The sequence below is a fragment of the Actomonas spartinae genome, assembly GCF_051209155.1.
Lineage (GTDB): Bacteria > Verrucomicrobiota > Verrucomicrobiia > Opitutales > Opitutaceae > Actomonas.
Genome location: NZ_JBPJGB010000001.1, coordinates 342888 through 400175, shown reverse-complemented (window position 1 = coordinate 400175; position 57288 = coordinate 342888). Strand labels below are relative to the sequence as shown.

General features: G+C 63.4%; 48 protein-coding genes and 1 pseudogene (1 of these 49 cut by a window edge). 27 read left to right on the top strand and 22 right to left on the bottom strand.

Annotated elements, in window-relative coordinates:
* Positions 1 to 207 precede the first annotated feature (207 nt).
* From AC0MRV_RS01635 to glgA, 5 genes are all read left to right on the top strand, one after another.
* Positions 208 to 2598 (top strand): Tex family protein, encoded by a 2391-nt coding sequence (locus AC0MRV_RS01635; protein WP_472762678.1) that lies wholly within the window; start codon positions 208 to 210, stop codon positions 2596 to 2598.
* 209 nt (positions 2599 to 2807) lie between these two features.
* The gene (hpf, locus tag AC0MRV_RS01630) at positions 2808 to 3194 is read left to right on the top strand and encodes a ribosome hibernation-promoting factor, HPF/YfiA family (protein WP_472762677.1); all 387 of its coding nucleotides are present in this window, start codon (positions 2808 to 2810) and stop codon (positions 3192 to 3194) included.
* Positions 3195 to 3345: 151 nt separating this feature from the next.
* Positions 3346 to 3741, top strand: a complete 396-nt coding sequence (locus AC0MRV_RS01625) for an HPF/RaiA family ribosome-associated protein (RefSeq protein ID WP_472762676.1) — start codon at positions 3346 to 3348, stop codon at positions 3739 to 3741.
* 149 nt (positions 3742 to 3890) lie between these two features.
* The gene (locus AC0MRV_RS01620) at positions 3891 to 4601 is read left to right on the top strand and encodes an HAD family hydrolase (RefSeq protein ID WP_472762675.1); all 711 of its coding nucleotides are present in this window, start codon (positions 3891 to 3893) and stop codon (positions 4599 to 4601) included.
* Positions 4602 to 4805: 204 nt separating this feature from the next.
* Positions 4806 to 6287, top strand: a complete 1482-nt coding sequence (gene glgA / locus AC0MRV_RS01615) for a glycogen synthase GlgA (RefSeq protein ID WP_472762674.1) — start codon at positions 4806 to 4808, stop codon at positions 6285 to 6287.
* Positions 6288 to 6463: 176 nt separating this feature from the next.
* Here the strand turns inward: glgA and AC0MRV_RS01610 are convergent, their stop codons facing one another.
* Entirely contained in the window at positions 6464 to 7216 is a 753-nt protein-coding gene (locus AC0MRV_RS01610) for a TerC family protein (RefSeq protein ID WP_472762673.1), read from the bottom strand.
* Between the two features lie 187 nt (positions 7217 to 7403).
* The gene (locus tag AC0MRV_RS01605; protein ID WP_472762672.1) at positions 7404 to 8348 is read right to left on the bottom strand and encodes an AEC family transporter; all 945 of its coding nucleotides are present in this window, start codon (positions 8346 to 8348) and stop codon (positions 7404 to 7406) included.
* A gap of 125 nt (positions 8349 to 8473) precedes the next feature.
* On the opposite strand from AC0MRV_RS01605, the gene AC0MRV_RS01600 reads away from it, so the two are divergent.
* Positions 8474 to 9211 carry a hypothetical protein gene (locus tag AC0MRV_RS01600; protein WP_472762671.1) on the top strand — a complete coding sequence of 246 codons (738 nt, stop codon included), beginning with the start codon at positions 8474 to 8476 and terminating at the stop codon, positions 9209 to 9211.
* Positions 9212 to 9237: 26 nt separating this feature from the next.
* On the opposite strand, the gene AC0MRV_RS01595 is transcribed toward AC0MRV_RS01600, so the two are convergent.
* Positions 9238 to 9489 (bottom strand): hypothetical protein, encoded by a 252-nt coding sequence (locus AC0MRV_RS01595; RefSeq protein ID WP_472762670.1) that lies wholly within the window; start codon positions 9487 to 9489, stop codon positions 9238 to 9240.
* A 162-nt stretch (positions 9490 to 9651) separates the two neighbouring features.
* On the opposite strand from AC0MRV_RS01595, the gene AC0MRV_RS01590 reads away from it, so the two are divergent.
* Positions 9652 to 10713 carry a hybrid sensor histidine kinase/response regulator gene (locus tag AC0MRV_RS01590; RefSeq protein WP_472762669.1) on the top strand — a complete coding sequence of 354 codons (1062 nt, stop codon included), beginning with the start codon at positions 9652 to 9654 and terminating at the stop codon, positions 10711 to 10713.
* 183 nt (positions 10714 to 10896) lie between these two features.
* On the top strand, positions 10897 to 11040 hold the full coding sequence (locus AC0MRV_RS01585) for an entericidin A/B family lipoprotein (protein ID WP_472762668.1): 144 nt from the start codon (positions 10897 to 10899) through the stop codon (positions 11038 to 11040).
* A gap of 164 nt (positions 11041 to 11204) precedes the next feature.
* Here AC0MRV_RS01585 and AC0MRV_RS01580 read toward each other — a convergent pair whose 3' ends face one another.
* Entirely contained in the window at positions 11205 to 11387 is a 183-nt protein-coding gene (locus AC0MRV_RS01580; protein WP_472762667.1) for a hypothetical protein, read from the bottom strand.
* Positions 11388 to 12231: 844 nt separating this feature from the next.
* On the opposite strand from AC0MRV_RS01580, the gene AC0MRV_RS01575 reads away from it, so the two are divergent.
* The 3 genes from AC0MRV_RS01575 to AC0MRV_RS01565 all read left to right on the top strand — a co-directional run bounded on the left by AC0MRV_RS01575 (position 12232) and on the right by AC0MRV_RS01565 (position 14524).
* Positions 12232 to 13008 (top strand): GDSL-type esterase/lipase family protein, encoded by a 777-nt coding sequence (locus AC0MRV_RS01575; RefSeq protein WP_472762666.1) that lies wholly within the window; start codon positions 12232 to 12234, stop codon positions 13006 to 13008.
* Between the two features lie 3 nt (positions 13009 to 13011).
* Positions 13012 to 14052, top strand: a complete 1041-nt coding sequence (locus AC0MRV_RS01570) for an acyltransferase family protein (RefSeq protein WP_472762665.1) — start codon at positions 13012 to 13014, stop codon at positions 14050 to 14052.
* Between the two features lie 286 nt (positions 14053 to 14338).
* Positions 14339 to 14524 carry a hypothetical protein gene (locus tag AC0MRV_RS01565; protein ID WP_472762664.1) on the top strand — a complete coding sequence of 62 codons (186 nt, stop codon included), beginning with the start codon at positions 14339 to 14341 and terminating at the stop codon, positions 14522 to 14524.
* A gap of 10 nt (positions 14525 to 14534) precedes the next feature.
* Here AC0MRV_RS01565 and AC0MRV_RS01560 read toward each other — a convergent pair whose 3' ends face one another.
* The 10 genes from AC0MRV_RS01560 to AC0MRV_RS01515 form a co-directional block, all read right to left on the bottom strand.
* Positions 14535 to 15479, bottom strand: coding sequence for a transposase (locus AC0MRV_RS01560; protein ID WP_472762663.1), 945 nt, complete (start codon positions 15477 to 15479; stop codon positions 14535 to 14537).
* A 71-nt stretch (positions 15480 to 15550) separates the two neighbouring features.
* Complete coding sequence (locus AC0MRV_RS01555) at positions 15551 to 15850, bottom strand: HigA family addiction module antitoxin (protein ID WP_472762662.1); 300 nt, start codon at positions 15848 to 15850, stop codon at positions 15551 to 15553.
* A 4-nt stretch (positions 15851 to 15854) separates the two neighbouring features.
* The gene (locus tag AC0MRV_RS01550; RefSeq protein WP_472762661.1) at positions 15855 to 16124 is read right to left on the bottom strand and encodes a type II toxin-antitoxin system RelE/ParE family toxin; all 270 of its coding nucleotides are present in this window, start codon (positions 16122 to 16124) and stop codon (positions 15855 to 15857) included.
* A gap of 262 nt (positions 16125 to 16386) precedes the next feature.
* Positions 16387 to 18657: an ATP-binding protein gene (locus AC0MRV_RS01545; RefSeq protein WP_472762660.1), complete on the bottom strand. Its 2271-nt coding sequence runs from the start codon at positions 18655 to 18657 to the stop codon at positions 16387 to 16389.
* 59 nt (positions 18658 to 18716) lie between these two features.
* Entirely contained in the window at positions 18717 to 21968 is a 3252-nt protein-coding gene (locus tag AC0MRV_RS01540) for a ribonucleoside-diphosphate reductase subunit alpha (protein ID WP_472762659.1), read from the bottom strand.
* Positions 21969 to 22251: 283 nt separating this feature from the next.
* Entirely contained in the window at positions 22252 to 23337 is a 1086-nt protein-coding gene (locus AC0MRV_RS01535) for a ribonucleotide-diphosphate reductase subunit beta (RefSeq protein ID WP_472762658.1), read from the bottom strand.
* 546 nt (positions 23338 to 23883) lie between these two features.
* Positions 23884 to 24462, bottom strand: a complete 579-nt coding sequence (locus tag AC0MRV_RS01530) for a response regulator (protein WP_472762657.1) — start codon at positions 24460 to 24462, stop codon at positions 23884 to 23886.
* Between the two features lie 6 nt (positions 24463 to 24468).
* Positions 24469 to 27270: a hybrid sensor histidine kinase/response regulator gene (locus AC0MRV_RS01525; protein WP_472762656.1), complete on the bottom strand. Its 2802-nt coding sequence runs from the start codon at positions 27268 to 27270 to the stop codon at positions 24469 to 24471.
* A 139-nt stretch (positions 27271 to 27409) separates the two neighbouring features.
* Positions 27410 to 28456: a deoxyhypusine synthase family protein gene (locus tag AC0MRV_RS01520; RefSeq protein WP_472762655.1), complete on the bottom strand. Its 1047-nt coding sequence runs from the start codon at positions 28454 to 28456 to the stop codon at positions 27410 to 27412.
* Between the two features lie 57 nt (positions 28457 to 28513).
* Positions 28514 to 32941 (bottom strand): CHASE domain-containing protein, encoded by a 4428-nt coding sequence (locus tag AC0MRV_RS01515; protein WP_472762654.1) that lies wholly within the window; start codon positions 32939 to 32941, stop codon positions 28514 to 28516.
* Between the two features lie 119 nt (positions 32942 to 33060).
* Here AC0MRV_RS01515 and AC0MRV_RS01510 point away from each other — a divergent pair, with 119 nt between their 5' ends.
* The gene (locus AC0MRV_RS01510) at positions 33061 to 33960 is read left to right on the top strand and encodes a DMT family transporter (RefSeq protein WP_472762653.1); all 900 of its coding nucleotides are present in this window, start codon (positions 33061 to 33063) and stop codon (positions 33958 to 33960) included.
* Here the strand turns inward: AC0MRV_RS01510 and AC0MRV_RS01505 are convergent.
* Positions 33944 to 35470, bottom strand: a pseudogene (locus AC0MRV_RS01505) (methyl-accepting chemotaxis protein); the annotation flags it as partial. The gene AC0MRV_RS01510 and the pseudogene AC0MRV_RS01505 overlap by 17 nt on opposite strands.
* Before the next feature lie 174 nt (positions 35471 to 35644).
* On the opposite strand from AC0MRV_RS01505, the gene AC0MRV_RS01500 reads away from it, so the two are divergent.
* Positions 35645 to 37543 carry an ABC-F family ATP-binding cassette domain-containing protein gene (locus AC0MRV_RS01500; protein WP_472762652.1) on the top strand — a complete coding sequence of 633 codons (1899 nt, stop codon included), beginning with the start codon at positions 35645 to 35647 and terminating at the stop codon, positions 37541 to 37543.
* A gap of 63 nt (positions 37544 to 37606) precedes the next feature.
* Here the strand turns inward: AC0MRV_RS01500 and nth are convergent, their stop codons facing one another.
* A complete protein-coding gene (nth, locus tag AC0MRV_RS01495; RefSeq protein ID WP_472762651.1) occupies positions 37607 to 38290 on the bottom strand; it encodes an endonuclease III in 684 nt (227 codons plus the stop codon).
* Between the two features lie 400 nt (positions 38291 to 38690).
* Here nth and AC0MRV_RS01490 point away from each other — a divergent pair, with 400 nt between their 5' ends.
* From AC0MRV_RS01490 to AC0MRV_RS01475, 4 genes are all read left to right on the top strand, one after another.
* Entirely contained in the window at positions 38691 to 39365 is a 675-nt protein-coding gene (locus tag AC0MRV_RS01490) for a PEP-CTERM sorting domain-containing protein (protein WP_472762650.1), read from the top strand.
* 62 nt (positions 39366 to 39427) lie between these two features.
* Complete coding sequence (gene gcvP / locus AC0MRV_RS01485; RefSeq protein WP_472762649.1) at positions 39428 to 42346, top strand: aminomethyl-transferring glycine dehydrogenase; 2919 nt, start codon at positions 39428 to 39430, stop codon at positions 42344 to 42346.
* 45 nt (positions 42347 to 42391) lie between these two features.
* Complete coding sequence (locus AC0MRV_RS01480; RefSeq protein ID WP_472762648.1) at positions 42392 to 42997, top strand: transposase; 606 nt, start codon at positions 42392 to 42394, stop codon at positions 42995 to 42997.
* A gap of 80 nt (positions 42998 to 43077) precedes the next feature.
* The gene (locus tag AC0MRV_RS01475; protein WP_472762647.1) at positions 43078 to 43866 is read left to right on the top strand and encodes a fumarylacetoacetate hydrolase family protein; all 789 of its coding nucleotides are present in this window, start codon (positions 43078 to 43080) and stop codon (positions 43864 to 43866) included.
* Positions 43867 to 44123: 257 nt separating this feature from the next.
* Here the strand turns inward: AC0MRV_RS01475 and AC0MRV_RS01470 are convergent, their stop codons facing one another.
* Positions 44124 to 44768 (bottom strand): HAD family hydrolase, encoded by a 645-nt coding sequence (locus tag AC0MRV_RS01470; RefSeq protein WP_472762646.1) that lies wholly within the window; start codon positions 44766 to 44768, stop codon positions 44124 to 44126.
* Between the two features lie 105 nt (positions 44769 to 44873).
* Here AC0MRV_RS01470 and AC0MRV_RS01465 point away from each other — a divergent pair, with 105 nt between their 5' ends.
* The 8 genes from AC0MRV_RS01465 to AC0MRV_RS01430 all read left to right on the top strand — a co-directional run bounded on the left by AC0MRV_RS01465 (position 44874) and on the right by AC0MRV_RS01430 (position 50888).
* Positions 44874 to 46004 carry an ABC transporter permease gene (locus AC0MRV_RS01465; protein WP_472762645.1) on the top strand — a complete coding sequence of 377 codons (1131 nt, stop codon included), beginning with the start codon at positions 44874 to 44876 and terminating at the stop codon, positions 46002 to 46004.
* Between the two features lie 5 nt (positions 46005 to 46009).
* Positions 46010 to 46780, top strand: coding sequence for an ABC transporter ATP-binding protein (locus AC0MRV_RS01460; RefSeq protein WP_472762644.1), 771 nt, complete (start codon positions 46010 to 46012; stop codon positions 46778 to 46780).
* Positions 46781 to 46820: 40 nt separating this feature from the next.
* The gene (locus tag AC0MRV_RS01455) at positions 46821 to 47039 is read left to right on the top strand and encodes an antitoxin MazE-like protein (RefSeq protein ID WP_472762643.1); all 219 of its coding nucleotides are present in this window, start codon (positions 46821 to 46823) and stop codon (positions 47037 to 47039) included.
* Complete coding sequence (locus AC0MRV_RS01450) at positions 47036 to 47365, top strand: type II toxin-antitoxin system PemK/MazF family toxin (RefSeq protein ID WP_472762642.1); 330 nt, start codon at positions 47036 to 47038, stop codon at positions 47363 to 47365. Before AC0MRV_RS01455 ends, AC0MRV_RS01450 begins: the two co-directional genes overlap by 4 nt.
* A 52-nt stretch (positions 47366 to 47417) precedes the next feature.
* Positions 47418 to 48422 carry an MlaD family protein gene (locus AC0MRV_RS01445; RefSeq protein WP_472762641.1) on the top strand — a complete coding sequence of 335 codons (1005 nt, stop codon included), beginning with the start codon at positions 47418 to 47420 and terminating at the stop codon, positions 48420 to 48422.
* A gap of 46 nt (positions 48423 to 48468) precedes the next feature.
* Entirely contained in the window at positions 48469 to 49074 is a 606-nt protein-coding gene (locus AC0MRV_RS01440; protein WP_472762640.1) for a PqiC family protein, read from the top strand.
* 84 nt (positions 49075 to 49158) lie between these two features.
* Positions 49159 to 49539, top strand: coding sequence for a hypothetical protein (locus AC0MRV_RS01435; protein ID WP_472762639.1), 381 nt, complete (start codon positions 49159 to 49161; stop codon positions 49537 to 49539).
* Positions 49540 to 49622: 83 nt separating this feature from the next.
* Positions 49623 to 50888: a hypothetical protein gene (locus AC0MRV_RS01430; protein ID WP_472762638.1), complete on the top strand. Its 1266-nt coding sequence runs from the start codon at positions 49623 to 49625 to the stop codon at positions 50886 to 50888.
* 133 nt (positions 50889 to 51021) lie between these two features.
* On the opposite strand, the gene AC0MRV_RS01425 is transcribed toward AC0MRV_RS01430, so the two are convergent.
* Genes AC0MRV_RS01425 through AC0MRV_RS01410 form a run of 4 tightly spaced genes read right to left on the bottom strand, consistent with a single transcriptional unit; the run spans position 51022 to position 54837 of the window.
* On the bottom strand, positions 51022 to 52737 hold the full coding sequence (locus tag AC0MRV_RS01425; protein WP_472762637.1) for a GspE/PulE family protein: 1716 nt from the start codon (positions 52735 to 52737) through the stop codon (positions 51022 to 51024).
* Entirely contained in the window at positions 52724 to 52930 is a 207-nt protein-coding gene (locus tag AC0MRV_RS01420) for a hypothetical protein (RefSeq protein ID WP_472762636.1), read from the bottom strand. Before AC0MRV_RS01420 ends, AC0MRV_RS01425 begins: the two co-directional genes overlap by 14 nt.
* Positions 52931 to 52935: 5 nt before the next feature.
* Positions 52936 to 53325: a response regulator transcription factor gene (locus tag AC0MRV_RS01415; RefSeq protein ID WP_472762635.1), complete on the bottom strand. Its 390-nt coding sequence runs from the start codon at positions 53323 to 53325 to the stop codon at positions 52936 to 52938.
* A gap of 12 nt (positions 53326 to 53337) precedes the next feature.
* Positions 53338 to 54837 carry a sensor histidine kinase gene (locus AC0MRV_RS01410; RefSeq protein WP_472762634.1) on the bottom strand — a complete coding sequence of 500 codons (1500 nt, stop codon included), beginning with the start codon at positions 54835 to 54837 and terminating at the stop codon, positions 53338 to 53340.
* A gap of 152 nt (positions 54838 to 54989) precedes the next feature.
* On the opposite strand from AC0MRV_RS01410, the gene AC0MRV_RS01405 reads away from it, so the two are divergent.
* Both AC0MRV_RS01405 and AC0MRV_RS01400 read left to right on the top strand, forming a co-directional pair.
* Entirely contained in the window at positions 54990 to 55472 is a 483-nt protein-coding gene (locus AC0MRV_RS01405) for a TspO/MBR family protein (protein ID WP_472762633.1), read from the top strand.
* A 269-nt stretch (positions 55473 to 55741) separates the two neighbouring features.
* A complete protein-coding gene (locus AC0MRV_RS01400) occupies positions 55742 to 56770 on the top strand; it encodes a FecR domain-containing protein (RefSeq protein WP_472762632.1) in 1029 nt (342 codons plus the stop codon).
* 34 nt (positions 56771 to 56804) lie between these two features.
* On the opposite strand, the gene AC0MRV_RS01395 is transcribed toward AC0MRV_RS01400, so the two are convergent.
* Positions 56805 to 57288, bottom strand: the 3' portion of a protein-coding gene (locus tag AC0MRV_RS01395; RefSeq protein ID WP_472762631.1) for an aldehyde dehydrogenase family protein. It continues 392 nt past the right edge of the window; the window shows 484 of its 876 coding nt (coding positions 393-876); its start codon lies off the right edge, out of view; it ends in the stop codon at positions 56805 to 56807.

Genomic DNA, 57288 nt, shown 5'->3' with positions numbered 1-57288 from the left:
CGGCTACGCACTGAAACTCCGGGCAAAGTAGGCATTCACCACAGAGGTCAAAGAAACGAGAAAGGTGTTGAGAGGCGAAACGGTAGTGGAGCGCATCCGTGTTTATCCGTGTCCATCCGTGGTAAAAATAAGACCTGCCTCTCCGCCGCCATTTCGCCCTTGCGGCCTGCCGCGCAGGGCATGTTCTCGGACCCTTTTTCCCCGTTTATGTCCACCTCTGCGGCCGCCGCCAACACCCCGAACCCCGAACACGTTCTCCAACTCGCCGACGAGCTTTCCCTGCCCGTTGCCCAGATCGCGGCCACCGCGCAACTCCTCGCCGAGGGCGCCACCGTTCCGTTCATCGCCCGCTACCGCAAGGAGGTCACCGGCTCCCTCGACGAAGTCGTCATCACCACCATCCGCGACCGCCTGGAATCCCTCCGCGCCATCGACGAACGCCGCACCGCCATCCTCTCCGGCCTCAAGGAACGCGGCCTCCTCACCGCCGAGCTCGAAAAGGCACTGCTCGCCGCCACCAGCCTCACCCGGCTTGAGGACATTTACTTGCCGTTCCGCCCGAAAAAGCGCACCCGCGCCACCATTGCCAAGGAGCTCGGACTCGAACCCCTCGCCGAGCAGCTCTGGGCGCAGGACCCGTCCTTCGATCCCGCAGCCGCCGCCGCGACCTACGTGGGCAACTCGGTCACGCACGAAACCAAGACCAACACGCTCGAAACCATCGCCGACGTGCTCGCCGGCGCCCGCGACATCCTGGCCGAGCGCGTGTCCGACGACGCCAACGCCCGCGCCAAACTCCGCACCCTCTACGCCGAGCAGGCCACCGTTTCCAGCAAAGTCCTCTACGGCAAAGAAACCGAGGGCGCGAAATTTAAGGACTACTTCGACTGGTCCGAGCCCCTCGCCAAGGCCCCGTCCCACCGCGTCCTCGCCATGCGCCGCGGCGAGAAGGAGGGCTTCCTCATGATGCGCGTGCAACTCGCCGACGAGGAGATCGCCTTCGCCGAACTCTCGCGCCTCTACGTCACCGGCGATGCCTCCAACCCGGCCGCCCAACAGGTCCGTCTCGCCGTCGAGGACGCCGGCAAACGCCTGCTCTTCCCCGCCATGGAAACGGAGATGCGTCTCGATTCCAAAAAGCGTGCCGACGCCGACGCCATCAAGGTCTTCGCCGACAACCTCCGCGAGCTCCTGCTCGCCTCGCCCCTCGGCCAACGCGCCGTCATGGCCATCGACCCGGGTTTCCGCACCGGCTGCAAGACTGTGCTCCTCGACGCCCAGGGCAAACTCCTCCACCACGACGTCATCTACCCCGACCGCCACGCCGTCGAAGCCGAGGAAAAGGTCCGCGGTTTCATCGACTTCTTCAAAGTCCAGGCCATCGCCATCGGCAACGGCACCGCCGGCCGCGAAACCGAGGCCTTCATCCGCGGACTCAAACTGCCGCCGTCCATCCCCGTTGTCCTCGTCAACGAATCCGGCGCCTCCATCTACTCCGCCTCCGAGGTCGCCCGCGAGGAGTTCCCCGACCACGACATCACCGTGCGCGGCGCTGTATCCATTGGCCGGAGACTGATGGATCCGCTCGCCGAACTCGTGAAACTCGACCCCAAGTCCATCGGTGTCGGCCAATACCAGCACGACGTCGACCAGCACGCCCTCAAGCGCTCGCTCGACGACACCGTGGTCTCGTCCGTGAACGGCGTCGGCGTCGAGCTCAACACCGCCTCGAAACAACTGCTCTCCTACGTCTCCGGCCTCAACAGCAGCACCGCCGCCGCCATCGTGGCGCGCCGCGACGCCGCCGGCCCCTTCAAATCGCGCGCCGAGTTGCTCGAAGTGCCTCGGCTCGGGCCGAAGGCCTTTGAACAGGCGGCCGGCTTCCTGCGCATCCGCGACAGCGCCCACCCGCTCGACGCTTCGGCCGTGCACCCCGAGCGCTACGCCCTCGTCGAACGCATGGCGGCCGACCTCGGTGTCACCGTCGCCGACCTCATCGCCGACGGCAAAGCGCGCGCCCGCATCAAACTCGAGAACTACGTGTCGGACGACGTCGGCCTGCCGACCTTGAAGGACATCGTGGCCGAACTCGCCAAACCGGGCCGCGACCCGCGCCAGCAGTTCGAAGCCTTCTCCTTTGCCGAGGGCGTCAACAAACCGGAGGACCTCAAACAAGGCATGAAGCTGCCCGGCATCGTGACCAACGTCACCGCCTTCGGGGCCTTCGTCGACGTGGGCGTGCACCAGGACGGCCTCGTGCATGTGAGCCAACTCGCCGACACCTTTGTGAAGGACCCGTCCGAGCACGTGAAGCCCGGCCAGAAGGTCACCGTCACGGTCACCGACATCGACCTGCCCCGCAACCGCATCGCCCTGAGCATGCGCAGCAACCCCGAGCTCGGCGCCAAATCCGGCGGCGGCAACGGCGGTGGCAATCGCGACCGCGGCAACGACCGTCGCAGCCCCGGCGGCCCACGTCGCGACGGCGGCAACCGCTCCTTCGGCGGCGGTGGTGGTGGTGGCAACCGCGGCGGCGGCAGCTTTGGCACCAGCCTCGGCGGCGACTGGTTCACCGCCGCGTTGAACAAGAAGAAGTAAGGCGCCGGCCAACGCGGTCGGGGACGTCCGCGTCCACCCCGCAAGCCAAAGGTGGACGCCGACCTCCGGACGGCGTCGGTTCGCCTTTGGCCTTAAGCCGATCTCCCAAACGCCCGTAACCTACGTGTAACCCGCCCTTGCAACCCCCGCTTCACGGGCTACGGTTGCCCCTCCCGATTGCGAACCCCTCGCATGTGAACCTTTTTCCCATGATCCAAGAAATCCCCCCCGAAGTTATTGACGAGAAACTCATCATCAGCGGCATCCACCTTGACCTCACCGACGGCATCAAAGCGCACGTCCGGGAGAAGGTGACCAAACTCCTCCGCCACGAGCCGCAAATCGTCCGTATCCGCATCGACATCGAGTATCACGAAACCAAGTCCCACCACGGCCAGTTCACCGCCAAGGGACGCATCGAAATCCAAGGCCCCGACCTCATCGCCGGCGAGAGCGGCGACGACGCCTACGCCGCCATCGACAAAACCGTGAAGGAACTCGACCGCCTCATCCGCAAGCGCTCCACCGACCGCCTGAGCAAGCGCAACCATCCGAGTCCGGTCGAGCTCGACGCCAACCTGCCCAAGGTCGACTGAGCGCTTCCCGCTCCGCCCCCTTTCCTCTCCACCGGCCGCCCTCGCGCGGCCGGTTTTTTTATGCCCGCGGGCGCAGCCCTTCCGCCGGGATCGCGCCAAACATTTCATATTTGTAAGGAATCCAAGTCCGCCCTCAGGAGTCTTATAGGGCATGACCTCGACTCACGACCCGCGCACCTTCCATCGCTTCGGCGACCGGCTGACGGCGGCGGGTATCCACCTCAACCTTACCGACGCCCTGCGCCATCACATCGTGCTGAAGGCCGGCCGCCTGCTGCGCCACGCGCCGCGCATCGATGCCGTGCACCTCGAGCTCCGCCAGGCCGCGCCCGATGTTGTTGTCGTGAGCGCACGCGTTGAGTCCGCCGGTTCGGCCCTGCAGCGCCTCGCGTCGGCCGCCGATCCCTACCTCGCCGTCAACCAAGTCACCGCACGACTCGACAGGGCCCTCCGCAAACGCACCGCGACCGCAGACAGCCGCCCCCGTGCGCGCACCGCGACGCCCTGGCCGGCTCGCCCGACCACACCCCTTTCCCCGGCGCCATAGTCGCCCCGCGGCCCGCGCCGGGCCGATGATGATAAGAAGCAAAACGCCCCTGCATCGGTTCGCCGGTGCGGGGGTTTTTCGTAGGGGCCGCGCCCGGCATCTTCTTTTCGCTTCCGTCCTCGCACGCCGCTGGCAAAGGTGCTGCGCCAATGATCAAAACCATCGGGTTCGATGCCGACGACACGCTGTGGCACAACGAAACACTCTTCGTCGCCACCCACGGCAAATTGTGCGAACTCCTCTCGCACTACCACGATGCCACCAAGGTCGATGACACGCTGAACACGACGGAACGCCGCAACCTGGGGCGCTACGGCTACGGCATCAAAAGCTTCACCCTTTCGGCCATCGAAACCGCCATCGAGCTGAGCGACGGCCAGATTCCGGCGACCGAGATTCGCGAGATCATCGCCCTCGCCCACGACATGCTCGACCACCCGGTCGAGATCCTCGACGGCGTGCCGGAGACCGTCGCCACGCTCGCCGCCACCGGCCGCTACCGCATGCTCATCATCACCAAGGGCGACCTGCGCGACCAAAGCCGCAAATTCAGCCTGTCGCAGCTCGACCCGCACTTCACCGACCTCGAGGTCGTGACCGAAAAGGACCCGGCCACCTACGACCGCATCCTGCGTCGCCACGGCATCGACCGCGACGCCTTCCTCATGGTCGGTAACTCCATCAAGAGCGACATCCTGCCCGTGCTCGATCTCGGCGCGCATGCTGCTCACGTGCCCTACCCCCACACCTGGGTGCTCGACCGCGCCGACCGCGAACCGGGCGGCGACCGCTTCCACCAGCTTGCGACCATCTCGGATCTGCCCGCGCTGCTCGATCGTCTTAACAACGCAGGAGCTTAACCACAGATTACCCAGCGACCGCAGAGCCAAACCATGACCTTCATCTGCGCCTATCCGCGTGATCTGCGGTCCCTTTACCTTTGTCTGGGAACTCGAATTTAAACCGCAGATGACGCTGATAACGTAGATTTAATCCTTCTGGTTCTGTGCCCTTCTGTGATCTCTGTGGTGAAAGAAAACGCACTGCCTCTCCGCCCCCCTTCCATGCCCGCTTCCGCTGCTCTCAAAATCCTCTTCGTTTCGCCCGAAGTTGAGCCCTTCGTCAAAGTTGGCGGGCTCGCCGACATGGTCGGCTCCCTGCCCAAGGCGCTCGCCGCGATGGGGCACGATGTGCGGGTGGTTTGCCCGGCCTACGGCTCGATCAAACTGAGCGACGACTGGAAGGCCCGCGAGCAACCGCTCGGCGTCGACGTGGGCGTCGCCTCGCACTGGGCGCGCACCTGGACCTCGCACCTGCCCGGCTCCGAAGTGCCGATCTACTGCCTCGAGCACGAGCACCTCTTCGGTCGGCCCGAGGTCTACGCCGGTCCCTGGGGCGACCACCCCGACAACGACCTGCGCTTCATCTTCCTCTGTCGCGGAGCGCTCAACCTCTGCCTGCAGCTCGATTGGATTCCCGATGTCGTGCATTGCCACGATTGGACGACCGGCTTCGTGCCGCTCTTGCTCAACACCACGCTGCGCAACAGCCCGCTCGGCAAGACGGCGTCGGTGTTCACCATCCACAACCTCGAACATCAGGGCTATTGCGACCGTCGCGCGCTCGATTTTGCGCACGTGCCGGTGGCCGAGTTCCGCTCCGACAGCACCGAGTCGCACGGCAAGGTGAACATGATGAAGGCGGGCCTCTACCACGCCACCAAGATCACCACCGTGAGCCCGACTTACGCCGAGGAAATCAAGACGGGCGACGGCGGTTTCGGCCTCGATCACGTGTTGCGCTTCCGCGCCGCCGACCTGCTCGGCATCGTCAACGGCATCGACGCCGCGGCCTGGGATCCGGCGACCGACCAAGCCATTCCCAGCCGCTACAGCGCACAAAACTTCGGCGGCAAAAGTGTCTGCAAGGCGGCCCTGCAAAAGCAGCTCGGCCTCGAAATCGATCCGCACATCGCGCTCTACGGCGTGGTCTCGCGCTTCGCCACCCAGAAGGGCCTCGACCTGCTCGCCGAAGCGTTGCCGCACATCCTCGGCCGCATGCACGTGCAGTTCGCCATTCTCGGCAGCGGCGATGCCGGCATCGAGGCCGTCTTCCGCGACGCGGCGCAGAAGTTCCCGGGCCGCGTGGGTGTGCACGTGGGCTTCAACGCCAAGCTCGCCCGTCTCATTCAAGCCGGCAGCGACTTTTTTGTCATGCCCAGCCGCAGCGAACCCTGCGGCCTCACCCAACTTTACGCCATGCGCTACGGCACCCCGCCGATCGTGCGCGCAACCGGCGGCCTGGTCGACACGGTGGACCAGTTCGACGAAACCACCGGTGCCGGCACGGGCTTCAAGTTCAACGACGCCACCGCGCCCGCGCTCTACAACACCATCGGCTGGGCCAATGCGACCTACTACGATCGCCCGGACCAATACCGCCAGCTCCGCCGCCAGGGCATGGCCCGCGACTTCAGTTGGACGGCCAACGCCCGCCGCTACGTCGACGCCTACGAATGGGCCATAAAAGCCCGCCGCGGCGCGTGAGGGACCGGTCTGTTTTCACAGGAGGGAACGGAGGGCAACAGAGCCACTCAACTGGAGCAGTCTTTCAGAAGGCAACAAAGGGAACGAAGCAGGCCCCTTTGTTCTCTTCGTTACCTTCTGTGAAAAAAAGCAGGCTGACGGCTCCGTTGCCCTCCGTTCCCTCCCGTAAAATCAGCTCAGCGATATGGCTGGTTGAGCTCGACCGGTTGGGCGGCGGTCTTCTTGGCCCGCAGGCGCAGGTTCAACATCTCGACGCCAAACGAGAAGGCCATGGCGAAGTAGATGTAGCCCTTCGGGATGTGGTGACCGAGCGACTCACCCACCAACATCACGCCGATGAGGATGAGGAAACTCAGCGCCAACATTTTGAGTGTCGGGTGACGATTCACGAAGTCGCTGATCGACTTCGCCGCCAGCAGCATGATGCCCACCGCGATGACCACCGCCACGATCATCACCCACAGGTGCTCCGCCATGCCCACCGCCGTGATGACCGAGTCGAGGGAGAACACGATGTCGAGGAGCAGGATCTGTATGACCACGCTCTGGAAGGTCACCTTGCCCAGCGAAGCCGTGGCGTGGCCATCCTCGCCTTCCAGTTTTTCGTGAATCTCAAAGACGCTCTTCCCGATCAGGAAGAGGCCACCGACGAGCAGGATGATGTCCTTGCCCGAGATCGGATGATGCAGAATCGGCAGCTCAAAGAGCGGCTTGGTGAGACCCAGCAGCCAGGAGATGCTCATGAGCAGCAGAATGCGCGTCACCATCGCCAGCATGAGTCCGACCTTGCGCGCCTTGTCTTGCTGCGCCTCGGGCAACTTTCCCGCGAGGATCGAAATGAAGATGATGTTGTCGATCCCCAGCACCACCTCGAGCGCAGTCAGGGTGAGCAGCGAAATCCAAATCTGCGGGTCAGCAATCCACTCCATGGCGCGAGGATCAAGTGGCATACTCCAATCCGGCGCCACACCTTCTTTCTCTTTCTTCTTTATCTTTCTCTTTATCTGACGGCGCGGAGCGCCGCCGATTGGAGCTGTCTCGGCGGCCGCGTTCCGGCCTGGGGGGATAAAGATAAAGATAAAGAGGAAAGAGAAAGAGTTGTGCCGGCAGGGGCCGTCACAGCACCCACGCCATCCCGAACTGCAACCAGAGCGGGATTGCCAGCAGGCCGACCGCGGTCGTGCCGAGCACCACCTGCACCGCGGTCAGCGGCTGGCCGCCGTAGTGCTTCGCGATCAGAATCGGCACGATGCCCGCCGGCATCGAGGCCTCGACCAGCATCACGTGCTTCAGCTCGGGGCTGATCGGCAGGACCTTGGCGAGCACCATGAAGACCGCCGGAAAGAGCAGTAGCCGCAGCCCGCAGGCCATCGGCGTCACGCGCGCAGAGAAGAGCTGAGCGGGTTTGCTCAGATACTCCGTGAGCGTGGCGCCGATCGCGATGAGGCCCATCGGAATCGCGCACACGCCGGCCGAAGTGATCACGGTCTTCGCCATCTGGGGCATCACGGCATCGAGCCCCACGACGTTGCCGAGCGAGGCGAGCAACAGGGCGATCACCGGACCGCTGATGAGCTTACGCCAGGCTTCGCGTAGGGGAACGCCGGATACGACAATCACGCCGACCGTCCAGACGGCGACTTCGCAGCCGACGTTGTGCACCAACAGGACGCCGATGCTCTCCGGGCCGAAGAGTTCGCGCATGAGCGGAATCGGGATGTAGCCGTAGTTGTAGATGCCCGAAGCAAAGGCGAAGGTGCGCAGGCCGTGCCCTTTGCTGAATCCAAGCGCGCGACCGATGGCGAGTGCGGCGAAGATGCCGAAGACCATCGTGCCGAAACCGACGAAGGGCGGCCAAAAGACGTTGCGCGGATCGGCCAGCGCGGGATTGCCCAGCACCGCGTCGAAGATGAGCGCCGGGTAGAGCACATTGACGACGAGTTTCATCAGGCTCGTGTCCGCCGCCGGCGTGAGCCAACCCGCGACGCGCGCACCGGAACCGATCGCGATCAACGCGAAGACGGGCACGATCAGACTCAGGAGCTCAAGATAGCTGGGCACCGCGCCAGAGCGCACCGGAAGCGCGCGAAACTCAATCGCGAAGCGCGCGCGCCGGCGCCGGGTTTGCTGAACCGTTGCCCGGATTTCGGGATGGCGGGCGAGGCGGCGATCACTTTGCTCGGCCCATGCTCAAGCTGGTCTGTCCGGGCTGTCAGCAGGCGATTCCCACCGAGGATGTGAACGTGTCGACCGACCTCGCGTTGTGTCGGCGCTGCCATGTCGCCCACCCCTTTTCGCACCTGCTGCGACGGCAAGAGATCAGCGCCAACGTCAACCTGGACCAACGACCGGCCGGCGTGTGGGAGCGCACGACACCCCGCGGGGTCGCCTTCGGTGCTTCGCACCGGTCGCTGTGGGGCGCACTCGGGGCACTCGGCATCTCCCTTTTTTGGAACGGGATCGTGTCGGTGTTCATGTTGCTCAACCTTGCCAACACCCTTCGTTTGCTCGGTATCGACCAGCCGGCGTGGTTGCCGGTGGCGCTGGTTGAAGCAGACCCCATGGGCTGGGGCATGACGATCTTCCTGTGGTTGTTTCTCACCCCGTTCCTGCTCATCGGCGCGGCGATGATTGGCGCGTTCTTCATGGCACTCGCCGGGCGCACCGAAGTGCGGATCGATCCCAACGTCGGCAGTGTATTCATCGGCGTGGGCCCGCTGGGGTGGCGGCGCAAGTTCCGCACCAGCGACGTGCGGCATGTCGGCCTGAGTGATGAACGTTGGACCGATAGCGACGGCGATCGGCAGCAGCGGCAGGAAGTCGTGCTCGAGCTCGCCGACGACAAGAAGCTCAAGTTCGGCGCCGGCCTGAAACCGGAGCGGCGCGCCTACCTCGCCGCGCTCGTGCAACGCACCCTCGGCTGAGCGTGGGCAACGGCGCGCGACCGCGCTCAGTTGGCGTCGGGCGGCGGCGCCTTCGACGTGTAGTGCGGCACGATGACGGCGAGGTGGCCGTGGATGATCTTTTGGATGGCCGAGGCCGGCAAGGTGCCCTTGTGCAGCTCGAAGATCGCCACGATGAGCGCGAGCTCGATGTCGGCCGTCTTCGGCGAAGTGGCCTTCATGGCGGCGAGGATCTCGAGCGCCTTTCGCTCGGTCGCTTTGTAATCTTCGAAACGGGGGTCGTTCGATGAGCTGCTCATGCCGCCGAGGCCGACGCGCCGGGTGCAACTCGTCAAGCGCGCAACCCTCGTCCCGGCAAAACGGAAAAACCCCGCGACTGGCAGCCGGTCATTGCAAGCGCCAGACATTGGCCTTAGCGCATGAGGAACTTTCACTAAATCGCCCGTTGCAAACGCCCCAACATGCCTGAATCGCGGCTCATCCTTGTCGTCGAAGACCATCCTGCCTACCGCACGATGGTGCAGGAGGTGTTGGAGGACGCCGGGCACCGCGTCATCGCGGCGGCCGACGGCAACCAAGGGCTGGCGCTCGCACAGGAGCATTTGCCCGAACTCATCCTGACCGATGGCCGCATGCCCGGCCTCACCGGCGTGGAGTTGATCACAAAGTTGCGGGCTGACACGCGGTTTTCCACCACCCCAATCATCGTGCTCACGGCGATGTCTACCCCGGCCGAGACCCGGGCGGCAATGAACTGCGGAGCCGACGACTACATCACCAAACCCGTCAACGCCAACGACCTGCTGCGGTCGGTGAATGCGCGCCTGGAGAAACGGGCGCTCATTGAGGAGCTCGACGCCTTTGCCCACACCGTGGCGCACGACTTGCGCTCACCGATTGCGATGGCGATGGGGCGCATCGACTTGGCCGAGATTCGCCTGCAGAGCAAGGAACTCGGGTGCGTGCATGAGAGCTTGGAAGATGCGCGGGACGCGCTGCGGCGGCTCAATGCCATCGTCGACGAGATGCTGTTGCTGGCGAGTGTGCGCAAGGCGACCGTGCAAATGGTGCCTTTGGATATGGCCCAGATCGTGGGGGAAGCCCTGCACCGCGCCGATGCCCACCTGCGCGACTCCCTCGCTCAGGTGCAGCAACCGGAGTCGTGGCCACGGGTGACCGGGTATGGTCCGTGGATCGTCCATGTCTGGTTTAACCTGCTCACCAACGCGGCCAAATACGGCGGCGCTCCACCGCGGATCGAGCTGAGCGCCACCCCATATCCCGAGCGGCGAGTCGTGCGTTTTGTGGTTCGCGATCACGGTCCGGGCGTCGACCCCCAAAAAGCCGCCGGCACCCTCACTCCATTTTCCAAGATTCCCCAGAATCGCGGCAAAGGTCACGGCTTGGGCCTGTCGATCGTGCAGCAAATCATCACCAAACTCGATGGAGCCTGTGGGGTGAAAAGCACGCCCGGCGAAGGCGCGGCGTTCTGGTTTGAGCTGCCCGCCGCCGAACAGGAATAGCAAGGCGCCGATCCGCCATGCAGCATGCCCGATGCGTCGCCATGCCGGCTTTGCATATCGCAACTCCGGGGTTGGCCAGGGGGTGCGCCATCCTGCACCGAAATATCATATCCCTCTATAATATAGATTCTTAGGTATCCGGACCCTAAGGCTGGCATCTCGACTGCGACAGCGGACGCCGACATGAAAACTACCCGCAAACTCATCCTCGCAATCCTCACCCTCACCGGCGCCGCCCTGGCCTTCACCGGCTGTCAGACCATCGAAGGTGCCGGCGAAGACATCGAAGACGCCGGCGACGCCATCTCCGACGCCGCCCGCTCCTAAGGGGTCATGTCTGGCTTGCCCGGGTAAAACCGACACGAAGACGGAGTAGTTATGGTGTGTGGAGGGATTCGAAGGCGACGGGGCTACGATAGCCAAAGCTGAAGTAGAGCCAGTCGCGATTCCAGAAGCTTTCGATAAAGTGGAAGATTGCGGTGCGCGCTGCGTCAGCGGGTGCGGAAGCGGCCACCTTTGATCAGTCCGAGTTTCGTGCTGCTCCAAAACGACTCAATATAGGCGCTATAGTAGCAGTCACCCTTGCGACTCGTGGAGGCGACGAAGCCGTAGCGTTTCAGTTCAGGTCTGAAGGCATGGTTGGCAAACTGGGTCCTGCGATCCGAGTGGACCATGACGAGGCCAGCCGGCCGTCATCGTTGGCAAGCCATGCGCAATGCGGTGCTGGCCGCCGGAGTGTCGAGGTTTTTTGACATGCTTCAGCCGACGATGCGGCGGGAGCGTTCGTCGATCGCGGCGGGGACGTAGAGCCAGCCCGGCACGGTGAGCACATAGGTCGCGTCCATCGCCTAAGCTTGGTCGATATGTTCCACCAGCAGCTCCTGTGGTATTTGGAGCCCACGGGACACCCATGGCGGCTGTCGGTGCCTTACGGGTGGTATTTGGAGCGCCGCCGAGCCACGAGGTGGCCTGTCGCATGAGCCGCGCTCGCGGATAATCCGCGGACCACCGTAGGCCTTCTGCTTGGCGGCGAATATCTCGCGGATGCGCCGCAGCAGAGCGGTGTCGCGTTGCTGACGAACAGAGGGCCGCTGACGCCGACACAGCCAGTCGTAGTAACCACTGCAGATGACCTGCAGCACCTCAGACAGCCATGCCACCTTGGAGTCGCTCATGCGTGCGATTTGGGCATACCTCTCGGTGGCGGTTCGCAGAGGATGCCAAGCGATACAGCAGCGGGACCCGGATGCCCAACTCGGCTGCTACCCTGGCCGCGCTGCGACCACTGCTACGCCACAGCTGCAGCGCTTCGCGCTTAAACTCGGCAACATACTGGTTCTTCATGACCGGGACCTTTCGTTTAATCCCCATCCCCGTGTCCGTCAAACCGGGGCAACCTCAACATGACCCCTTGGATTCAACGGGCCTGTTCGCCGGCGATGCCTTCGATTTCTGCGTAGCCGGCCGCGGCCGAATGATTCAAGCTCAGGTGGTTTGAGTCCCCAGCATCGTTCTGAAATGCCTTTAACGCCTGCGAACAAACGGAAACTCGTCCTTACGATCGTGCTCTGTGGTATGACCTTGGCGTGGGGATTTGCAATGGGGCGTTATGAGGCCTTTCCATTTCGAACGATCCAGACACTGAAGCTGCGGCTGTTTCCCTTCGACGTGAGCGCCCTTACGCCAAATTACGAGACGGCGGGATGGCGTGAAGCGGTCAGGCGCTTTGAGGCGTCCCCCGCTGAACCGACCGTTGTGATGCTCGGCGATTCCCTCACTCGGTGGAACGAGTGGCACGAGTGGTTTCCGGAAGTCGCCATCATCAATCGAGGCATTGATGGCGAAACCTCGCGGGGCTTGTTGCTGCGCTTGGACGAGGTGTTAAACCGCCATCCGGCGGCAATCTTTCTGCTGATCGGATTCAACGACTATCTTAGGGGGGAACCGGTCAATGCCGTTGCGGAGCGCATAGCAGGGTTGATCAAGTCGGCGAAAGCGGCGGGGACGGATGTGATTGTCCAGTCGGTGATCCTTCCGGGGCGAAACGAGGCGGATGACCGACGGGCATGGGTGAGTGAACTGAACACGGAGCTCCGCTCGCTTTGTGCTGAGTTGGGCACGCCTTACGTGGATCTGAATGCGGCCATCGCGCCCGACGGATTTTTACCCGATGCGTTCACATCCGATGGCATTCACCTGACGTCGGCGGGTTACCAGGCGTGGGAGGCGGAGATTACCCCACGAATTCATGCGATTACGGCGGAATCGGCCAAAACCGGTCCTGAATCACCTTAGTTGATGCTTGTCATCCCCTCCCTGAACGGATTGCGGGCGGTGAGCGTGGTAATGGTCATCGCCTCCCACCTGCTGATGGTCGTAGATGTGCCGGAGGCCATGGCCGGTGTGCTCGGCTATCTGGACGGCGCGCTCGGGGTGCGGTTCTTTTTTTGTATCAGCGGGTTCCTCATCACCCACCTGTTGCTAGTCGAACAGCAGCAGCACGGCCGGGTGTCGCTGCGTAAGTTCTATTTACGCCGCGCCTTGAGGATCATGCCGGTCAACTATGCCTATATTGCGGTGTTGTTTGTCCTAACGGTGCTCACGGGCCTCGAAATGAGTGCCTGCCAGTTCTTATCCGCGTTGACCTATACCAAAAATTACTGGTGCGGGGCTTGGGTTGACGGTCACCTGTGGAGTCTTGCGGTCGAAGAACAATTCTATTTGCTGTGGCCGTTCTTGCTCTGCCGGATGCCTCGTCGGGGAGCCGTGCTGGTCGCACTCGGGGCGATCCTGCTGGCACCCTTTTCTCGCGCGGCGGAATACCATCTGGGCGGGAGGGCGTTCTTCTGGCTGACGTCCAACAGCGACGCTTTGATGCTGGGCTGCCTCGCTTCAATCCTAGTCGATCAACGGCGCGGGACCGTGTTGCGCTGGTTGTCTCATCGGCCAACGGCAGGCCGAGCGCTGGCCTGCGGTCTCATCGCGCTCCCCGTGTGGTTAAATCGTCATCTTATGCTTGGATGGCTTACCGTCACGGTGGGGCCGTTGCTCCAAGCTTTGGCGATCACGTATTTGATCCTTTCTCTCGCCTACCGGACGCAGGGTGTCTCTTTCCGGGTGCTGAACCTTCCGTTCATGGTCCATCTCGGCACCCTTTCCTACAGCCTGTATGTTTGGCAGCAGTTGTTTCTCTCCCACCCGCAAGTCTACGGAGTGGAGGGCGCGTGGGCGTTGCGTTGGCCTTTCAACTTGATCGCGGTCTTGGCGGTTGCCTGGGCGTCCTACTATCTGCTTGAAAAGCCGTTGTTGGCACTGCGCGGACGATTGCGGCCAACCTAGTCGCGGGAAACACCGCTTCAGGATTGATGAGACGCCTCGGGGAAGCAAACGGGGGCGTGTTGAAGTTGCCCCGGTTTGACGTACACGGAGATGGGGACCAAACGAAAGGTCCCCGTCATGAAGAACCAGTATGATGCCGAGTTTAAGCGCGAAGCGCTGCAGCTATGGCGTAGCAGTGGTCGCAGCGCGGCCAGGGTAGCAGCCGAGTTGGGCATCCGGGTCCTGCTGCTGTATCGCTTGGCATCCTCTGCGAACCGCCACCGAGAGGTATGCCCAAATCGCACGAATGAGCGGCAGCAAGGTGGCATGGCTCTGTGAGGCGCTGCAGGTCTCTCGCAGTGGCTACTATGACTGGTTGCGTCGACGTGACCACCCCTCGACTCTCCAGCGGCGGGACTGCGAGCTGGTGCAGCGCATCCGCCAGATCTTCGTCGCCAAGCAGAAGGCCTACGGCAACCCACGGATCACCTGATCCTAAGGGGTCATGTCGTCACATTGTCAACATATTGACGATGACGCCACAAGCTGGTCCGGACGGCTGCAGGCTTCCCCCAATGCATCGCCTCCGCCAACCACACGACTGGCACGCCCATTTCCTCCCGCAGTTGCTCGGCCAGCGCGGCCTTGCGCTTGGCCGAGAGCTTTCGAGTCAACAAATCCGCCTCCGCTAAGCCTTGCTCGCTCAGGAGCTCTTTGAGGCGCGCCGACCAGCGTGCCTCTTGAACCTGTTTGGGCTCCTGATACTCCGACTTCGGTCCGGCTGCGGGCTTTGCGGCCAGATCCGACTGCAACTGTTGTTTCCACGACTGGTCTCCAATAGCCCAGCCTTCCGAATAGGACTCGCGCTGGTCCACCGGCAAGCCCTGCTCGAGAGCATGCACCTCCGACAAGTAGGAAACGTAACGCGCCCAATCCGCGACTGAATCCGCGAAACCCAGGGTCGAGAGCCACGCTGTCGCATCAAGGCCCGGAAACCGATCACCCTTGAGAAACGCGCCCAAGCTGCTCCAGCGAAACGAGGGGAGCATGGGTGCGTCCACGATTCCCGCCCGCAAGGGATTCAGGTGGATGTAGTCGGCGACTCGCGCCCAAACCTCCTCATGCTCCAGTAGGATCGACTTAAACCTACCCTGGAACAAGTGCCCCTGTTCGCTACGCAGCCGGTTGAACCGCGACGCAAACGTCACCTGCAGCCATTGCATGCCCGCCGAGAGATTTGGTTGTGGTGTGCGCACAGCCAGATGGAAGTGGTTACGCATCACCACGTAAGCACCTAGCTCCCACTCATAACGTTTCACTGTTTCCGCCAGCGTATCGACGAACGCCTTCGCCGCCCCGACCGTTCCAAACACATCCCGCCGGTAGTTCCCCCGGTTGATGACGTGGTAGATCGCTCCGGGGTATTCAATGCGTGGCTGCCGCGCCATCCCCAACCCTTAGCCGTTCAAACCGACTAGGGCAAGTGCTGACAATGTGACGACATGACCCCGTCTACCTGCTATGCAACCGCCAAGGAGCGTGGTTTGATTTCGGCAAGGTCCTTCCCCAACCGCTGCTTCGCCTCCCGTAGATCGCATTCGGCTTGGATTCGAAGCCAATAGCCGTCGGACATGCCAAAATAACGATCCAACCGGAGACCGGTGTCGGCCGTGATCGCACGCTTGCCTTGGAGAATGGCGGTGATCCGCGTCAACGGGACATGGATGTCTTTGGCCAAACGGTAGGCCGTGATTTCCATCGGTTTGAGAAAGTCCTCGTTAAGGATTTCACCGGAAGTGATCGGCGGGAGCGTTTTCATGGTTTCAGTGGTAATCAACGATCTCCACCTCGTGGGCATCTGTTCCTTTCCAGCGGAAGCAGATTCGCCACTGCCGATTGATGCGGATCGAGTGCTTGCCCTTCAGCGCTTCAAGCTGATTTCCAGGCGGAATCCGCAAATCGTTGAGATGGTGGGAGACGTGGATTTGGATAAGTTTACGACGGGCGGTGCTGAGGATGGAAGGTGGAAAAGCGGGGCAGGCGATGTCGTTGAAGACGGCTTCGGTGTCGTCGTCGGCAAACGAAAGAATCATCGCACGATATAGATACGCGCCACGTTACTAACGTCAAGCGTAATGTCGCTCGTTATACCCCCATGTCTGTATGTGACGGCCTGACCCCGTGCGCCTGTCCGATGCCTTACAGCGCTTGGCCTCTCAACTCAAGTGCTGACAATGTGACGACATGACCCCTTTTGCCTGCTCTCCCCACTGGGTCAATTGTTGATAAGTTACGACATGCCCCCTTTCGCCTGCTCCTTTTGCCTGCCTGCTCTTTTGCCTGCCCATGCGTTCCCTACTCCCTCTCGAAAATATCATCAATAATAGTGTTCTCGTCTTCTGCACGGCCCTCACTACGACCAGAACCATAACTTACTGAACTATCCCAATCTTCATTTCCGTTTTCCCCTACAATATCATCTACATCCACTTCAGATGCAATATCCCAAGCTTCACTCGAATCAAAACTAAAACCTAACTCCTCCGCCCATGAATCTATAGCATTCTCCAATGCATCACGTGCATCATCCAAACCCTCGTCCGTTGCGTAATAATCATCGAGTATACCCTGCTCCCTGACCCAATTATCTACGTTGTCTTTAAAAAGCGCCACCGCACGAGAATGGAACTCCTCTTCGGACTCCGGCTTGAGATATTCTTTCACTAACGTAAAAAGGGGAGACAAGACAAGATATTCTTCATAGGTATCCGCGTCATCCAACAAACCTTCCCAATATTCCACTATTAATCGACTATCCAGCTTCACGGATTCGACAGCAACTAGCACACTCAGAAAACGCGCCATTCGCCGAACGCTGTAATAGGCGAAATTCTCATCCGCGATACACAACGCCCAGCTGTTCCAATATCCATCGCCTACGGAACATTTCTCCTGAGCGACCAAAACCGCCAATGCGATACCAAAATCGTTGCCCCCATCGACGACCGGCGGACATCTTTCACAAAGCCTTTTAAGTATTTTGCTCAGAGAGGACCGACTTAAGACTCCAGACTGCCGCATACTTGACAGCTCAACAAGTGGCCTTTCTGTCCGCAAAAACTCAATGACCTCACTAATAACACTTGGTGTTGATTTGTATTTTCTTAATATAAAGTCCCCGACAGCCGGATTAAATAGGCCGATCTCCGCCTTTTCTCCCCCAGCATCAATTCGACAAGTTCGATTTAACACAGACCCAATGCACAGTCTTAATGAGTCGACCCAACGCTGCATCTTTCCGGATTCAAACCCAGAAACCTCTAGCAGTTTTCTTTCAAATGCCTCTCTTAAACTAAACTCTTGTATTGTGCCTCCGTTGAGAACAACCGCTATGACCAACCAACGAGCATCCTCTGAGAGCTGCCTTTCAAATACGTTAGCCCACACATCCTGAGGATTTTCAAGCGTCTGCTTGATATATTCCCAATACCCATCTGCCTGAACAACACTCGCTTTATGTGAGTCAGTAATAAATTCGATCAACCGCGGATTAAAGTTCGGATGGCGCACAACTTCCCGATAACGCCGATCCTTATAAATTTCATCGACATACCCCCTGGAGAGATCCCCAAACCAGATATGATTATAGAGCATGTAGGATTTTTCAATAATTGATAAGTCATCTACGACCAACTCAAACTCATTTCGGTCCAGATTCTCAATTTTAAAACGATCCGTCAATTGGCCTGCTCGATTTAGTATAACTGTTCTAGTCGTTAAAATAAACCTTTTGTTCTTATTCTTTCGAATTCGGCGAATGAATGCTGCTATCTGACTATCCTCCTTACCTGATATTATCTCCAAATAATTTCGACCAAGGAAGTCATCAAAGTAATACACCTGTTTTTGATCCTCGTCCCAGCAGCCTTCGAGTTCCACTATACTATTACTGGCTTCAAAAAATTCATATCCCGACACAACACACGCCAACGCGAGCTGCTTAGCCAATGTAGTTTTCCCGACACCAGGCTCGCCTGTGACGATTAAGACCCGCTCCTTCTCCAGAATCTTTGATCCGTCGACGTAGCTCGACGTCTGCACATATTTAGTTAACGACTCATTGATTTCTTCAATTGTCGATCCGCTCCTCATGACAATTGCCGATGAGTGAATTAATCTCAGATTCTCGAAGCTAGCTAGCCACAGCTTGTAGTATTTCCTCTCAATACCTCTAAATTTAGAAAGCAGGGCACAGATATCGTCGTAACCATAGACATCGTCATCCCTCTCAATATAGGGATGGAATATGCCCCTAATCTTTTGCTTATTCTTCGCCGATAAAGACAGCGAAGTTCCAAATACGTATCTTTCGGGTTTCAGCTTCTCTACCTTAAGAAACTCGTTCTTAGCCAACTCACGAAGCATCTGAGCGAGACCTGACTTACCCCAATGCTTAGACTGCAATATGGTCACCCCACCATCGGGAGAATAAAACCGACCGTCGATACCCTGATCCTTTCCTGCCTTAAATCGTTCAACATGTTTGGATTCCAGTTCACCAATAACGTCGGCAAATAGATCCTGAAACTCCTTATCATTCAGCAACTGGAAATTGTAACTGCTCATAATAAAGCCCTAGCTGGAGGAGCTAGGGCTAATATTAAAGAAATGCTAATTTCAAGTTCTTACTGACACGCTTCACATTCCTCGCCGTTGCGCATGGCTTCGATGCTGCAGGCTTTCTTCTCCGCTTCGGTGAAGACCTTCTTGCCGGTTTCGCCGCGCATTTCCTTTTTCACCGCGACGGTCGCTTTCTCGATGTTGGAGGCGCCGAGGGTGCGGAGGTAATACGTGGTCTTGAGGCCGGTGTGCCAGGCGTGGCGATACATGTGGCTCAGGGTCTTGAGGTCGGGCGTGGCCAACCAGAGGTTCACCGACTGGGCTTGGTCGATCCACTTCTGGCGGCGGGCCGCCGCGTCGACCACCCACTTGTGGTCGATGCCGAAGGCGGTGAGATACTTCACCTTGATGTCCTCGGGGATCCGATCGATGTCCTTCAGCTCGCCGTCGAAATACTTGAGGTTGTCGATCATATCCTGGTCCCACAGGCCACGGGCCTTGAGGTCGCGGACGAGGTAGTGGTTCAACACCGTGAAGTCACCGGACAGGTTGCTCTTCACAAAGAGGTTCTTGTAGGCGGGCTCTATGCAGGGGCTGGTGCCGGTGATGTTGGAGATGGTCGCAGTCGGGGCGATGGCCAACACGTTGCTGTTCCGCATGCCTTGCTTGGCGATCTTCTCGCGCAAGGGAGTCCAGTCCATCTTGCCACCGCGCGGGACTTCGACCGGGACGCCGCGCTCCTGCTCGAGCAGGTCGACGGTGTCGGGCGGGAGGAGTCCGCGGTCCCACTTGGAGCCTTTGTAGCTCGAGTAGGTGCCGCGCTCGGCGGCGAGGTCGGAGGAGGCTTCGTAGGCGTAGTAGGCGATGGCCTCCATCATCTCGTCGTTGAAGTCGACGGCGGCCTCGGACGCGAAGGCGATGCCCTTGCGGTAGAGGGCGTTGGCCAGACCCATGACACCCATGCCGATGGGGCGGTGGCGACGGTTGGAGGTCTCGGCCGCCTTGGTCGGGTAGAAGTTGATGTCGATGACGTTGTCGAGGGCACGGATGGCGGTGCGGATCGTCTCGCGCAGCTTCTCGTGGTCGATCTGGCCGTCGGGTGTGAGGTGGTTCTCGATGATGACCGAGCCGAGGTTGCAGACGGCGGTCTCGTCGTTGGAGGTGTTGAGCGTGATCTCCGTGCAGAGGTTGGAGGAGTGCACCACGCCGACGTGGTCCTGCGGCGAGCGGATGTTGCAGGCGTCCTTGAAGGTGATCCAGGGGTGGCCGGTCTCGAAGAGCATGGAGAGCATCTTCTTCCAGAGCTCGAGGGCCTTGACCTTCTGGCCGTGGATTTTGCCTTCCTCGGCCATCTGCTCGTAGCGCAGGTAGGCTTCCTCGAAGGCCTTGCCGTAGAGGTCGTGGAGGTCCTTCACCTCGTTGGCGCGGAAGAGGGTCCAGTCCTCACGGGCTTCCATGCGCTTCATGAACAGGTCGGGAATCCAGTTGGCCGTGTTCATGTCGTGGGTGCGACGACGGTCGTCACCGGTGTTCTTGCGGAGCTCGAGGAACTCGAAGATGTCGTTGTGCCACGACTCGAGGTAGGCGCAGCCGGAGCCCTTGCGCTTGCCGCCCTGGTTGACGGCGACGAGCTGGTCGTTGTGGAGCTTGAGGAAGGGGATGACGCCCTGCGACTCGCCGTTGGTGCCGGCAATGTGCGCGCCGGTGCCGCGCACGGCGGACCAGGAGCCACCGAGGCCGCCGGCCCACTTGGAGAGCTGGGCGTTCTCGGCGATGCCGCGATACATGATGCCCTCAAGGGAGTCGTCGACGTAGTAGAGGTAGCAGGAGGAGAGCTGGGAGTGCAGCGTGCCGGAGTTGAAGAGGGTCGGCGTGGAGCTGCAGAAGCGGCGGCTCTTGTAGAGGTTGTAGAGCGAGAGCACGCGGGCCTCGCGGTCGCCTTCCTCGGCATGGAAGAGGCCCATCGAGACGCGCATCCAGAAGAGCTGCGGGGTCTCTAGGCGGCGGGCAGGCTTCACCGTCTTGTCGATGATGAGGTAACGATCGTAGAGGGTCTGGACGCCGAGGAAGTCGAGATCGAGGTCGGCGGAGGGATCGAGGGCGTCGGCGAGGCGCTCGAGGTCGTAGTCGAGGAGCTTGCCGTTGATGCGCTTGATGTCGGCGCCGTGCTTGAGGTGCTTGGCGAGCGCGTCCTTGTGGAACTCCTTCAGCTTGCCGATGCCGTCGGTGACGATGTCCCAGCCGAGGACTTCCTGATAGATGAAGGTGAGCTGGATGCGGCCGGCGAACTTGGAGAAATCGGCGTCCTTCTCGATGAGGGTCTTCGAGTTGAGGATGATGGTCTGGTCGAGGTCCTTTTGGGAGATCTCGTCGAAGACGGAGCGGAGCAGCTCAACCTCGATCTCCTCGGCGGTGAGGCAGAGGTCGAGGCCGATGGAGGCGAACTCGATGCGCTTCTTGAGGTCGGCGCGGTCCCAGAGCTTGTTGGAGCCGTCGGGCTGCTTGACCATGATCATGGCGGGCTGGGCGGAGGCGGCGACCTGGCGGAGGGCGGCGGCATCGCCCTCGTCGTTGTCGTTGGAGGCGTCGCGGTGCTCGTTGCGGAGGGCGCGGTAGAGGATGTAGGCCTCGGCGACCTTGAAGTGGCCGGCCTTCATGAGCTCCTCCTGGACGATGTCCTGAATCTCCTCGATGTGGACGAAGCTCTGCTTGGAACCGAGCACGCGGGCGGACACGGCTTCGGTCACCGCGACGGCGGCGGTGGAGTCCTGCTGGAGGGAGAGGAAGGACTTGCGGACGGCGATCTCGACCTTTTGGGCGATGTAGGGGACGACCTGGTTGGAGCGGCGGATGACGCGGACGCCGGCGGTGGCGTGGCGGGAGCCGGGGACGAGCTTGCGGGAGCGGTTGAGCAGGAGGGACTTGGCGACGTCGTAGGCGTTGTTGTCGACGAGGGTCTTCTCGATGAGCTCGTAGAGGTCGTTGAGGGAAATCTTGAGGGGCGACTGCTTGAGGGCTTGGGCGGCGAGGTTGGCGGCGACCTCCTTCACGATGTTGCCGACGAAACCGCGGGTCTCGGGGGTGAAGATGTTGCCCTTCTCGCCGCGGGCCAGGTGGACATTGGTGACGGCGTTGCCGAGGGTCTCGGCCACCTCGGCGAGGTCGAATTCGGTCTCACCCTGCGGCGCGATGAGTTTGATGGTGGGCAGGAGGGGCGTGTCGGTGGGCACGCACTCGCGCCAAGCAAAGTTGGGGCGGTCGGCGGTGTTTTGGTTGGCGGCTTTGAGGGCTAGGTCGTGGGCGAGCGAAGGATTCATGTTGTGTTGTAAAAGGTGGGAAGGTGGGAAGGTCCGCTACGCGGGAGGTGCAGTGAAGTGGACGGATGGGAACGCGAGAGCCCGGGCGACGCAGGGGCGATGGTCGGCCGGGCGGGAATCGGGTCAGACGACGGACAGCAGAAGGAACGAAGCTGGGGAGACTGGAGGGGTAGTTGAGGGTTGTGATTTTGGGGGCGAAAGCGCGGCGGGAGTGGCGCCGGGCGGAGGGTTTCGGGTGATGAGGGGGAGCACCACCCGGCCGACCGGCGCGCGGCCGCGGGGTTTAAAGATCGTCGTCGTCGGCCACTTCGAGGGCCGAGGACTTTTGGTATTCGGTGACGCGACCCTCGAAGAAGTTTTGCTCCTTCTTGATGTCCATCATCTCGGCTAGCCACGGCAGGGGGTTCTTGATGCCGGGGTTGAGGGGCGTGAGGCCGCAGCCCTCGAGGCGGCGGTCGGCGATGTAGTCGATGTAGGTGAGGAAGTCATCGATCACGAGACCGACGGCGTTGGCCGGCAGGCAGTCGCGAATGAACTCCTTCTCGAGCGCGACGGCCTCGGCCATGGTCTGGCGGAGCTCTTCCTTGAACTCGGCGGTCCAGATCTCGCGGTTCTCTTCGACGAGGTCCATGAACAGGTTGCGGAAGACCTCGATGTGGTTGGACTCGTCGCGCAGGGTGTAGCGGAACATCTGGCCGATGCCCGGGAACTTGTTCTGGCGGTAGAGGGAGAGGACCATGCCAAAGAGGCCGTAGAACTGGGTGCCCTCCATGCACTGGCCGAAGAGGAACATGTTGCGGGCCAGCAACTTCTTGTTTTCCGGTTCGGTCAGATCGATGTCGCGGCGCAGGTCCTTGGAGTTCTTGGTGACGAACTCGTTCTTGCGCACAATGGTCGGGATATCCTCGAACATGGCCTCGCACTCGTGCGGATTGATGCCGAGCGAGGAGATCATGTAGAGGAGCGAGTCGGCGTGGATGTTCTCCTCGTGGGCGTGGCGACCGAGCACGAGCTTGAGCTCGGGGGCGGTGACCAGCTCGCGGGTGACGTGCTGGATGTTGTCCCCGACGATGCCCTCGGCGGCCGAGAAATAACCGATGCCCATGCGGATGATCCAGCGTTCCTGGTCGGAGACGACGTTGTCGTCGCGCCACTGCTCGATGTCCTTGCCCATCGGGATGTCCTCCGGCTCCCAGTGATTGGCCTTCATCTTCCGGTAGAGGTCGTAGGCCCACTGGTATTTGAGCGGCAGCAGGTTGAACGTCATCGTCTCGCGGCCATTGATCACCTTCTTGGCGGCGAAGGCGGCTTCGGCTTTGGCCTGGTCGAGGAGGAACGTTTTGGAACCGACGGTGAAGGACTTCTGCATGGCGATGACGGGTGGGCGCGGGAGGTGGCCGAAAAGGTTGACGAAGGAGGGGCGAAAAGAAGCGGATTTGGTGACGAGAAACCGGTCGTTTTTGCGTCTGCGCGCAAACTCGCGAACAAAAGTTGTTCAGAGTTGTTCGCAGGTTGTTGACCACAAGGGGTTGTGGTTGCCCGCCGGACAGGCCACAAGGGATGGGCCCAGTGCAAAAATCCGTCAACTGGTTTGTCCGCAAAAAAACGCGAAAATTTCTAAGTTTTTCGCTTGATGTGCCGATGGCGCCGATCGCGCCTTCACAAAGGGGTGCAAACGGGCTGGGGAGACGGCCTCAAGCCGCGGCTGGCGTCGCGGAAATCCCAATGGTTTGAAATCCCAAATCCCAAGGGCGAAATCCGAATCCCTGGACCTAAATTCTGAGGGGTTCGGAGCGGCCGGTGGGGGCGAATCCAGCGTTTGGATACCGGGCGCGACACCGTCATCACGCCGTCCGGAGGTCGGCGTCCACCTTCGCCCCTTGGGGGTGGACGCGGACGTCCTCGACCGCGTTGCTCAGTGCGGCGGGAACGGCGACGCGCTCGCGCGGTGACGCACACGGGCGCGCTCCGCCGCACACTCGGGGCAATCGGTGTAGGCAAACGCCACCGGTTGGCCTTCCGGCACGACCACTTCCATGGCGCACCATTCGCCGTCTGTATTCGCCACGCGGCGACAGCGGCGGCAGCTCGCCAGCGGTGTATCAATTTTCCCGGCACGGTCGGCAAAGCCGATGAGACGGCGCGCCACTTGCAGACGCATGGCGAGTTCCTCGGGGTTGATGGGCTTGCTCAGGAAATCGTCCACGCCCGCCTGGATCGCCATCTCGCGGTTGGCCCGGGTGGGCGCGCGGTTGGTGAGCAGGATGAAATAGGTGTAGTAACCGGCGCGTTCGCGCACCCGTTGACACAGATCGAGACCGGTTTCCTCCGGCATGACCCAGTCGCTGATCACGATCTGCGGTTGCTCGCGCTCGATGGCATCCCACGCCGAACGCCCGTCCACGGCTTCGATGGTTTCACAGCCCTGTTCGCGCAGGGCGGCATCGAGCATGAGACGCGTCACGTATTCGTCGTCGGCTATAAGGACTTTCATGGGGAGCTACACCGCTGGACTGCGGGTAACTACGTAATCGGCCAACACCGGCTCCAACCTTAGCCAAGAATCCCGGGCGCGAGCGATTTCGTCGGGGATGCCCGCCCAACCATGATCGGCGGCGAGGTTTTCGACCTCGCGCAGGGCGTCGCGCATGACGAAGGCACCGATGTTGGCGGCGCTGCCGGCGAGCTTGTGCGCGACCATTTCGAGTTCGTCGGCATCGCGTGCTTCGTAGCAACGCTCGACCTCGGCGAGGCGGCCGGCGGTCTCGGTGCGGAAGAGGTTCACCATGGTGAGCGCCAGGCACTCGCCGTCGCGCGTCGACATCTCCTCAAACATGCGCACCGGCTGCGGATCCCAGTCGGACGTGCGCCGCAGGCGGTCGCCCGCCCCACCCTCGCCCGCTCCCGGGCCAGTGCCCTCGCCGGCCTCGGCCAGGCCGCAGCGCACGAAGGCGGCGTTGAGTTCCTCGGGGTCGATCGGTTTGGCGATGTAGTCACTCATGCCGGCCTCGAGGCACCGCTCGCGGTCGGTCTTGAGCGCGTTGGCGGTGAGCGCGATGACCGGCAGCGCCGGATCGATGCCCGCTTCCGCGCCGGAACGGATGCGGCGCGTGGTGCTGAAGCCGTCGAGCACCGGCATGTGGCAATCCATCAGGACCGCATCAAATTTCTCCCGGCGCAGCAGCTCCAGCGCGCGCTCGCCGTTTTCCGCCAACTCAGACTCGTGGCCGAGCCAGTCCAACAGCATGCGCGCGACGATTTGGTTCTCGTGGTTGTCCTCCACCACCAACAGCCGCAGCACGCGGGCCGGCATCGGCGGGCGCGCGGGCGCGGTCAGCAAATTGCGACCGGAGCGCGCGCGTTCGGCGGCGCGCGATTCGGGAGCGGGCAGCAGCGACGACAAGGCGGCCCGCAAGGCTTCGCGTTCGACCGCCTCGGGCCACGCCCAGTTGAAGTGCCCCGGATTCTCCGGCATCGGATCGGCTCCGACCAAACCCAGTCGCACCGTCTGATAGGCCGCATCGGCGCGAATGAGCGCGGCAAGCTCGGTGGCGGACACGCCCTCGAGATCATCGAGGACGAGCACGCACTGAAAGACGCCATCATCGAGACCCTCGCGCGCGGCCGTGAGCCGATGCACGGCGCCCTCGGCACCGGTGGCTTCTTCGCCGCGCACGCCGAGTTCCATCAGGCGCGCGAGCAAGGAGCGCCGTCGGTCCCCGTCGCGGGCCACGACCAGCGTGCGCACGCCGGCGAGACCGGCCGCGTCGCCCCGAGCGCGATCGAGCGAGCGGCGCACCAGCGGAATTTCGCACCAGAAGGTCGAGCCTTCGCCTTCCTGACTGTCGAAGTCGATCACCCCGCCCATGAGCTCGACCAGCCGCAGCGAGATGGCGAGGCCGAGACCGGTGCCGCCGAAGCGACGCGTCGTGCTGCCGTCGGCCTGGGTGAAGGGTTGAAACAGTTTCGCCTGCGCGTCGCGCGGGATGCCGACCCCGGAGTCCATCACCTCGATGCGCACCGTGTCGCAACCGCTGTCGCTGCACACCACGCCCGCGCTCACCAACACCTCGCCGGCCTCGGTGAACTTGATGGCGTTGCCGACCAGGTTTGTAAGGACCTGACGGATACGCGGGCCGTCGCCGATGAATTCGCCGCGCACCTGCGGGTCGAGCTCGCAGGTGAGCTGGAGGCCCTTCTGGCGGGCGGTCGCGTCGAGCAGCGCACAGGTGTCCTCGATCATCTGCCCCAGGCCAAAGGGCTCGCGGTCGACCTTGAAGCGGCCGGCCTCGATTTTCGAAAAGTCCAGGATCTCGTTGATGATGCCGAGCAAGGACTCGCCGCTGCGCCGGATCACCTCGCCCATCTCGCGCTGCGGTTCGATGAGCTCACCTTTGAGGAGCAGGTTGGTCATGCCGATGATCCCGTTCATCGGGGTGCGGATCTCGTGACTCATGTTGGCCAGGAACTCCGACTTGAGGCGCGACGACTCGAGGGCGCGGTCGCGCATGTCGGCGAGGTTGGCCTCGAGTTCCTTGCGCGCGGTGATGTCGGTCAGAAAGCCGTGCCACAGCACGCCACCGCCCGGTTCGGGCTCGGGGGTCGCGGTGCCTTCCAGCCAGTGCACCGAGCCATCGGCATGGCGCCAGCGGCACTCGTATTTCCACGGCTGGAGTTGGGTGGCGGAATCGCGCAACGAGTCGCAGAACCCGGTCGCGTCCTCGGGGACGAGTTTGTCCAAAAACGGCGTCATGTCCCCGCGCAGCTCACTCGGGTTGAGCTTGAACAAATCGTGCATGCGCTCGCCGGCGAAGGGAAAGCTGAGCGTGCCATCGGGCCGCAGGCGGGCCTGAAACAGGATGCCCGGCACCTGCGAACCGAGTTTGGCCAGGCGGGCCATGAGCTCCTCCCGCTCACTGTGCTCGCGAGCGGTTTGCAGCGCGCGGCGCACCGTGGGCGCAAAGCGGGCCGGACGGGATTTGAGCACATAATCGGTCGCGCCAGCACGGAAGCATTCCGCCACGAGGTCTTCGCTGCCCTCGGAGGACATGAAAATGATGGGCAGGCCCGGACGGCGCTCGCGAATAAGCTTCAGCGCGGCGAGTCCGTCGTAATCGGGCAGGCGGTAGTCACAGATCGCGAGATCGTAAGCGTCCTCGGCGAGGGCCCGCTGCAGCGGCGCTTCGCGGTCGACCACCACAGTGAGGCACTCAATGCCATCGGCCGCCAAGCGGTCCCCGACCCAACGCGCCTGCAAGGGATCGTCCTCCACCATGAGCAAGCGGATCGTGAGGCCACTCATAAGCATGCGATGACGATGACAGACACGGGCACGTCTCCGCCATCGGCGCGAAACGACCGAAGTTTAGCCTCAACCGACTGAAACAAAAAAGGCGGCGCCGAGTGGCGCCGCCGGAGAAAGGGCAAAGCAGTGCTCGGTTTTATTCGCCCAGCACCCAGCTGAAGATGAGCGGGGCCACGATGGTGGCGTCACTCTCGACGATGTATTTCGGCGTCGAGGCGGCGAGTTTGCCCCAGGTGATCTTCTCGTTGGGGACCGCGCCGGAGTAGCTGCCGTAACTGGTGGTCGAGTCGCTGATCTGGCAGAAATAGCCCCAGAGCGGCACGCCGGTGCGCTCGAGGTCCTGGTGCAGCATGGGCACCACACAAATGGGGAAGTCGCCGGCAATGCCGCCACCGATCTGGAAGAAGCCGATCGAGCCTTCGCCGTTTTTGAGCGTCTTGGCGGTCTTGGTGTAATACTCCGCCAGGGTCGTCATGTATTCGATGCCGGTGCGCACCGTGTGCACGTTCTTCACATCGCCGCGAATGACGGCGGCGGCGAACATGTTGCCGAGGGTCGCGTCTTCCCAACCCGGCACGATGATCGGCAGGTTCTTTTCCGCCGCGGCCATGAGCCAGGAGTTCTTGGGGTCAATCTGGTAAAACTTCTTCAGCTTCCCGCTGCGCAGGATGCGATACATGAACTCGTGCGGGAAGTAGCGCTCGCCGGCGGCGTCGGCGGCCATCCACTCCTCGAGCACGGCCTTCTCGATGCGGCGCATGGCCTCCATCTCGGGGATGCAGGTGTCGGTCACGCGGTTCATGTGACGGTCGAGCAGCTCCTGCTCGTCGGCCGAGGTGAGGTCGCGGTAGTTGGGCACGCGCTCGTAGTAGTCGTGTGCCACCAAATTGAATACATCCTCCTCGAGGTTGGCGCCGGTGCAGACGATGGCGTGCACCTTGTTTTTGCGGATCATCTCGGCCAGCGAGATGCCGAGCTCGGCGGTGGACATCGCGCCGGCGAGGGTGACCAGCATCTTGCCGCCGGCCTTGAGGTGTTCCTCGTAACCCTTGGCCGCATCGAGGAGGGCGGCGGAGTTGAAGTGCCGGTAGTTGCGGGCAATGAACTTGGAAATGGGTCCCTTGCGGGAGGCGCGCTTGGCGTTGAGGTCTTCGGGGCGCTGCTTCTGGCGTTTTGCTTTCATAAATTCAGGGACCACCGTAGCGGCCCCCGGATCGCGCAGAAGCACAAAAACTTAAAATCACACGGCCGACGAGTCGCCGGCCTCAACCTCGGCCAGTCGCGCCATGACGGCGGCGGCCAGTTTTTCGCAGGCCGATCGCAGCTTGGGCAATCCGGCCTGCGCCGCGGTGGTTTCGCCCTGTTTGGCCAACTTTTCCAGCTCCAGCGACAGCCGGCGGACGGCCATGCCGCCAAACAGAGCCGCCCCACCGCCAAAACGATGCACGCGCATGACAAACTCCGACCAGTCACCGGCGGCGGCCCGCTGCTCCAGATCCGCCAACTCGTCGGACCATTCATTCAGGAACTGGCGGGCGATGAAGACGAAGACGGTTTCGCCGCCGTCGGTGTGCAACTCGAGCAGCTCGCTCACGACGTCATTGTCGAGGACCGGCTCGGCGGATTCGGCGGCGGCGGGGTCCGGCGCCTCCGGCTCTCCCGCGTGCGCCGCGCCGAAGCGCTGCAATAGGTCGGTCACTTCACGCGCCCGCAGCGGCTTCGTCAGGTAGTCGTCCATGCCCGCGTCCCGGCAACGCTCGCGGTCGCCCGGCATCGCGTAGGCGGTGAGCGCGACGACGGGCACTCTGGCGTCGGCCCCGGGCACGCCGCCCGCGCGCAGCAGACGCGTGGCTTGAAAACCGTCCATCACCGGCATCTGGCAATCCATCAGCACCACGTCGAAGCGCGCCTTCGCCAGGCAAGCAAGGCCCTCCTCGCCGTGGTTGGCCACGGTCACCTCATGGCCCATCCGGCCGAGCATGATGCGGGCAACCTCCTGGTTGGCCTGGTTGTCCTCCACCAAAAGCAGCCGGAGCTTCGGGCCGTTGCTGCGGGCCGCCCGTGACGGCGCGCCAGCCATACGATTAGCCGAAACGGGGTCCGCACTGGCCGGCGCGACCGGTGGTGCGACTTTGGCGCCACGCGGCAGCGCAAACTCCACCCAGAAGGTCGAGCCGAGACCCGGCTCGCTGTGCAGCCCGATGCGCCCGCCCATGATCTCGATGATCTGGCGCGAAATGGAAAGACCCAGCCCCGTGCCCCCGTGCACCCGCGTGTCGGACCCATCGGCCTGCACAAAGGCCTGAAACAATCGATCCTGCACCTCGAGCGGAATGCCTGGGCCGGTGTCCTCCACCTCGATGCGAAACTCGCGGTTGCGACTGAGCGAGGGGTGCTCGACGAGCCGCAACGCGACGGTGCCCGCCTCGGTGAACTTGATGGCGTTGCCCAAGAGGTTGATCACGACCTGGCGCAGGCGCCCCTCATCGCCATGCACCGACCAATCGCTGCCCGGCGGAATCTCGCAACGCAGCGAAACAGGTCGCCCGTCGACCCGCGGCACCAGCAGCTCGATCGCATCGCGCAGCATGGAGGCGAGGTCGAAATCGCCCGTCGTGAGCCGCATCTTGCCCGCCTCCATTTTGGAGAGGTCGAGGATGTCGTTGATGATGGTGAGCAGGTTTTCGCCACTCTGGCGGATGACCTCGGCCATGCGCAGGCTGTCCTTCGCCAGGCCGGAATCGGTCAACAGGGTCGCCATGCCGATGATGCCATTCATCGGCGTGCGCAGCTCGTGGCTGATGTTGGCGAGAAACTCCGTCTTCAACCGCGACAGGTGCAGCGCCTCGTCGCGCGCCTGCGCGAGTCCCTGCTCGTAGTCACGGTTGCGCGTGACATCGATGCGCACCGAAACGAAGCGGCGTGGCACACCCTGCTCGTTGAGCTCGGGCACGATCAAGGTATCCACCCAATAAAGCCGCCCATCCTTGGCCCGGTTGCGGATGTCACCGCGCCAGTTCTCGCCGCGCAGCAGGGTTTGCCAGAGCTCCGCAAAGAACTCCCGCGGGTGCTCACCGGATTTGAGCAGACGGTGATCGTGCCCCATCAGTTCGTCGTGGCTGTAGCCGGAGTTTTCGCAGAACCGTTGGTTCGCGTAAACGATCGAGCCGTCCACGTCGGCCACGGAAATTTCCACGTGTTGGTCGAGCGCCTGCTTGAGCACGGAGAGCTCCACCATGGCGGCGCGGCGACTCGCCTCGGCGCGCCGATGGGCCGTGAGATCCTGTGCCACGCCCAGAAACCCCATGGGCTGCCCCGCCTCGTTCGTGATCGTGCTGATCGAAAGTTTCACCGGCACATGCGCGCCGTCCTTGCGCACGTAGGTCCACTCCCCCTCGTCCTTCAAACCCCGCAGACTCAACGCAACGAACACCTCCATCGTCGGCGCCACGGTCTCCCCCAGGCGGCCGCTCAGCAGCTTTGCCTGATTCTCCATCTCGGAGGGCAGGTGAAACTGCGCCGGCGTGATTTGCCCGATCACCTCGGCGGCGGTGTAGCCCAGCAGCCGCTCGGCGCCACGATTGAAGCTGCGAATGATGCCCTCGAGATCGACGCTGATGAAGGCGAAGTTGTGGCTGTCCAGCACGCCGCGCTGCAACGCGATCAACTCGGCCATCCGCGCCTGAGCCGATTCCAACTCGGCGGTGCGATCGGCCACCAGAGACTGCGCCCGCTTTTCGGAAACCTGCAGGAGCGTCACCAAACCGGCTGCCGCGAGCGACGCCAAGGCGAGCCCGGTGCCGATCCAGGACGAGACGATCGCATAGGGCCGCGCGAAGCGATCGGTGACCGTCCAGCCGAGCGTGAAGGGCTCGCCGGCGAGGGTCAGTTCCGTGACCGCATCGTAGCGCGGTGGCGTCACCGCGCCCGCTTCGCGGCCATCGTCCGCCCCGGCGCTATCGAACAACAAATCCCGCTCCGCCGTCGACCGACCTTCAAACAGATCCAGTCGCAACTCCTGGGTCACGTTGGGCAGCACGCCTTGGACGAAGTGAGCGGTCACAAACGGGGCATACACCCAATGGCGAAAGGCCGCCCGCCGCTCCGCCACCGTGCGCAACGGCAGATCGTTGGCATACACCGGCAGGTAGAGCAGAAAACCGGCCCGCTTCTCACCGTCCTGCACCAGGACGATGCGTTTGGTCATGCGCGCCTCGCCGGAGTCCCGCGCCTCGAGGGCCGCCTGACGACGATTGGCTTCCGAACCCACATCGAGGCCGATCGCCTGCCAGTTGGTCGGCTCTGGTTCGATGAAGCCGATCACAAAATGCTCCGGGTCACCGGGCGCGACGGTCGGCCGCTCCACCCCCGGCACCTCGTGCATGGCAAAGGGGGCGCCGCGATCCCGCCCCAGGCCGCTCACAAAGCTCGGTAGATCCGCCGCCGCCGCCGGCCAGATGACCCCGATGCCGTTGATGCCCGGATACGATTCATGCATCCGCAGCGAATCCGCAAAACGTCGCCACTGGGCATGGTTCACCTCGCCCGCGGTGTTGAACAGCGCCACCCCTCCCCGCAGCGCTTCGGTGTAAATCGTCATGCGATCCTGCAACGCATCCATCGCGCTCTCGACCTCACCGCGGAGATGGGAGGCCTCGGCCAACGATTCAGTGCGTCGATGCAGGTGGTAAACGACCGCCCCCATGGTCCAGCCCGCCAATAGCACCGTGGCCCCCAGCCGAAAACTACCGCGATCCCGAAACAACGGCAGTGCCAGCGCCGTGATCACCACCCCAACCAGAAAAACCTCCATGCGTAACAGCCCGTCGTTGAGCTGCTCGCTGTCGAAAGGACCGTGACCCGTGGCGGTCGCAATCACGGCGGCCGTCGCAATGAGCACCGCCACCATTTGGGTGCCCAGCCGCCCGCCCCATAGTTTGCCGAGCAACAAGGGCGGGAAGAGCAGGAAAATGAGACCGCCCGATTCACGCAGCCCGAGGCCCAGGAGACAGGCGGTCAACGTCGCCACCACCACGACCATGGGGCGCCACGGCTGCTTCCACAGACGGCCGACCTCGGCTTGGCCGACCCGCCACGTTTCTAGCAACGGCACCAAGAGCACGATGCCAAACAGGTCTCCCACCCACCAGGTGAGGGCCACGACACCCAACTCGGGCGTCGGCACGACTCCGGAGGCCCACAAGGGACCCACGCCGAGCAGCACCGAGGGCTGCGGCCCCACTGCTCCAGCCAACAACCACGCCAACACTTCGCCGGCACGGCGCGACCCCTGTAAACGCGTTTCCCGCATGCGGTGGATCACGGCCGCCCCCAACCACGCCTCCAACACCGGCCCCAAGGCGGAAATCGCCGCAGACCACGGCAGGTCTGCAAGAACCTTGCTCAGCAGGGCCCCGACCAACACGCCCCACAAGGCGCGCGGACCAAAACGCAGCGCCGCCCACACCCCCAGACCCGCCGCCGGCCACACCGGTGAGGCCTGCCCGCTCAGGGTGCTCACCAGCAAGCCGAGTTCGCTCAGTCCCCAGACTCCCGCCGCGATGCCCGCCACCACCGCCCAGCTCGGCTGTGCCGAATCCGCCGACGGCGAAGCGTCGGACCCAAACGGCGGCTGGCTGCCGAAGGCGTGCGCGGGATCCAAAGACATGAAGGTTCAAAGCCTACATCGGCCAAACCCGCCCAAACTGAATCCCTCCGGAGGCCTCGACCTGCCTGCTTGCCGGCTTGCCCGCAGTTGCCGTTCACCCCACGCCTGTTGCCACCGCGATGTTCGCCTCCCTGCTCACCACTGTCTTCTTTTCGCTTTCGGCCATCTTCGCCACGCGATCGATCAAGGCGGTGGGCTCAACGACGGCCAACCTGGGGCGGCTCGGCCTCGCCCTGGTTTTCCTCGGCCTCTACGCCCACACGGTCGGCGTCGGGCTGGGCGGTGCCGGGCTCAACTGGTTCCTGCTCAGCGGCGTGATCGGCATGGGGTTGGGCGACCTTGCGCTCTTCGCCGCCCTGCCCCGTCTCGGGTCGCGGCTCACCGTGCTCATGTGCCAATGCCTCGCCGTGCCCATCGCCATGCAGGCCGAATGGATGTGGATGAGCACCCGGCTCACCGGACCGCAAATCCTGTGGGCCTTCATCATCCTGGTCGGCGTCGCGGTGGCCCTCATGCCCTCACGTCGCGACCCGCCCAAGGTGCCGGTCACGCGCCTCGGCTTGTTGTTTGGTTTTCTCGCCGCGGTCGGCCAAGGGCTCGGCGCGGTGGTGAGCCGGCACGCCTACGAGGTCACGACCGCCGCCGGCATGTCGATCGACGGCATCAGCGCCGCCTACCAACGCATTGCCGGCGGCCTGCTCATCACCGGCGCCTACTTCGTGCTGCGTTGGCTGGCGCAACGGCGCTCGGTCCCCGCCGCCCCGACCACCCAGCGCAGGGGCCGCGGGTGGTGGTTCGTTTTGGCCAATGCCCTGTGCGGCCCGACCCTCGGCGTGAGTTGTTACCAATGGGCGCTGGCGACGACGCCCTCCGGCATCGTGTTGCCGATCGTGGCCACGACGCCGCTGGTCATCATCCCGCTCACCGCCTGGCTGGAAGGCGACCGACCCACGCGCCGCTCGGTCCTGGGCGGCGTCATCGCCGTGGCGGGCGTGGTCGCGCTCACCCTCGTGCGCTGACCAACCTGCGCGAGCGGGCCACCGGGCCTGAGCGCAGCCGCCGTCCGTTCGCGCTCGCGGGGGGCGAACTCGAGCGGCTTGGCGGGAAGGCGTTGCCGGCGTCGACCCCCACAATGTCGGCCAACCGTTCGGCCACCTGCTGCAGGGTGTGGGATTGGGCGCTCAATTCTTCCGCCGCCGCCGCCGTCTCTTCGGAGCTGGACGCGTTGGATTGCGTGACGTGATCCATGTCGTTGACCGCGCCATGAATGCTATCGAGTCCGCCGCGCTGTTGTTCCGCCGCGGCGGCCATGCTCATGACGCGATCGTCCACCTCGCGCACCTCCTGCAGGATATGCTGGAGGGCGCTGGCCACGCGGTTGGAAATCTCCTCACCTTGGGCGGCGCGTGCGACCGCTTCGGCAATCTTGTCGTTGGACTCGCGCGCGGCCACGGCCGAACGCTGGGCGAGCGCTCGCACCTCCTCGGCGACGACGGCAAACCCGGCCCCGGCTTCACCGGCGCGAGCGGCCTCCACCGCGGCGTTGAGCGCGAGCAGGTTGGTCTGAAAGGCGATCTCGTCGATGCTCTTGATGATATGGCCGATCTCATCCGAAGAGGCGCGGATCGAGCTCATCGCACCTTGCATGGCGTCGATCTCGGCGTGGCTGGCTTCAACGCGTTGGCGGGCCTGCGCGGCGAGTTGTTTGCCGGCGGCGGCATTGTCGGCGTTTTGACGGGTCATGCCCCGGAGCTCCTCGAGCGCGGCGCTGATCTGCTCGATCGACGAAGCCTGTTCCGACGCACCTTGGGCAAGGTCCGAACTGGCGCCGGAAACCTGGGATGAGGCCTGCACGATCTCGCGGGAACCGACGCGCAATTGCTGCACGGAGGCACCCACGGGTCGCGTGATTGAACGGATCAACCACAGGCCGCCGAACACCGCCAAAACCAAAGCCACCACGCCTCCGGTGACGGTGATGCCATTGACGATCGAATACCGGGCGGAAGCCGCGGCGTATTCCGCGCCAGCCACCTCCAATTGCAGATTCACCAAAGCCGTGACGCCCTCGCTGACCGGATCGATCGAGCTGTAGAGGGCTCCGTCAAAGGCGCTCAGGTCGCCAGGCTGCAGGGTCTTGAGCGACTCAAGGTGAGCCTGAAGTCTCGCGATATCCTGATTTGCCGCCGCAAAAAGCACTTCGCAGTTCGCGGCCAGCTCGGTCTCAGCCGGGGTCAACTGGGTGGCCAGGTAGGCCTGCCATTTCTCGTCGATGAGCGCCTGCGCCGCGACGATTTCACGCCGCGCGTCGGCCAGCGAAAGGCGACCGGCATTGGCCTTGTTGACCACGTCGATGATGTTCACCGCATAGGCATCGGCGATAGACTTGAGCTGCTCCAGCGGCACGACCCGGTCCTCATAAACGGTGCGCAAACCCTCCCGCGTGCGATGCATACCCCACGTCGCGATGAGGGTCAGACTCGCGCCCAGCAAAAGCAGAACGGCGAGCATGGCGGTGAGTTTCGAGCGCAGCGTGAAGGACATGAGCAAGGGGAATGACCGATCTAAATCGTCACAGCCCGATTCCAGCCACAGGACGAAATCGAGGCGGAATTTTACGTAGCCCCTCGCGCCGTGGCGGCGCCAATCCGTCCATGGTCGCTGTTGCAATGTCGGGTGCGGACCCTTTGCGTGCCGGGCTCCATGCTCACGATCGCCAATGCCGCCAAGTCCTACGGCACCCGGGAACTGTTTTCCGAGGTGTCGCTTTTCGTCGCGCGCAGCGATCGCTTCGGCCTTGTCGGCGCCAATGGCGCGGGCAAGTCCACCCTCTTCAACCTCATCCTGGGGCGGGAGTCGCCCGATGAGGGCACCATCGAATGGGAACGCGGCGCCGACTTCGGCTTCCTGCCACAGGAAAGCGCCCCCGTCGGCGAAGAGACCATCATCGGCATCGCCACCGGCGGCGCCAAACTCGACCTCGAGGGCGACGACGACGAGGACTACGACATCGATTGGACCCTCGAACCGCGCGCCCGCAAAATCCTCGCCGGCCTCGGGTTCAAGGACGCCGACATGGACCTGCCGGCCAAATCCTTCTCCGGCGGCTGGATCATGCGCGCCCACCTCGGTCGCCTCCTCGTCTCCGAGCCGACGCTCCTCCTGCTCGACGAGCCGACCAATCACCTCGATCTCGAAGCCCTGCTCTGGTTGCAGGATTACCTGACCCGCTACCCGGGCGGCCTGCTCGTGATCTCCCACGACCGCGCCTTCCTCAACGCGCTGTGCAACGGCATCCTCGAGCTGCGCGGCGGCACGCTCCACAAATACACGGGCAACTACGACGACTACCTTGAGCAGAAGGACGCCCGCCACGAACAGCAGGCCGCGCTCTACAAAAACCAGCAGCGCGAGATCGCCCACCAGCAGAAGTTCGTCGATCGCTTCGGCGCCAAGGCCTCCATGGCCACCCGCGCCAAAGCCAAGGAAAAACACATCGCCCGCCTCAAGGCCGAGGCCGTGGAAGCGCCCGAAGACGAGCTGCGCCGCATCAACTTCCGCTTTCCGCAACCCGCCCGCTCCGGCCTCAAGGTCGTCGAACTCGAACACGTCGAGCAGGCCTACGGCGACCACGTCGTGTATCGGGATCTCAACTTCACCTCCGAGCGCGGCGAAAAGATCGTGCTCGTCGGCCCCAACGGCGCCGGCAAATCGACCCTGCTGAAAATCCTCGGCGACGTCATCCCGATCCGCGGCGGCACGCGCGAACTCGGCGCCAACGTCACCGCCGGCTACTTCGCCCAGAACCGCGCCGACAACCTGCGCCTCGAGGCCACCGTGCTCGACAACATGATGGACCTGCGCACGGCTGAGAACGACCTCACCGAACAACAGGCCCGCGCCCTCCTCGGCGCCTTCCTCTTCCGCAAGGACGACGTATTCAAAAAGGTCAGCGTGCTCTCCGGTGGCGAAAAGTCCCGCCTCGCCCTCGCCCGCCTGCTCATCAACCCGCCCAACCTGCTGTTGATGGACGAGCCCACGACCCACCTCGACATCCCGTCGATCGACGCGCTCATCAACGCGCTCAAAGAGTTCACCGGCACGCTCATCTTCATCAGCCACGATGTGTATTTCATCCGGCAACTCGCCGAGACCGTGCTGCACGTCCACAGCGGCCGCCTCACCCGCTACGCCGGCAACTACGACTACTACCTCGACAAGTCCCAGGCCACCGGCGCCCGCGAAGCGCTCACCGCCGGCTTCACCGAAGCACGGCCGACGCAGGGCGTCGGAAATCCCAAATCCCAACCGGGCAAATCCCAATCTTCCAGCGACGACCGCGCCGCCAAAAAGGAGCGCGAAAGACGCCTGCGCGAGCTGCGCACCGAAGTCAGCCAACTGGAAAAACGCGTCGTCGAACTCGAAACCCAGCAGGCCGAACTCACCGCCGAGCTGGAAGACCCCGCCACCTACGACGACCCCGGCAAACCCCAGCACCTCAACCGCGAATTGACCGCCGTGACCGACCAGCTCACCGCCGCCAACACCGCCTGGGAAAGCGCCGCCGAACAACTCGTCGAACTGGAGTCCGCGGAAAGCTGAGCCCGAGCGAGGTGTAGCCGCGAGCGTGAGCGAGTGGTCCCGCGAGCGCGAGCGATTGGTCGCCTACTTCGTCCGCTTCGCCACCCGCTTCCGTTTCGCGGCCGGCGCCGGCCCGTTCAAGTGCGCGCAGATCTCGCAGGTGTGTCCGTCACAGCCGCGCGCCGAGCAATGTTCGCGGCCGTAAAAAATGATCTGCAGGTGCAGCTTGTTCCATGAGGTCTCCGGGAAAAGCCGCTTCAAGTCCTTCTCCACGCGCTGCACCGTGGCGCCCTGCGGCGTGAGTCGCCACCGCTGCGCCAGCCGATGAATGTGGGTGTCGACCGGAAAGGCCGGCACGCCAAAAGCCTGCGCCATGACCACCGACGCCGTCTTGTGTCCGACACCCGGCAATGATTCGAGCGCCTCAAACGAGGCCGGCACCTGACCGTCGAAGTCGGTCATCAGGATCTCCGAGAGTTTCCAAATCGCCTGCGCCTTGCGCGGCGCCAGTCCGCAGGAACGCACGTAGGAATCAATTTCCTCCACCGACATCAGCACCATGGCCATCGGCGAGTCGGCCCGCGCAAACAAATGTGGCGTGACCATATTTACCCGCTTGTCCGTGCACTGGGCCGACAGCAGCACCGCGATGAGAAGCGTGTAAGCATCGGTATGATCGAGCGGAACCGGCGTCTCCGGATACAACTCCTCCAACCGTTGGGCAACGTAAGCAGCTCGTTCTTGGCGGGTAGGTTTGCGATCGGCCATTGTCCTTCTTCTGCCCCGTCATCCGGCAAATTGTCGAGCCGCGACCACCCGCAGCCCGGCTCAATCCTATAGGGCCGGGGCACCACCACCCATCTAACCGGGAGTTTCGAAACGCGCGCGAGTTCGGCGCAGCAACATGTCTTTTAGGCGGTTAATACTAGCCAGCGGGCCAAACCAACGCCCCCCAAAGTCGAATCCCTCTCCATCAATATATCCAAACATCACCCAGTCTAAACCCTCGGGGCGCCGGCATGCGCGAAGACGCAACCAACTTCCCATGAGAGCGTTGCATTTTACCTATGCCAAATAGGCCCATTGTAACCTACGCTTTACGGAAGAAAAGCTGGTCCCACGGCGTAGGTATTGCTAGCTAAAGCAACCGTCGAAACTCCAGTCCGGCATGAAAGCTTCAATGGTTGCACTCTCGTTTGTTGTAGGAAGTGCTGTAGCACAAAGCGGCAGTGCGCAGACATTGATAACTTGGGATACTAGCGCGGCTTCTGGGTCAACGGTTTCGATAACCGCCACGGAGAGCGAAACCAACTTTAGCGGATCCGATTTAGTCAGAGGCTCCGGATTATCGGTTGTCAGTGGAACCGGCGTCTTTTCATCAAGCGGCTTCTCAGGGACCGATGCCGACGACTACGTTCAATTCGGCTTCACGGTGGATAGCGGCGTCGCCGCCAACCTTGGCAACTTTACCATCACAACCTCCACATCGAACACCGGTCCAGGGACCCTGGGGCTCTACTCATCAACCGATGACTACGCTTCAACGCTCTACACGTTCAATCAGTCGGAGACATCGTCGATTGATCACACCATCGACCTAAGCTCAATGGGAAGTCTTACGGGCATCGTATTGTTCAGAATATTTGAGATCGGTGACACCCAGGCCGACGGGGACGGAGCAACGGCTTCCGGGGGTTCATTCCGGGTTGCAGACCTTGTCATCGAAGGCTCCATCTCCGCCGTGCCCGAGCCGTCCACCTACGCCGCTCTCGCCGGCGTCGCCGCGCTCGGCCTCGCCGCCTTTCGCCGTCGCAACCGTAATGCCACCACGCTCGCTGCCTAATTCCTCACCGCAGCTCTTCTTTCAATTTGCCGGACGGTAGGCCCCGCCTACCGTCCGTTTTCATGTCCGACTCTGCGAACGACCTGGCGTCGCTCACCGCCCTTCTCCCGCCCACCGACAGCTTTGCCCGCCGCCACAACGGGCCCGATGCCGCCGAACAGGCACACATGCTGTCCACCCTGGGCCAACCGTCCCTCGACGCGCTCGTCGACGCCGCCGTGCCGGCCGATATTCGTCGCGATGGCCTCGACCTGCCGCCCGCCCTCGGTGAAACCGCCGCGCTCGCCGAGCTTCGCAGCATCGCCCGCGAGAACCAGGTCTTCCGCTCCTTCATCGGCCAGGGTTACTACGGCACCCACACGCCCGCCGTCATCCAGCGCACCATCCTCGAAAACCCGGGTTGGTATACCGCCTACACGCCCTACCAGGCCGAGATTTCCCAGGGTCGTCTCGAAGCCTTGCTGAATTTCCAAACCCTCGTCACCGACCTCACCGGCCTCGAGATCGCCAACGCCTCCATGCTCGACGAGGGCACCGCCGCCGCCGAGGCCATGATGATGGCCCACCGACTCCGCCGCGGCAAAGGCAGCACCTTCTTCGTCTCGGAAAAGTGCCACCCGCAGACGATCGACATCGTGCGCACCCGCGCCGAGCCGCTGGGGCTCAGCGTCGTGGTCGGCGACCACGCCACCTTCGCCCCCGACGCCGAAACGGTCGGCGTGCTCGTGCAATACCCGGATACCACCGGCGACATCCTCGACTTCGAATCGTTCTTCGCCGCCGCCCACGCCGTGAAGGCCTACACGGTCGTCGCCACCGATCTGCTCGCCCTCACCCTGCTGCGCCCGCCCGGCGAATTCGGCGCCGACATCGCCGTCGGTTCCGCCCAACGCTTCGGCGTGCCGATGGGCTTCGGCGGACCTCACGCCGGTTTCCTCGCCACCAAGGACGACTTCAAGCGCCAGATGCCCGGCCGCCTCGTCGGCGTCTCCAAGGACGCCCAAGGCAACCCCGCCCTGCGCCTCGCCCTCGGCACCCGCGAACAACACATCCGCCGCGACAAGGCCACGTCCAACATCTGCACCGCCCAGGTGCTGCTCGGCGTCATGGCCTCCATGTATGCCGTCTATCATGGCCCCACCGGACTGCGCACCATCGCCCGCCGCACCAAGCTGCTCACCGAGCTGCTCGCCGCCGGCCTCCGCAGTGCCGGCGCCACCGTCAATACCGCGCCCGTCTTCGATACGCTCACCATCGGCAACGTCGCCGCCGCCCGCGTGCACGCCGCCGCCACGGCCCAACGCCTCAACCTGCGCGCCATCGACACCCACACCGTCGCCGTCTCGCTCGACGAGACCACCACCCTCGAGGACCTCCACTCCATCCTCCGCTGCTTCAACGAATCGGTGACCGTGCCCGATATCGCCGCTGTAGCCGGGCTCGGTGAGCCCGGTCCGGGGTCAACGACCCCGGCTACAGTCATCGATTTCCCCGCGCCCTTCGCCCGCACCAGCGACTTCCTCGCTCACCCGGTCTTCAACCAGCACCACACCGAGCACGAGCTGCTGCGCTACATCAAACAACTCGAGGCCAAGGACCTGTCCCTGTGCCACTCGATGATCTCGCTCGGTTCGTGCACCATGAAACTCAACGCCGCCAGCGAGATGTTCCCCGTCTCCTGGCCCGAGTTCGGCCAACTGCACCCCTTCGCGCCCGCCGAGCAGACCCGCGGTTACGCCCGCCTTGTCGCCGACCTCGAAAAATGGCTCGCCGAGATCACCGGCTTCGCCGCCGTGTCACTCCAGCCCAACGCCGGTTCGCAGGGTGAATACGCCGGCCTGCTCGCCATCCGCGCCTACCACCTCGCCCGCGGTGACACCGACCGCACCGTCTGCCTCATCCCCACCAGCGCCCACGGCACCAATCCCGCCAGCGCCGTGATGGGCGGCATGTCGGTCGTGCCCGTCGCCTGCGACGACGCCGGCAACATCGACCTGACCGACCTCCGCGCCAAGATCGAGCAACACGCTGCCAAACTCGGCGCGCTCATGATCACCTACCCGTCCACCCACGGCGTATTCGAATCCACGATACGCGAGATCTGCGAGCTCGTGCACGCCGCCGGCGGCCAGGTCTACATGGATGGCGCCAACATGAACGCCCAGGTCGGTCTCACCTCGCCCGGCCACATCGGCGCCGATGTCTGCCACCTCAACCTGCACAAAACCTTCTGCATCCCGCACGGTGGCGGCGGTCCCGGCGTCGGCCCGATCGCGGTCGCCGCCCACCTCGCGCCCCACCTGCCCGGCCATGTGCAGTGGGGCTCAACCGAGGGCCGCGTCGGCGCGGTCAGCGCCGCGCCCTACGGCTCCGCCAGCATCCTCGTCATCTCCTGGATGTATATCCGCATGATGGGGGCGGAAGGCCTCACCGCCGCGACCAAGCTCGCCATCCTCAACGCCAACTACATGGCCAAGCGCCTCGAGGCCTTCTTCCCCGTGCTCTACCGCGGTAACCAGAACCTCGTCGCCCACGAGTGCATCATCGACCTGCGCGCGTGGAAGCCGCACGGCCTCGAAGTCGAGGACGCCGCGAAGCGACTGATGGATTACGGATTTCACGCGCCGACCATGAGCTGGCCCGTCGCCGGCACCTTCATGATCGAGCCGACCGAGAGCGAATCCTTGGCCGAGCTCGATCGCTTCTGCGACGCCATGATCGCCATCCACGGTGAGATGCAGGCGGTGGTGCACGGCGAGTCCGACGCCGCCAACAACCCCTTGGTCAACGCCCCGCATACCGCGCAAGTCATCGCCGGTGACACCTGGGAACGCCCCTACTCGCGCGACCTCGCGGCCTTCCCCGCCCCGTGGACGCGCGCGAGCAAGTTCTGGCCCGCGGTCGGCCGCGTCGACAACGTCTACGGCGACCGCAACCTCGTCTGCTCCTGCGTCGGCATGGAAGCCTTCGCGGAGGGGTGACGCAGGCTCGCATCCAGGCCGCCACTCGCTCACACTCGCGGCCACATGAACGACGCTCCTACCGACCGTGGCCGCGAGCGTGAGCGAGTGGTCTTTGATCCCGCCAAAAGACGCCACCTTCCACGCCTCGCGGTAAACCACTACCGAGGGGAGGCGATGGTCCACTGGACGTTCACTGTCTCTCGCCGCGCGACGGGTTGGCTTACGCCCGCGTTCCACTCCACGTGGCGCGAGATCCTGCTTCATGCCTGTGCCCGATATGAACTGCTTTGCCCGGCTTACGTCCTCATGCCGGACCACGCGCACCTTATGCTGATCGGACTGAACGAGATTCTGTCCGATCAGCGCACCGCCATCGCCTTCATCCGTAAACACACCGCCGGCGCACTCGCGCCGCACAAATGGCAACGGCAGGCCCACGATCACATCCTGCGCAAAGAGGAGCGTCTGCAGGAAGCGTTCAGCAAGACGTGTCACTACATCGCAGCGAATCCCGTGCGAAAGAACCTCTGCGCCGACCCTGCCGCATGGCCGTATCTCGGCTGCATCGCGCCCGGGTATCCGGACCTCTCTCCAACGCAGCCCGACTATTGGGATTTGTTTTGGCGAATTCACGCCCACTTGCTGAACTTCCAGATCACCACTCGCTAACACTCGCGGCTACATTTCAAACAGCTGTGGCCGCGAGCGTGAGCGAGTGGTCCCGTCTACCCCGTCCCCTTCCCTGACCCATGCGCTTCATCCGTCACCTCACTCACAACGGCCCGGCTTGGGCGACCCTCACCGCCGATGGCGCGACCCGCGCTGTGCATGGCGACCTCTTCGACGACTACCACGCCACCGAAACGCCCGTCGTCCCGACCAAGATTCTGGCCCCGGTTGCACCAACCAACATCATCGGCATCGGCCTCAACTACCGCAAACACGCCGAGGAAGGCGGCAAAGCCGTGCCGCAACGCCCGATGTGGTTCATGAAGACCACGGGCTCCCTCGCCCACCCGGGCGATCCGATCCAACTGCCCGCCTCGTCCAGCAAAGTCGATTACGAGGGTGAGCTCGCGATCGTGCTCGGCCGCGATACCCTCAACGCCACCACCGACAACGCCATTGATCACGTGCTCGGTTACACCATCGCCATCGATGTCTCGGCCCGCGACTGGCAGTTCGAACTCGGCGGCGGCCAGTTCAACCATGCCAAGAGCTTCGACACCTTCTGCCCCCTCGGCCCGATGCTCGTCACCCCGGATGAACTCACCGATCCCGACAACCTGCGCCTCACCACCCGCGTCAACGGCGAGATCCGCCAGGACTCGACCACGGCCGACATGGTGTTCGACGTGCGCACCCTCATCAGCTTCCTCAGCACCGGCCGCACCTTGCCAACTGGCACCGTCATCCTCACTGGCACACCGTCCGGCGTCGGCTACGCCCGCCAGCCACCCGTCTGGCTCGCAGACGGCGACACCATCGAGGTCGAAATCGAGGGCATCGGCACGCTGTCGAATCCGGTCCGCAGCTGAGCCACCACGGCGGGCCAACCAGATGCCAAATCGGTCCGGCCCCGCATCTTGCCGAACTATTCACAAGGCCCGAGATGGGGTCAGATTCATCCCGCAAAAGTTGCAATAGCGCTGCAACCACAGGTATCCGTCTGATTTAAAGGATCTTACAAAGCATTAGCTAACCCAATCCGTCGTCATCGGGGCCAGTAGATCACCAAACCTCACAAGTTATTCACAGGGGCAATGGCGATGCCGGCGGCTCACCCGATCGTTGCCTAACCCAACCTCCACCGCGCCGCCAACTCCGGCAGATCCGCCAGCACGATCTCCGCTCCCGCTTCGCGTAATTGGGCCGCGCTATGGGTGCCCGTGGTGACTCCGACGAAGCCCATGCCTGCGCGCGCCGCCGCCTCCACATCAAACGGCGAATCGCCCACCAGACAGCTTGCATCCGCCTCCGCGCCGAACTTCGCCAGCGTCCACCGCGAGAACCTTACCTCCGGTTTCAACCACGCCGTATCCCCGGCCCCCACCACGTCATCGAGCAGGTCATCCACCCCCAGGTGCGCGCACACTTTGCGCGCGGACGGACCGTGCTTGTTGGTGAAGACCCCGCATTGCACCCCGCGCTCGCGCAGCGCCCGCAGCAAGGCCTCCGCCCCGGGCATGAGCTCGACACCCTCCAACATCGTCGCATCCCAGAACGGCCGGTAGATCGCCAGCGCCTCCTCCACCCGCTCCGCCGGCACAAACTTCGCCATCGCCCGCGCCAAGCCACCACCGATCGCTCGCTTCACCTCCTCGTAGGTGGGAGCCGGATACCCGAGCTGCGGCAAGGTGTGGCAATAGGCCCGATGAATCGCGGGCAAGTGCTCAATCAACGTGCCGTCCAAATCGAATAATACCGTGCGAAAACGCATGCGCCCCCACCGTCGCCCGGCAAACCGCATCGCGACAATCTTTCTATTCAACGCGTATCTTTATCTTTCTCCCCGCCGCAATTTTCCCAACCCTCTCCACCGCCGATGTCCGCCCCCACCGCCGACGACCCGACGCCTTCCGCCGAGCTCTCCCCGACCGACTCCGGCCTGCTCGTGACCCTCGTTGGCGACTGGCGCATGACTCGACCGACCCCCGACTGGGATGAGTTGGTGAAACGCCAATCCCCCGCGCGCGTCGATTTCGACCTCAGCCAACTCGGCAACTGGGACAGTTCACTCGTGCTCTTCGTCACCGCCGCCACGACCTGGTGCCGCGTGCACGGCACCCATTGCAACCTCCAGAGCCTGCCTCCCGCGCTGCAAAATCTGGTCGGCCAGTTCGACGACCAAACCGTCCATCCGCTGCCACCCGGTCGCATGCCGGACTTTCTCACGCTGGTCGGCAGCGCCACGCTCGATGTCTGGGCCAAGACCAAGGAGTATTCCAACTTCGTCGGTCAATGCGTCATCAGCGGGGTTTTTCTCGCCAAGCATCCCGCCAAGTTCCGCTGGCGCGACACCGTGACCGAAATGCAACGCTGCGGCGCGATGGCCCTGCCGATCACCGGCCTCATCGCCTTCCTCGTCGGCGTCATCCTCGCCTACTCCGGGGCGCTCATCCTGCGTCCCTTCGGCGGCGACATCTGGGTGGCCGATCTCGTCGGCGTCACCATGACCCGCGAGATGGGCGCCATGATGACCGCCATCGTGATCGCCGGACGCACCGGCGCCTCCTTTGCCGCCGAAATTGGTAACATGCGCGCCAACGAAGAGGTCGACGCCCTCATCACGCTTGGCATCCGCCCGGTCGATTTTCTGGTCATCCCGCGCATCGTCGCGCTGGCCGTGATGATGCCCCTGCTGGCCGTCTACGCCAATGCGCTCGGCATCATCGGCGGCGCAGTCATCGCCTGGGGGCTGCTCGACATTCCACCGCCCGCCTACTGGGTCGAGCTCCTCACCATCGTCGACACCTCCGACTTCATGACCGGCCTGATCAAGGCCGCGACCTTCGGTCTCATCATCGGCATGTCCGGCTGTCTGCGCGGTCTGCAGGCCGATCGCTCCGCCTCCGGCGTCGGCCAGGCCACAACCTCTGCCGTGGTCACCGCCATCACCCTCATCATCGTCTTCGACGCGATCTACGCCGTCGTGTTCAACATCCTCGGTTGGTGAAACCCATGTCCGAAGCCACCACCACCACCGCCCCCCTGATCGTTGCCGAAGACCTCGCCATCGGCTACGACGGCAAGGCGCTCATGGAGCACCTCAACTTTGCCATCACCCCCGGCGAAATCTTCTTCGTCATCGGCGGCTCCGGTTGCGGCAAGAGCACCCTGCTGCGCCACCTGATCGGATTGCTCCCGCCCATCCACGGCGACGTGCAGATCTTCGGCCAGTCCTTCGTCAAGACCTCCGCCGAACAGCGCCGCGAGATGCTCAAGTCCTTCGGCGTGCTCTACCAGGGTTCGGCGCTCTGGTCGTCGCTCACCCTCGCGGAGAACATCATGTTGCCGCTCGAGGAATACACCGCGCTCTCCAAACGCGACCGCCAGCAGATCGCCCGCCTCAAACTCGGCCAGGTCGGGCTCTGCGGCTACGGCGACTACTACCCGAGTGAAATCTCCGGCGGCATGAAAAAGCGGGCCGGCCTCGCCCGCGCCCTCGCCCTCGATCCGGCCATCGTGTTCTTCGACGAACCCAGCGCCGGCCTCGATCCCATCACCTCGCGCGAACTCGACGAACTCATCCTGCGCATCCGCGCCGACCACGGGACCACCTGTGTGATCGTGTCCCACGAACTCGCTTCCATCTTCGCCATCGCCGACCGCGTCATCCTCCTCGACAAGCAGGCCCGCACCATCATCGCCGAAGGCCCGCCCAAGGAGCTCGCCGCCCACAGCACCGACCCGCGCGTGTTAACCTTCCTCCACCGCGGGGACCGCTTGTAAGCGCACTTGACCCGGCAAAACCCAGTAACATGTTACCGACATGTCCGCACGCAAGCGCCCGACCTCCGGTCCGACCGACAAGATGACCGCCTATCGCGAGCGTCTGCGGCGCCAGGGTTTACGGCCGGTCCAAATCTGGGTGCCCGACACCGAAGCCGCCGGCTTTGCCCAATCACTCGCAGCGCAGGTTGGTCACCTCAACGCGACCGACGAGCGCACCGCCCTCGCATTTATCGAACACGTCGCGGAGGACGCGTGAAGCGCGGTGAAATCGTGCTTGTCGCCGCGCCCGGTGACTTCGGCAAACCCCGACCCGCCGTCGTGGTGCAGGCCGATGCCCTCACCGATGCCGGCATCAGCAGCATCCTCATCTGCCTCATCACCAGCCATCTCACCGATGCACCCCTGTTTCGCATTCGACTCGAACCCGCGGACGCAAACGGCCTGCGCAAACCCTCCGATATCATGACCGACAAGGTCCTTGCGGTTTCCCGCGAACGAATCGATCGCACAATCGGATCGCTCGATTCAACCACGCTTGTTCGTCTCAACCGCACCCTCGCTTTCGTCATGGGACTGGGCTGACCGCCCTTCCTGACTTCCCCTTTCCGCTCACTCCCTTTCACTCTCACGTTTCATGAAGACCAAGGTCAGCCCCACCGTTGTCGGTTTTTTTGTGCTCGGGGCCATGCTCATCGGCATGATCGGGCTCTTCTCCTTCGGCAGCCTCAGTTTCCTGCGCAAACCGCAGCGCTTCGTCGTCTACTTCGATGAATCCGTTTCCGGCCTCGACGAAGGCTCACCGGTCAAGTTGCGCGGTGTGCGCGTGGGCCGCGTGACGCAGGTCAACCTCACCTACGACGAATCCACCAAATCCTCCGTCGTCGCCGTGCTCTGCGAACTCAACCGCGCCGTCATGAAGGACACCGCCGGCGACCTCATCGACTTCACCGACCGCGGCGAAATTGAAAACCTCATCGACCACGGTCTGCGCGCCCAACTCGGCGTCATCGGCCTCGCCACCGGCCTGCTCTACGTCGAACTCGATTTCCGCGATCCCACCGAATACCCCGCCGACGCCCTCGACCGGGTGCCGGTCGACTACGCGGTCGTCCCCGCCGTGCCCTCCGCCATCTCGGAATTCCAGGCCACCTTCAGCGAAATCCTCGCCAAGGTGAAGGACATCGACTTCGCCGGCATGGCCACCGAACTCCACGGTCTGCTCGCCGACAGCCGGCGCCAGATCAACGCCCTCGATGTGGCCGCGCTCAACACCGAGCTCACCGCCACCGCCAAGTCCGTCCGCTCGCTCGCCGAAAATCCGCGCATTCCCTCCATCCTCGACAACCTCGACGGCGCCCTCGCCGACCTGCGCACCACCCTGCAGCGTGTGGAGAGCAACATCGATCCCACCGCCGCCGAACTTGCCGAAACCCTGCAACAGGCCCGCGCCTCCCTCGCCGCGCTCGACGAGGTGTCCGCCACCGCCAACCAGTTCATCGCCGCCCAATCCGGCCTCGGCGCCGAAGCCACCATCGCCCTGCGCCAACTCGGCGAAGCCTCCCGCGCCATCGCCCGCCTCGCCGACTTCCTGGAGCGCAACCCCAACGCCCTCCTCACCGGCCGCGCGCCCACGCCCTGAGCATCTTTCTCTTTCCTTTTATCTTTCTCTTTCTCCCCGCCGACCGATGACCCGTCCCATTCGCCTCCCCGTCCTCGCCCTGCTCGGCACCTTCGCGCTCACCTTCCTCACCGGCTGCCAGATTTTGCCCGAAGCCCAGCCCGACCCGACCCGCTTCTTCCTCCTCGACGAACCGGCCCCGGTCGCCAGCGCTCCGGCCACCGACGCCGTGACCATCGGCCTCCTGCCCATCGAGGTCCCCGTCTACCTGGCCGACAGCCCGGCCATGGCCGTGCTCGATAACCGCAATCAGGTCACCTACCGTGATTTCGATCGCTGGGCCGAGCCGCTCGACAAGGGCATGACCCGCGTCCTGCGCGGCGCCCTGGCCAACCAGGCCCCGATTGCCCGCGTGCTCGCCCCGCCCTTTCCCCTGCAACCCGAACGCGCCTACGACCTGCAGGTGCGCATCGTCGACGCCGCGCCCACCGCCGCCGGCACCCTGCGTTTTACCCTCAGCTACACGCTGTCCGCCCCGAGTGGAACACTGTATCGAAACGGTAACTACACTCATCCCGCCTCGACCTGGGACGGCACCCCCGCCGACCTTGCTCGGGGCCTGAGCGACGCCTTGACCGCCGCCGCCCAGACCATCGCCGGCGATCTACCCTGATTCGACGGCCGCTAAGCCGAACCACGAACTCCCCCCCGACCGGAGTTCGACCCCGCCCCTGAGCCGACCCGCCGAAGGAAAGCCATGAGCCATACCCTATCGTTCGACCCTGCACGCAATTTGATCACTGTCGCCACCGCCGGCGCCCTGCAGGCCGCCGAGTTCGTCACCATGATCGCCGAAACCGGCGAAGCCGCCCGCGCCCACGATTGCCGTCGCGTGCTCGTCAACCACGCCCACGCCACCGTCCGCGAACTGAACAACGACGAAATCCGTTTCGTCGCCGACACCTGCGTCTACCTCAACCCCATCCTCTCCGACGGCCGGCTCGCTGTGCTGATGCACGAAGCGATCGACTTCGGCCTGGGCCGCATGTGGCTGAGCTTCACCGAAGGAAAATTGAGCTACGAAAGTCAGATATTCCGTCAGGAATCCGCTGCCCTGGCCTGGGTGCTGGAAGGCTGAGAAAGGCGAAATCTTTTGAAACCAAGCGGCGGCGCGGCGGGTGAAAGGGGTGTCGCGCCCCCTCAGCGCGGCTAGAACTCACCATGCATCCTCGCACCCTCCTTTCCTGCCTCCTCACCGCCGCAGCGCTCGCCGCCACCAGCGTGGCCGAACCTGTCTCGCCGCCCGAGGACGAACTGCCGCTCCAGCTCGCGCCCTTTGTGGTCAACGGCGACGCCCTTGCCGTCACCATCCACGCCCGCAACAGCGGCGACCGCCGCTACGCCGAGAAGTTTTCCGACGAAGTCCTGCGTGTCGCCTACGATACCCTCGAAGGCACCAGCTCACCGGGTCGCGGACTCATCATCGTGGGCGACGAGGGCGAACCGCATCCGCTCTGGATCTTCCGTAAATTCCTCGCCATGGCCGAGGCCGGCCAGCTCCAGCCCGCCGTCGCCGCCCGCGCAACGGAGCTCCAGGCCACCCTCGCCAAATGGGAGGAGAAGATCGACCTGGGCAGCGAAGAGAGCGACATTGGCCTCACCTTCGACCTCGTTGTGCCCGCGCTGCCCTTCCCCCTCGAAGGGCTCGGCACCGCCATTTACCAAGTGGCGTGGATCCACGAGTTCGACGTCGAGCAGGTGGAGTTCGCCTTCCACGACCTCACCGCCGCCGACCTCGAGAACAACCGCCTCGCCCGCTTCCACTGGGTCTATTTCCTGCCGCCCAAGAATGCCTTCGACCGCGTGATCGATGTCGTGTTGCCCAACGTCATGGCCAAGGAGGAAATGGGGTTCTTCACCCGCGCGGCCGTGCGGGGCGCCCTGGTGGTATTCAAACCCACGATACGCAAAGCCGTCGAAGGCGTGCGCAAGGGCCTGCTCTTCCGCAGCATCCTCACCACCCGCAGTGAGTGGTCGGAGGATGACATCGATGGCCTCACCGAGGCCTACATCAACTCGATCATGCCCGACTTCAAGTTCAACGACGGACGCAACGCCACCCACGCCCGGGCGATGGAAGCGATCGAGGAGCAAAAGGTGAAAAACGCTGAATACGCCAAGGACCCGTTCATCTCGCCCGAACGCCTCGCCGACTTCGACCGCGCCGGCTACGCACGTTTTGTCGGCGACTATCAGGACACCGACGCCGACGAGGTCACCCACCGCTTCCGCATCACCGAAGACGGCGCCTTCCATTGGACTTATAAGGAGCAGGACCCGATGGTCTTCCACCCGGCGGGCCCCAACCTCCTCGTGATTGAGGACGGCAAGATGACGATCGAGTTCCTGGAGGACGAACACGGCGCCCTCACCGGCGTCGAAGAACGCTGGAAACGCCGCCGCAAAACCGTGCCAGTCGCGCCCTAAACGCCGCGCCGGAGACACGATCGCTGTAGCCGGGCTCGGTGAGCCCGGGTCTGATCCAACGAAAGCCGGCGCTGCGTTGCCCCCTCCGCCATTCCCTCCGGGGTCACCGACCCCGGCGACAGCGAAGCGTGATTCAGGACACGTATTCGATCGGCGTGGCGGCTTCGACTTCTTCGATCGTCGTCAGGCCGAGCAGCACTTTCTTGAGGCCGTCGTAGCGCAGCGGTCGATAACCGACCTTGCGGGCAGCGTCGGTGACCTCTTCGAGATTGGCCCGGTTGGCGATGAGCCCGCGGATCTCGCGGTTGACCACCAACAACTCGTGGAAGGAGATCCGGCCGTGGAAACCGGTGTGATCGCAGTGTTTGCAGCCGACACCGCGGTGGAAGAGCACCTTCTCCGGGAAGGCCTCGTCGGAGAAGTAACGCCGCAGCACCTCCTCGCTCGGCTCGTAGGATTCCTTGCATTTTTCGCAAATGCGCGGGACCAGGCGCTGCCCCATCACCGCCACGACGGAGGGTGCGATGAGGTAGTTATCGACGCCGATTTCCTGCAGGCGGACAAAGACTTCCGGCGCACTCTTCACGTGCAAGGTGGTGAGCACCAAGTGACCGGTGAGCGCGGCTTCGGTGGCGATCTTGGCGGTCTCCGCGTCGCGGATTTCACCGACCAACAGGATGTCCGGGTCCTGGCGCAACAGCGCGCGGAGCATCTTCGCAAACGACAGTTCGATGCCGTGATGCACCTGCGTCTGGTTGACGTGCTCGAGCTTGAGCTCAATCGGGTCCTCAATGGTCGAGATGTTGACGTCGGGCTGGTTCAACTCGGCCAAGGTCGAGTATAACGTGGTGGTTTTGCCCGAGCCGGTGGGACCCGTCACGAAGATGATGCCCGACGGGCTCTTCATCACACGTCGATAGGGCTCCAGGATCGACTGCGAGATCATCATCTTATCGAGCGTGAGCATCTTGCGCAGGCTCATGTTGCCGAGCAGGCGGATGACCGACTTCTCGCCGTATTGCGACGGGATGGAGGAGTAACGGAAGTCCGCGTTGCTGGATCCGACCGAGATCGAAAAACGTCCGTCCGCCGGGAAGCGGGCTTCGGTGATATCGCACCCGGCCAGGATCTTGAGGCGGATGGTCACCGCCGGGTGCAGCGAGCGCGCGTAGGTGAGCAGCGGCCGCAACGATCCATCGATGCGATAGCGCACCGTCACCTCCGACTCCATCGGCTCGATGTGGATGTCGCTGGCGTCCTTGCTGATCGCGAAATAGATGAGCGCGTCGACGAAGGTCACGACCTGCTCGGAGTCGGCCAACTCGCGGATCTGTTCGCCGCCCTCGGCCAGTTCGACGCCCTCCGCCAGCAGCGCTTGCGCCTCGGCGAGGTTACACGCCTCGGCGAGGGACTCTTCGGTTGCGTAGTGGATGCGAATGAGATCCGCCACCTCGCTCGGGGGGGAAAAGGCCGGGCTCACTTCCATCTGCGCGACCATGCCGAGACGACGCACGAGGGCTTCGTCCTCGGGATGGGCCATCACGACGGTCAACACGCCGTTGAGGATGTAAACCGGGAGCGCGACCGCCTTGGTCGCGATCTCCGCCGGAATGGCCGCGAGCGCCTCGGCGGTCACGATGGACGTGAGCGGGTCGACATAGGAGAAATTCACCTGCCCGGCCCAGAGGCGGCAGATCTCGGTCTTGTTGACGTGACCAGAGCGGATGAGTTGCTCGACCAGGTCCAGCTCGCTCTCAGCGGTCAGAGCGAGGGCGTTGAGATCGATCGTGCGGGAAAAGGTGCGCAGGCCGCGGATGGCCTTGAGAAACTCGGGATCAATCTTGGCCATCGGAGTCGGGGCTGGGGGTGGCGGCTTTGAAGAGACGACGGATTTCATCCTGCTTGAGCTTCTGCATGCCGGCCGCGCCGGTGAGCCGCTCGTGGGTCACTTCCTTGAGAATTTCGGCCATCGAATAGCGCTCCTCAGCCATCGACCAAGAGGCGTGCAACGGGGTTTGCGGCGCGGGCGTTTCGTCGCTCATGGGAATCAGGATTGGGGGGTGATGGTCTGAATGATCTCGCCCAGCGTGGCGGAGATCTCGTCCAGCGGGGTATCCTTGAGGATGTAACCGCGCGCGCCGTCGATGAGAGCCTGCTCCACCGCCCGCCGCACGTCGACCGAGGTGACCATGACCACGTTGGCTGACGGATCGCGTTCGCGCAGCGCATGCAGGGTTTCGAGCCCGTCCATGCCCACCATGTTGATGTCGAGCAGGACGAGGTCGGCGCGTTGCGCCGCGTAGGCGTCGAGCCCTTCCTGGCCGCTGGACGCGGTGGCAATGGTGGCGTCTTCGCAAAGGTCTTCGAGCAACATGCTCAGGAACCGTTGCACGTGTGGTTCGTCATCGACGATGAGGCAGTGCTGGGGGAATGGCATAAGGCAAAGGGGTTAACCGGAAGGCTGGGCAGGTTGGGCCGGCAACCGGAGCCAAAACCGGGCGCCGTGGCCGAGCTGACTCTCGCAGCCTACGCTGCCGCCGTGGCGTTCGGCGATGGTTTTAACGATGGACAATCCGAGTCCGGTGGAGGTCTCGCCGCCGGTCGGCCGGGCGGTGAGTTTTTGGAACTTCCCGAAGAGCTTCGCTTGGTCCTCCGCGCTCAGGCCCGGACCCTGGTCCCGGACAGAGAACTCGGCCTCGCCGGTCGCCGCATCGAGCCGCACCTCGACCGTCACGGCGTCACCGGATGATGAATACTTGACCGCGTTGCTCACGTAATTGTCGAACGCTTCGCGCGCGAGCTGACGATCCACCGCGGCCACCACCGGCTCGCCGTCGGCCAGGCGTAGGTTGATCTGCTTGCGCGTCGCGGCCGGGCTGCTGAAGCGGATCACCTCGACTGCGATCTCGCGCAGGTCGGTCGGCTCGGCCTTCAACTCCATCCGACCAGCCTCCATGCCCTCGTTGAGCAGGATGCCGCGCACAATTTCCGACATGTGTTCAGCCGAGCTCTGGATGCTCTCCAGCGACTCGATCTCCGCCGCGGTGCGATCATCGGGCGGGAGCTTGCGTTTGCGGCGTAGGAGCAGGCCCGCGATGCCCGCGATGGCCGCCAGCGGATTCTTCAGGTCGTGCGTGGCGACGGCCAGCAGTTCGCCCTTGGCCGCCTTGGCTTGGTCAGCTCGGTCCCGCTGCGCCCGCATGTCCGCTTCCGCCGCCTCGATGCGGTGCAGGTGCTCGAGGTCCTGACGACGCCCGACCACTGCGATCCGCGCTAGAAGCAGACTCACAAGGACGGCGATCCCGAAGGCGACCAGGCCGAAGTAACGGATCTCGTTGAGGCGGGTATGAAAGCGTTGCAGCGAAAAATGCACCCCGGCGTAGCCCACGTAGTTACCCTTCGCATCAAAGAGGGGGTATCGCGCATTGATGAACGACCCGAAGTCATCGGTGTAGGGAATCCGGAAAACGTAGGCTTCACCCTTTCGCAGGGTGGCATCGGCGGCCTCGTTGCCCGGCGGCGTGTGGTAGCGCTCGAGCAAGGGCGAGGGAACCGGATCGAGCCCATTCGCCTGCTCGTGTGCGATCACCGTCGGGTCGTTGGTCGTATCCAGAATCACCCACTCATCGCCGGCCTCATCGACCCGCATGGTGTAGGCGTAGATCACGTTCTCGTGGCGCAGGTGAAACGCAACGAGAGGCGCCAACAGGGTCGCGTAGCGCGGGGAGCTTTGTTGGTCCGGACTCACCAACTGCTCGTGTTCATCGACGTCCACATAGGCCGCCACCACTGTCGCCAAATCGGCCACATGGTGGCGGAGCATCTCCGCATGATCCTCAAGCGCGTGACGGTAGAAATAGACCAGTGCCCCGGTGCTGTTACCCAGAACCAACAGAAATACCACGGCGCCCAGCGCACGGGGACTGAGGTTGAGAAGCCGATTTATCACAACAGGTTGTTGGGGTGTGTGTTCAGCGCGACCGCGGCGGAACTTGAAGGATCGGCACGGGTAGCGCAAGCCACTGGCATTGGCGAGTAACAAGGCGAGAAATCGGAGCGATTCACCGGTTGCGAATCCGGCGACCCACCGTTTCGTGCCGCATGACTTGGAAACCTTGGCTGAGCCTTGCTGGCTTCCTGCTCGCGGCCTTCGCCGCCGGCGCCATCGGCGGTGGCGCCACGGCCGGCAGTGTGCGGGAATGGTATCCGACCCTCGCCAAACCCGCGTGGACCCCGCCGAGCTGGGTGTTCGGGCCGGCCTGGACCACCCTCTACGTGCTCATGAGCGTCGCGATGTGGCGGGTGTGGGAGCGCCGCGCCGAGCTCCCGGGCGCCACGGCCACCCTCCGATTGCACGGCGTGCAACTCGTCCTGAACGCGCTGTGGTCGATCTTGTTCTTTGGCCTCCGCCGCGCCGATCTCGCACTGGTCGAGATCGGCGCGTTGTGGGTCTTTCTCGCGCTTCTCCAGGTGAGGCTCTTCCGCCACGACCGCTCCGCCGGCTGGATGTGGTTGCCCTACCTCGCGTGGGTCAGCTTCGCCACCGCACTCAACGCCAGCATCTGGTGGCTCAATCGCGGTTAGGGTCCGTATCACCCCGGGCATTCATACCGAGAGTATGAGGGGAATTCACCTTAATTTAGCCAATTACTTGCAACACCTCCTTGTAAACGAAACGCCCTGCGACTGGCTGCGCGACCCCAACCGCGCTGCTCAACCCGGAGCCCCGCTCCATCGGCTTCCGCGCCATGTCGCCTTCTCGCCAGTCCCTTTGCTTAGCCTCAGGTCCGGATACCACCGACCGACGAAGCCCGCGTCTTCCCCGCGCCAAGCACCGACCGTTTTATTTGGGGATGCTGGTGCTGGTCTGGATGACCGTCGGTGCCAGCGAAGCCGCCCGCCCCGACCCCACCAGCAAGTTCTACGTCCTGGGCCTCGAAGGGAACACCGAGCTGGTCTCCCCGGATCGCATTGAGCAGCTGCAGCCAAAGTCGCTGCACAACGCCCAGGGCACCACGATCATCACCGGGGAAGACGCCTCCAACAGCTTGGTGCTGTCCAATGGCACCGCGCTGTATTTCTCCGGCGACACCCGCATCGACATCGTGACCTTTCGCCAATCCGGCTTTCTGCCCGAACGCACCAATCTGGAAGAGGAGCCATCCATTTCCTCGACCGAAGTGATGGTGCCACGCGGCGCTGTGGCCATCAGCACGCCGACCCTCTCGCCGGGCTCCACCATGGTCTATGTCACCCCCCACGGCGTGGTCTCCGTGCATGGCGGCACCATCGTTATCGAGGTGGATGCGGGCGAAACCCGGGTCACCGTCGTCGAAGGCGCCGCCACGGTGGTCGGTGATTCACCGAAGTCCGGTAACCGCCGCATCGGCGCCGGCGAGCAAGTTGTCGCGCGGCATACGGCCACCGGCACCCGCCTCGTCACTCAGCCGATTTCCACCGTCGCCGCCAACTTTGTGAACGACTTGGCGCAAAGTTCGCAGAACGCGCGGCGATCCGTCTATTTCGAAACCAAGCCGTTGCCAGCGACTCCTCCTTCGGCCACCGCGTCCGTCGAACCCACCGGGAGCAGCGACCCGGCGGAGGACGAGGAGGCGGAGCCTCCCGCGGCAGAGTCCGAGTCTGATCCGGATGCCCCTCCGCAGGCCGGCGATGTCCTCGAAGCGAGCTCCCCCGACTTCGCCGCCGGCGCCGCGGCCAGCCCCACCGCCTTCGCCGACGCCGGCTCGGGCCAGCTCGCCATCTTCGGCCAGTCCACTGCGACGGAAAGCCCGCCCCAATCCTTGGATGTGCTGTTCCCGGTGGAGGTCACTCCGGTTACGGTTGCCGAAACCGTGGTGAGCCCCTCACGCATCGGCCCCTGAGACTCGGCTTCCGCCTCGCGGGGCGCGCCACCGATCAGGCCCCCACTGGGTGCCAGGTCGTCTTGAACTCGAGCAGATCGCGGATGGCGTAAAGCGACGGCACCGGTCCGTTGCCGGCGAGCCAGTCGACCGGTTCTTCGGCCTTCAGCAGGCGGGTGCGCTTCACGCTGTCGGCCGACTTCTTCTCCACCATCGCCCGGTCCTCTGCTCCCAGCACGCCACTGAGCGCGCGGATGCCCACATGGGTTGCCATGGTCGGCACCATCTCCGCCCGGAAACCGGTGAGCAGATTGACCACGCCTCCCGGCAGGTCGCTCACCGCCAGCATCTCGCCCAACACGATGGACGCGTAGGGAGCGGTCTCCGAAGCAAGGGCGACAACGCTGTTGCCCGAAACGATGGCCGGCAGGATGAGGGTGAGCAATCCGAGCAACGGCGCTTCGTCCGGCGCCACGACGGCGACCACGCCCATGGGCTCGGTGACGGTGAAATTGAAGTGCGGCGAGGCCACGGCATTC

Excerpts from the sequence above, each read along its gene's own strand:
- AC0MRV_RS01635 (WP_472762678.1), top strand. The coding sequence starts at position 208 with ATGTCCACCTCTGCGGCCGCCGCCAACACCCCGAACCCCGAACACGTT.
- hpf (WP_472762677.1), top strand. The coding sequence starts at position 2,808 with ATGATCCAAGAAATCCCCCCCGAAGTTATTGACGAGAAACTCATCATC.
- AC0MRV_RS01625 (WP_472762676.1), top strand. The coding sequence starts at position 3,346 with ATGACCTCGACTCACGACCCGCGCACCTTCCATCGCTTCGGCGACCGG.
- AC0MRV_RS01620 (WP_472762675.1), top strand. The coding sequence starts at position 3,891 with ATGATCAAAACCATCGGGTTCGATGCCGACGACACGCTGTGGCACAAC.
- glgA (WP_472762674.1), top strand. The coding sequence starts at position 4,806 with ATGCCCGCTTCCGCTGCTCTCAAAATCCTCTTCGTTTCGCCCGAAGTT.
- AC0MRV_RS01610 (WP_472762673.1), bottom strand. The coding sequence starts at position 7,216 with ATGGAGTGGATTGCTGACCCGCAGATTTGGATTTCGCTGCTCACCCTG.
- AC0MRV_RS01600 (WP_472762671.1), top strand. The coding sequence starts at position 8,474 with ATGCTCAAGCTGGTCTGTCCGGGCTGTCAGCAGGCGATTCCCACCGAG.
- AC0MRV_RS01595 (WP_472762670.1), bottom strand. The coding sequence starts at position 9,489 with ATGAGCAGCTCATCGAACGACCCCCGTTTCGAAGATTACAAAGCGACC.
- AC0MRV_RS01590 (WP_472762669.1), top strand. The coding sequence starts at position 9,652 with ATGCCTGAATCGCGGCTCATCCTTGTCGTCGAAGACCATCCTGCCTAC.
- AC0MRV_RS01585 (WP_472762668.1), top strand. The coding sequence starts at position 10,897 with ATGAAAACTACCCGCAAACTCATCCTCGCAATCCTCACCCTCACCGGC.
- AC0MRV_RS01580 (WP_472762667.1), bottom strand. The coding sequence starts at position 11,387 with ATGGTCCACTCGGATCGCAGGACCCAGTTTGCCAACCATGCCTTCAGA.
- AC0MRV_RS01575 (WP_472762666.1), top strand. The coding sequence starts at position 12,232 with ATGCCTTTAACGCCTGCGAACAAACGGAAACTCGTCCTTACGATCGTG.
- AC0MRV_RS01570 (WP_472762665.1), top strand. The coding sequence starts at position 13,012 with ATGCTTGTCATCCCCTCCCTGAACGGATTGCGGGCGGTGAGCGTGGTA.
- AC0MRV_RS01565 (WP_472762664.1), top strand. The coding sequence starts at position 14,339 with ATGAGCGGCAGCAAGGTGGCATGGCTCTGTGAGGCGCTGCAGGTCTCT.
- AC0MRV_RS01560 (WP_472762663.1), bottom strand. The coding sequence starts at position 15,479 with ATGGCGCGGCAGCCACGCATTGAATACCCCGGAGCGATCTACCACGTC.
- AC0MRV_RS01555 (WP_472762662.1), bottom strand. The coding sequence starts at position 15,850 with ATGAAAACGCTCCCGCCGATCACTTCCGGTGAAATCCTTAACGAGGAC.
- AC0MRV_RS01550 (WP_472762661.1), bottom strand. The coding sequence starts at position 16,124 with ATGATTCTTTCGTTTGCCGACGACGACACCGAAGCCGTCTTCAACGAC.
- AC0MRV_RS01545 (WP_472762660.1), bottom strand. The coding sequence starts at position 18,657 with ATGAGCAGTTACAATTTCCAGTTGCTGAATGATAAGGAGTTTCAGGAT.
- AC0MRV_RS01540 (WP_472762659.1), bottom strand. The coding sequence starts at position 21,968 with ATGAATCCTTCGCTCGCCCACGACCTAGCCCTCAAAGCCGCCAACCAA.
- AC0MRV_RS01535 (WP_472762658.1), bottom strand. The coding sequence starts at position 23,337 with ATGCAGAAGTCCTTCACCGTCGGTTCCAAAACGTTCCTCCTCGACCAG.
- AC0MRV_RS01530 (WP_472762657.1), bottom strand. The coding sequence starts at position 24,462 with ATGAAAGTCCTTATAGCCGACGACGAATACGTGACGCGTCTCATGCTC.
- AC0MRV_RS01525 (WP_472762656.1), bottom strand. The coding sequence starts at position 27,270 with ATGAGTGGCCTCACGATCCGCTTGCTCATGGTGGAGGACGATCCCTTG.
- AC0MRV_RS01520 (WP_472762655.1), bottom strand. The coding sequence starts at position 28,456 with ATGAAAGCAAAACGCCAGAAGCAGCGCCCCGAAGACCTCAACGCCAAG.
- AC0MRV_RS01515 (WP_472762654.1), bottom strand. The coding sequence starts at position 32,941 with ATGTCTTTGGATCCCGCGCACGCCTTCGGCAGCCAGCCGCCGTTTGGG.
- AC0MRV_RS01510 (WP_472762653.1), top strand. The coding sequence starts at position 33,061 with ATGTTCGCCTCCCTGCTCACCACTGTCTTCTTTTCGCTTTCGGCCATC.
- AC0MRV_RS01500 (WP_472762652.1), top strand. The coding sequence starts at position 35,645 with ATGCTCACGATCGCCAATGCCGCCAAGTCCTACGGCACCCGGGAACTG.
- nth (WP_472762651.1), bottom strand. The coding sequence starts at position 38,290 with ATGGCCGATCGCAAACCTACCCGCCAAGAACGAGCTGCTTACGTTGCC.
- AC0MRV_RS01490 (WP_472762650.1), top strand. The coding sequence starts at position 38,691 with ATGAAAGCTTCAATGGTTGCACTCTCGTTTGTTGTAGGAAGTGCTGTA.
- gcvP (WP_472762649.1), top strand. The coding sequence starts at position 39,428 with ATGTCCGACTCTGCGAACGACCTGGCGTCGCTCACCGCCCTTCTCCCG.
- AC0MRV_RS01480 (WP_472762648.1), top strand. The coding sequence starts at position 42,392 with ATGAACGACGCTCCTACCGACCGTGGCCGCGAGCGTGAGCGAGTGGTC.
- AC0MRV_RS01475 (WP_472762647.1), top strand. The coding sequence starts at position 43,078 with ATGCGCTTCATCCGTCACCTCACTCACAACGGCCCGGCTTGGGCGACC.
- AC0MRV_RS01470 (WP_472762646.1), bottom strand. The coding sequence starts at position 44,768 with ATGCGTTTTCGCACGGTATTATTCGATTTGGACGGCACGTTGATTGAG.
- AC0MRV_RS01465 (WP_472762645.1), top strand. The coding sequence starts at position 44,874 with ATGTCCGCCCCCACCGCCGACGACCCGACGCCTTCCGCCGAGCTCTCC.
- AC0MRV_RS01460 (WP_472762644.1), top strand. The coding sequence starts at position 46,010 with ATGTCCGAAGCCACCACCACCACCGCCCCCCTGATCGTTGCCGAAGAC.
- AC0MRV_RS01455 (WP_472762643.1), top strand. The coding sequence starts at position 46,821 with ATGTCCGCACGCAAGCGCCCGACCTCCGGTCCGACCGACAAGATGACC.
- AC0MRV_RS01445 (WP_472762641.1), top strand. The coding sequence starts at position 47,418 with ATGAAGACCAAGGTCAGCCCCACCGTTGTCGGTTTTTTTGTGCTCGGG.
- AC0MRV_RS01440 (WP_472762640.1), top strand. The coding sequence starts at position 48,469 with ATGACCCGTCCCATTCGCCTCCCCGTCCTCGCCCTGCTCGGCACCTTC.
- AC0MRV_RS01435 (WP_472762639.1), top strand. The coding sequence starts at position 49,159 with ATGAGCCATACCCTATCGTTCGACCCTGCACGCAATTTGATCACTGTC.
- AC0MRV_RS01430 (WP_472762638.1), top strand. The coding sequence starts at position 49,623 with ATGCATCCTCGCACCCTCCTTTCCTGCCTCCTCACCGCCGCAGCGCTC.
- AC0MRV_RS01425 (WP_472762637.1), bottom strand. The coding sequence starts at position 52,737 with ATGGCCAAGATTGATCCCGAGTTTCTCAAGGCCATCCGCGGCCTGCGC.
- AC0MRV_RS01420 (WP_472762636.1), bottom strand. The coding sequence starts at position 52,930 with ATGAGCGACGAAACGCCCGCGCCGCAAACCCCGTTGCACGCCTCTTGG.
- AC0MRV_RS01415 (WP_472762635.1), bottom strand. The coding sequence starts at position 53,325 with ATGCCATTCCCCCAGCACTGCCTCATCGTCGATGACGAACCACACGTG.
- AC0MRV_RS01405 (WP_472762633.1), top strand. The coding sequence starts at position 54,990 with ATGACTTGGAAACCTTGGCTGAGCCTTGCTGGCTTCCTGCTCGCGGCC.
- AC0MRV_RS01400 (WP_472762632.1), top strand. The coding sequence starts at position 55,742 with ATGCTGGTGCTGGTCTGGATGACCGTCGGTGCCAGCGAAGCCGCCCGC.